The sequence below is a fragment of the Amycolatopsis sp. NPDC059027 genome (assembly GCF_042739735.1).
GTDB lineage: Bacteria > Actinomycetota > Actinomycetes > Mycobacteriales > Pseudonocardiaceae > Amycolatopsis.
Map to the genome: position 1 here is coordinate 33,722 of NZ_JBHYIK010000011.1, position 57,671 is coordinate 91,392.

The window sequence follows — 57,671 nt, forward strand, 5'->3', positions numbered from 1 at the left end:
CCGTTCGAGACGCTCAACGTCGCCAACGGAGCGTTCGCGACATCCGGCGATGTGGTCGGCTTGGGCGGGAGATCCGAGGGACGCCCTCGTCGCACCCCCAGGCCAGCACACCGGAGCCGTCCTCCAGCACAAACGCGCGGCACCCACGGTCCCACTCGACGCACTCCGCTCGCACGGGTCCGTGAAGGACTCCTTACCGGCGTTGAGCGCCGGTAAGGAGTCCTTCACGGCCTACCGGGCGGCGGTGTCGAGCTGGGCGTGCATGCACTCGCGGGCCAGCCGGTAGGCACCGGAGCCGCCGTGCAGCACGGCCTCGGCGTTCGCCGCGCGGCCCAGCGCGTGCAGGGTGAACGCGAGCTGCGCGACGTCGACACCAGGAGCCAGTTCGCCAAGCCGCGCCGCCTCCGCGACGATGTCGGCGATGAAGCCGGTGAACGCCTTGCCGGCCGCCGCGATCGCGTCGTGCACTCGGCCGGGGCGCGCGTCGAACTCCGCACCGACGTTGAAGAAGAAGCACCCACCGGGGAAGATCCGCCGCTCCGAATAGGCGAGCCAGTTGTCGCACAACGCCCGCAGCCGCGCCATCCCGGGCGCGGCCTCGGACGTCGGCCGCAGCACGTGCCCGGCGAAGATCTCGTCGGCGGCCTGGATCGTCGCCAGCTGAAGGTCCTCTTTGGACCCGAACAGCGCGAACACCCCGCTCTTGCTCAGCTCCAGTTCGGTGGCGAGCCTGCCGAGCGAAAGCCCGTCGAGACCGTCCACCGAGGCGACGTCGACCGCGTGCCGCAACACCGTCCGCCGGGTCGCGGCACCGCGGGCGAGGCGGCCGTCAACCGGCACGACGCGCCCGCCAACGTTCCACAGTGGACTGAACGCCGGCACGGAACTGAGGCGAGAGCGCGGGCGTGTTCACCACCCTGTCGGCCAGCGCGAAGAGCGCGTCGTGCCGCGACGGGTCCAGCTGCCCGATGTTGGCGTACGACACCAAGTAAACCTCGGTGATACTCGGCCCGTCGCTGCGTTCGACGAGCTTCATCGCGCCGCTCGTCGGCACTGTGCCGGGGCGCAGCACGCGGAAGTACCAACCGCTGCGCCCGGAGTCGATCATCGCGGGGATGATGTCCTTGCGGCGCGTCTTCATCGCCAGCTTGAAACACGGCGTCCGCGGCTGCGACACCTGGAGCAGCGCGTCACCCCACTCCCAGATGTCGCCGACGCGGACCTCCTCCTCGGCGGCGCCGGTCACCGACACGTTCTCCCCGAAGTCGCCAGGGGCGGCGGTGAAGGAATCCTCGGCCCAGGCGCGGTAGTGCTCGGCAGGGTAGATGTAAACCGCTTTGTCGACACCGCCGTGCACGGTGCGGTCGGCCTGGTCGTCCCCGTCGAGATTGATCTGGGTGAGCGCCAGTTCCGGCGCCTCGACCTTCGCCTTGGTGATCGCGCTCAGCACCGGCTGATCCCGCTGGTGCCCGAGCACGCTCGGCTTGCCCACGTATACCCCGGCCACTCCGAACTCGGTCATGCCGCCGAATATAGCACGACCGTTCGTATAGTTACCCCAGCGCCGCGACCTCCTCGCCGGTGAGCAGCCGGCGTCCGGCGACCCGCGCCGCGCGATCGCGCTGGCCCATCGAGTTCGGCTCGCTTGAACTCTACCTAGGGGGCTAGGTAGAGTTCTTGCATGGTTGGTTCCCGTGAGCCACGGATGACGCTGCCGACGCAGCTCGTCCTGCACGTCCTGATCGACGAACCGGATCGGGAGATGTACGGCCTCCAGCTGTGCGATGCGGCCGGGCTGCCCAGCGGCACGATCCACCCGATCCTGGCGCGGCTGGAGAAGGCCGGATGGCTGCTCAGCCGCTGGGAGAACATCGACGCGCGGGAGGAAGGGCGGCCGAAGCGGCGGTACTACCGGCTGAATCCGGACAGCCTGGCCACGGTGAAGGCGGCATTGCACCGTGCGGCGCCGAGAGCCAAGGGCCTGGACCGGTTGCGGCCGGGGACCGCGGGAGGCCTGCCGTGACCGCGGAATCCTCCCCATCGCGAGAATTCGATTACGGCTCACCTTCGTCGGTCTACGGCTACGAACGCGGTTACGGGGATCCGCCGCCCTACGACTATCCGCCTCACGACGACGCACCCTACGGCTACCCGCGTTACGGCTATCCGCCTTTCGAACCTCCGGACTACGGCGCCCCGCCTCCGGTCCCCTACTTCCCCCCGCCCACGGGACCGAGCGAAGACGAGGACAATCCGCGACGAAAGTTCCTGGACCACGTCGCACGGGTCACCACTCCGCCGGAGACGCCCGAACCGGAACCCGGACCGGAATCACCGGAAGCAACGCCATCGGGGAGGCATCGCCTGCGCGACCACCCGCCCAACCCGATGACCGAGGTGCCGGGCGATCTCTTCGAGGCAGAAGAACCCACGCGGCCGACGACGCAACCTCCCCCGCCGCCGACTCGGCGCCCCATCGCATCGGGTCCGCAACGCGCCATCAGCTGGGCGTCGCGTGTCCTGCCACCCGCCGACCGCGAACGCTACTTCGACGAGTATCTGAGCGAACTCGATGAACTGGCGCAATCGGCCCATCCACGCCGCGCGCAGTTGCTGTACGCCTTCCGGCTGCTCGTCCGGATTCCCGCGCTCCGCATCGCTCTGCGCGCGAAGGCTCCGGAGCGGACCCGATGAAAGCGGTCGAGGCGTTCACTCAGGTGGTGGAATCCGATCGACGCACCACGAACACCCTCCGCATCCTTCGGGAGTTCTTCTTCGGTGCGGCCGTCGTCCTCGGCGAGTTGTGCGCGATGGTCGCGTTCCTCAGCCACTCTCCCCTGGCAGGCACCGTGATCGGCCTGCTGACGGCCGCGCCCGGCGCCGGGGTCGCGGTGTATTCGTGGCGCAAACGACGTCGCGCCACCTAACCCGAGCGAGCGAGACCGCCACCCCGAAGTAGACAGCGTCTACAGACGTTTGATAGACAGTGTCTACAAGGTGAACCATGGGTTACGGAGACGTTGATGCATCACGACCGTTTCGTCGTTCTCGGCGACAGCTGCGCTGAAGGGCTCGACGACCCGTACCCCGGCAGCGACCAGTACCGCGGCTGGGCGGACTTCGTGGCCGCACGGCTCGCCCACGACGGCTTCCAGTACGCCAACCTGGCGGTGCGCGGCAGGCGGCTCGACCAGATCACCGCCGAGCAGATCCCGACAGCGCGGCGGCTCGCGCCCGACCTGATCGCGTTGTTCGGCGGTGGCAACGACGTCCTGCACCGCGACTGGGACGAGCGCACGGTGGCCCGCCGCGTCGACGCCGCCATCCGCGCCTGCGCCCGGCTCGCCCCGACCGTCGTCACCTTCACGCTCAGCGACATCTCCGACCGGGTGCCGTTCGTCCGCCGGATGCGCCCGCGGGTGACCGCGCTCAACGACGCGATCCGCGAGGCGTCGGTCAGCTACGGCACCCTGCTCGTCGACCTGTGGCCCGACCAGGCCGCCCACGACTCCCGCTACTTCGGCCCGGATCGGCTGCACCTCTCGGAGGCAGGACACCGGCGCGTCGCCGGGCACGTCTTGGACCGGCTCGGGCTCGAACACGACTGGCTGCGGCCGTTGCCGGGCACCGACGTCCGGCCCGGCCTGCGTGGCGACCTGCGCTGGTTCCGCGAGCACGTCGCTCCCGCGATGCTCACCCGCGTCCGCAATCGCCTGACCGGCCGTTCGTCGGGCGACGGCTTTCTCCCCAAGCGGCCGGAACTCCAGCCTGTCGCACTGTCCGAAGTGGACGCTTTGGGCGCATGGGCACCCGAAGCCATCTGATCAGCACCGCGAACGCCCTGCTCGCCGAGGAGGGTGTCGGCGCGGTGACCCTGCGCGGGATCGCGAAGGCCGCGGGTGTGTCCCACGGCGCCCCGCTGCGGCACTTCTCCGGCCGCGCCGAACTGCTCTCGGCCGTCGCCGTGCTCGGCTACCGGCAGCTGCTCGAACGCCGCGAGCAGCTGCCCGACGGTACCGCCAGGGAGCGGCTCACCGCCGCGTGCCACGGCTATCTCGACTTCGCGCTGGGGAACCCGGCGATGTTCGAGCTCATGTTCCGCCGGGACCTGATCGACCCCGACGACCCGGAACTCACCGCGGTGAGCAGCGCGGTGTTCGACTTCTTCGCCGAGCTCGTCGCCGCCGTCCAGGCCGGGAACTGGCACCAGGGAACGGATCCACGGCTGCTGGCGACGTCGTTGTGGGCCGCGCTGCACGGGCTCGCCCAGCTGTGGCTGTGGGGCGGCCTGGCCGGGGCGAGCTTCGCACCGTCGGCCGAAGTCGCCCTCGCCGTCACCCTCGACGCCTACCTCGGCTGAAGCGCCGTTAAGGCCACCTTACGGGCGTCGGACGCCCGTAAGGTGGCCTTAACGGCACGACCAGGGAACTCAGCCGACCACAGGAAGCCGGATCGAGCTTTCGCCCAGTGTCACGGAAACCTTCGTGCCCGCCGGGTAGTGCAGCGTGTAGTCCCGGTCGGTCACCAGGAGCACGACGCCGAGGCGGTGTCCGGCCTTCAGCTGGTACTGCCGCGGCTGCAGGTCCCAGTCGAAGGAGTACGTCCGCCCGGCCTGGATGGGCTCGGTCCGGCTGTCGGAATGCCGGTTCCGCACGTCCAGCCAGCCACGGCTGATCACGTCGTACGGCGTCTGCGCGGTGGTGTAGGCGTACTTCGGCCGGCATCCGGAGTCAGTGCCGAGCGTGTCCCCGAAGCACCAGGTGTCCTTCGTCGGGCCGAACCCGGTGATCCGCTGATCGGTGCCGTAGTCCACGAGCAGCGCGCTCAGGTACGGCGACTTCCCGTCCACCGACGCCCGCACGCTGACCTCGGGCGTCCCGGAGATGCGGACGTCCTTCGGCAGCGGCTCGGACACGTACAGCAGGCGGTTCGGATCGGCCTTGTCCTGCGCGGCGATCAGGCTGTCCGCCGTCCTCGCCGGGTCGTCCACGAACTGCTGCTTCCGCCCGTAACCGGGCACCCACGGGCCGAGCACGCCCGGCTGGTCCCCGTGCGACGCGCCGAGCCGCAGCGTGACGTCGTGCGCGCCGGGTTCCGGGTAGTCGCGGTAGTCGGTCCACTTCCCCGGCGACGTCTCGAAGTGCACCTTCGGCTGCCGCAGCACGTTGTTGCGGACGCCGTAGAGCTCATGGTCGAACCACTGGTGCACCGCGTCGAGCCAGGACTGCTGCGCGACATAGAGCGGGTCGTCGTGCGCGGCCTGGTGCAGCCACAGCTTGCGGGTGATGTCGTTGCGGCCCAAGGCTTCCCACAGATCGGTGAAGTTCTTGGGCTTGACGTTCCAGTCGTTGATCCCGGCCACCTGGAACACGCTGCCGTGGTAGTTGCCGAGATCCTTGGCGAAGTTCCGCTGGTCCCAGAAGGCGTTGTAGTCCCCGGAAACCCGGTCCATCGCCTTTTCCATCTCGTGGATCGGGCCCGCGCAGACCTCCGGATTCTTGCGGGTCAGCACCACTTTCGCGTGCAGGTCGGCGTCCTCGCCGACATACCCGCCGGGTGACACGACCCCGCCTTCCGCGCGGTAGTAGTCGTACCAGCTCGCGATGCCGGAGATCGAGACGATCGTCTTCAGCCCCTTGACGCCGGTGCTCGCGACCGCGACCGGCAGCGTGCCGTCGTAGCTCTTGCCTGCCATCGCGACGTTGCCGGTGGACCAGGAGGCCTTGACCTCCTTGCCGTCCTTGGTGAACGCCTTCGCCTTGCCGGTCAGCCACTCCACGACCGTCTTCATGCCGGTCTTCTCTTCGGGCCCGATCGCGCTCGGGCAGCCGTCGGAGTCGCCGGTGCCGAGCGTGTTCGCCGACAGCACGGCGTAGCCGCGCGAGACGAAGTAGTTGTCGTAGTAGACCCGGTTGTAGTTCACCGGGGGCTGTGGGCCGGTCGGCGGCGACCACGGCGAGATCCGCGGCACGTCGGTGACGTCGGCGGGGTGGTACGGCGCGTCGATCGTGCCGCCGAAGTACGGGCTCGGCTCGATGATGCTGGCGACCTTCAGCCCGCCGTCGGTTTCCTTCGGCCGGGTGACGTACACCGAAACCCGGTCCCGTTTGCCGTCGCGGTCGCTGTCGACCGGTGTTTCGACGTAGACCTGTTCCCGCACCGCCTTCGCGTAGTCGTAGACGGGTTTCGTCTCACCGTCACGGATCACCACCTGCCTCGCCGGATCGTCGGCTGCCGACGCCGGCACGGCGGTGGAGAGCAGGGAGACGCTCGCCAGCCCGATCGCGGCGAGCACACGCATGGTTCGCATTGCCCCTCCAGAGCCACCCAGTATTAGGTGTGACACTGGCCCTCGCGGTGCCCTGGCGCAACCCACTTAGCGCGGGTTTCACTCCGCCCGCGCGAGAAAGGGCAGAAGGAGTTCTGCGGTCCGAGGTGGATCCTCGAGCATGGGCGAATGCCCGACGCCGGACAGCAGCTCGACGCGCGCGCCCGCGACCACGCGATAGTCGGCGGCGGAGGAAGAACGCCATCTCCGGTCTTCTTCACCGAAGATCACCAGGAGCGGCTTACCGAGGGATTTCAGCCGATCAGGGAGTGGCCGCTGCGCCAGGTAGCCGCTGGACGCCTGGAATGTCGCGGTGAAGGCGTGGTAGGTCATCCCGCGCACGTCGTCCACGAGCTGCTGGGGAATCACGAAACCCGGGCGGCTGAAGGCGGGGCGCATGGCCTGGCGGATCTGCTCGTCGGTCAGCTCGGGCCACTGCGCGGGGCCGATGGCGAACTCCTGCGCGATGAACGCGTCCAAGCAGGGCCCGGTGTTGATGAGCGCCAGCGCGGTCACCAGGCCAGGCCGTTGCTCGGCGAGGGCGGTGGCGACCGAGCCGCCGGTGGAGTGGCCGACCACGACAGCGCTGCGCACGCCGAGCAGATCCAGCACCTCGCCCGCCCGGCGACCCTGGTCCGGGATCTCGTACCGCGCGTCGCCCGGTTTGGCGGATCGGCCGTGGCCGAGCAGGTCGAGCCGGATGACGCGATGCGTCTCGGCCAGCATCGGCACCAGCGGATCCCAGGAACGGGCCGACGACGCGGACCCGTGGACGAGCAGGACCGCGGGAGCGTCGCGGGGGCCGTCCTGGCGGATGTGGAGGGTGCCGTCGGCCAGGGACAGGGCCGATTCCTGGGTGGTTTCGTCAGTCATGGGCCCACTTTGCACACCGATGCGCCCCGGCGGCTTGGAAGAATGTTACGTCTCCCAGCCGGTGGGAAGACTCTGGATGCCGAACTCGCGGCGTAGCACCGCCTTCGCCGCGTGCATTCCGGCCATTCCGTGGACACCGGATCCGGGCGGTGTCGCGGCCGAGCAGAGGTACACGCCACTCAGCGGCGTGCGGTAGGGATTCCAGCGTGCTGCCGGGCGGGCGAGCAGCTGCCGCGGGCTCACCGCGCCCCCGGCGATGTCCCCGCCGACGTAGTTCGCGTTGTATGCCTCCAGTTCCGACGCCGGCCGGGCGGCCGACGCGAGGATCGTGTCCGAGAATCCGGGTGCGAACCGTTCGATCCGATGGCGGACGAGGTCGGTGGCGTCGAGCGGATCGCCGTGGGGGACGTGGGTGTATGTCCACACTGGACGCTTGCCGGAAAGCCCGCGTGACGGGTCGGTGGTCATCGGCTCGGAGAGAAGCACGAACGGCTCGTCCGCGTGTCTTCCCGCCGCGACGGCGTTCTCCGCCGTGCGCACCTCCGCCGCTGTCCCTCCGATGTGGACGGTTCCGGCCGCGCCGATCCGCTTGTCGCGCCACGGAATCGGTTCGGACACGAGGAAGTCCACCTTGGCCGCGCCGGGGCCGTACCGGTACCGCTCCAGTGCCCGGCGGTATCCGGCGGGCAGCAGTTCGCCCGCGATGTCGAGCACGCCGCGGGGCACGAGGTCGAGCAGGACGGCGCGGGCGTGCGCGAGCTGCCGCAGGTCGGTGACCCGGCTGTCGAGGCGGATCCGGCCGCCGTGGGCGAGCAGGTCCGCGGCGAGCGCGTCGACGATCGACTGACTGCCGCCGCGCGGGAGCGGCCAGCCGGTCGCGTGCGCGAGGTGGCCGAGGAGCAATGCCGCGCCCGCCGCGGCGAGCGCGGGCAGGCGGGACATCGTGTGCGCGGCGACGCCCGTCAGCAGCGCGGGTGCTTCCGGACCATGGAACCCGAGGCCCTGCGTGAGTATCCGGAACGGCAGCAGGGCGGCGGCGCGCGGGTCGCGCGGGAGGTGCCGGAGGTCGCCGAGCAACGCCTCGACCACGCCCGGGCTGCGGTCGACGAGCGGCGCCATGAGACGTCGCCAGCGATCGCCGTCGGCGCCGAGCCCGGCGCAGGTCCGGTCCAGACCGGGGTAGGCCAGGGCAGTGCGGTGCTCGTCGATCGGATGGGCGTAGGAGATCTCCGGGTGGAGCAGTTCGACGCCGTGTGCGGCGAGGTCGAAGCCGCGGAAGAACGGCGAGGCCGCGGCCATCGGATGCACCGCGGCGCAGACGTCGTGCCGGACGTCGGCGTCGAACAGCGGCACCGTGCGGGCGCCACCGCCGATCTCGGCGGCGGACTCGTACACTTCGACGCCGAGACCGGCTCTGGCCAGCAGCACAGCGGCGGCCAGGCCGTTGGGCCCGGAGCCGACGACGGCCACTTCGGCGGACACACCGACCACCTCCCCTGCCCGAACACCTGATCGAATATTGTCGTACCCGCGTCCTATCTTGTCCCCGTGCCCACCCAACCAGGCTGGGCCTCGCCCGAACAGGAAGGGGGACCATTGCCCGACCACGACATGCTGCTCGCGCGGGTCCGGAAGCTGCTCGCCAAGGCGGAGGACCCGGCGGTCACCGAGGCGGAAGCCGAGCTGTACAACACCAAGGCCGCCGAGCTGATAGCCCGGTACGGGATCGACCGCGCGATGGTCGCCGACGCGGGCACGGGGGCCGACGAGATCGGCATGCGCAAGATCCCGCTCGACAACCCGTACAGCAGGGACAAGGCCACGCTGCTGACCAACATCGCGTTCCCGCTGCGCTGCCGCACGCTGCTGCATCGCGCGGCCAAGGGCGTCGAGGCGGTGACCGTCTTCGGTTTCCGTTCCGACCTCGAACGCGTGGAGCTGCTGTTCACCAGCCTGCTGTTGCAGGCGACGACGCAGCTGACCAGGGTACGGCCGGAGAACCGCGTGTTCCGCGGTGAATCGCTGGCCGCGTACCGGCGGACGTGGCTGCACGGGTTCGCGCGGGCGGTGTACGAACGATTGCGCCAGGCCGAGGAGCACGCGGCGCGGAGTCACACCGCGATGTCGGCGAGCGGGCGGTCGGCCGAGCTGGTCGTCCGCGATCGCACGGCGATGGTGCAGCAGGCCTTCGACGAGCAGTTCAGCGATCTGCGCGCGGCCCCGCCCCGGCGGCTGTCGGGCACCGGCTATCTCGACGGCCACCACGCGGGCACCAACGCCAACCTGAGCCCGACGGCGCTGACCAAGCGGAGGAAGGTGCTGCCCATGCGCTGAGTTTCTCGCGGCACGGCCGCGATCCGCGCGCTTCGCCCGTAAGCAGGTATCCCGGCCATGATCATCTCGGTTTACTGTGCCGATGCGCGTTGTGGATCTCTCCGGCAGGCCGGATCTGGTCGATCCCGCACTGCGGCTCGGTGACGTCGGCGGCGAATTCCTCTATCGCGGCCCCGGCGGCAAGGTGATCGCACCCGAGCGATTGCTGAAGCATTGGGGCCAGTATTCCCTTGTTCTTCTCGATGACGACGACACGCTGATGGCGCGGGCGCTGTCCATCCCGGTCGCGTTCCCGACCGCGGACCGCCCCGAACTGCCCGACGACGGCTGGGACGCGGCACTGCGCTGGGCCCTCGAGGATCTTGTCGACGGTCGCGCGCCGACCACCCTGGTGGCACTCGAAATCGTGGTGGCGCGACACCTGCTGGGTACCGGTCTCTCGACGCACGCGTTGAAGGCGTTCAAGGCGCGAGCCGCCGAAACCGGACTGACCCGGCTGGTGGCGCCGGTGCGCCCGATCGGCAAGGAAGCCGAGCCGGACGTGCCGATGCCGGAGTACGCGTTTCGCCGCCGGGAGGACGGGCTGTTCGCCGACCGCTGGCTGCGGACCCACGAGCGGCTGGGCGCGCGGCTGGTGAAGATCGCGCCCTTCGCGCTGACGGTCACCGGCACGCTCGCCCAATGGCGGGAGTGGACCGGGGTCAAGCTCGCCGACGGTCCGAACCGGATCCCCGGCGGCATCGCCCCGGTCCACGCCTCGGTGTCGCACGACGTCGGTATCTACGTCGAGCCCAACGTCTGGATGGACCACCCGCTCTGACACACGAGTTCGCCGTCCAATCACGCGAGTGCCGTGTTCGATCACGCGAGATCGCCGTTCCCGCACGGAATTCTCGTCGCGTCGGCCGGGAAGATCGGCTCTACTGGGCCAATGCGCATGGAGGACCTGGCGACCCGGCCGGAGTTGCGGCGGGCCGCGCTCGACCTCGGCACCGTCGGCGGGGAGTTCCTGAGTCACGACGTGGTGGGCCTGCTGGCGAAGTCGAAGCGGCTGGCCACGCGGTGGCCCGAGTTCTTCCTGGTGCTGCCGGACGACGACGTCCCGGTGGCTCGCGCGGCCGCGATCCCGGTGGAGTTCCCGACCGGCGAACGACCGGAGCTGCCCGAACACGGCTGGGACGGCACGTTGCTGTGGGCGGCCGAGGACGTCATGGACGGGCGGGCCCCGACCAGCCTGGTCGCCATCGAGGTCACAGTGGCCGAACACGCGCGAGGCCGAGGACTCGCCGCGGTCATGCTCACGGAGCTGAGGGCGAAGGCACGCGCCGCCGGGCTGTCACGGCTCGTCGTCCCGGTGCGGCCGACCGGACTGGAGCAGCGACCGAATGAGTCCATTGTGGACTATGTGACGCGGAAGCGTCCGGACGGATTGTTCGCCGACCCGTGGTTGCGCACGCACGAACGGCTCGGCGCGCGGCTGATCGGCGTCGCGCCGTTCGCGATGACGGTCACCGGCACGCTCGCGCAGTGGCGGGAGTGGACCGGTGTCGTCGACGGGCTCAACACGGTGCCTGGCGGCATCGCGCCCGTACTGGCTTCGGTGAAGCGCGACCTCGGCGTCTACGTTGAGCCGAACGTGTGGCTGGACCACCCGCTGTGACACCACGGTTCACCACCGGACGGGCAACGCGTCGAGCTGCCAGGTGCCCGGATTCGGCCCGTGCCGCAACTCCTCCGGCTCGACCGCGAGCGCGAGTCCGGGACAGCGCCGGAACAACGCGCCGAAGGCGATCTCGGCCTCTTGCCGGGCCAGCGCGGCACCAAGGCAGTAGTGCGGTCCCGCACCGAATCCGACGTGGGTTTCCGCGCGCCCAGGATCGCGGGTGATGTCGAGCCGCTCGGGGGCGGTGAACTTACGCGGGTCGTAGTTCGCCCCGGCGAGCACCGGCATCACGGCTTCGCCGCGGCGGACCAGTTCGCCGCCGATCTCGACGTCTTCGGCGGCGTACCGCATCCGGGTGCCCAGCCCGGGCCCGCACCAGCGCATCAGCTCGTGCACGGCCTTCGGCAGCAGGGCGGGATCCGCGCGAAGCAGGGCGAGCTGATCGGGATGAGTGAGCAGCGCGGCGGTGCCGTTGGCCAGCAGGTGCGCGGTGGTCTCGTGCCCGGCGACCACGAGGTTCTGCACCAGCGCGATCATCTCGACGTCGCTGAGCCGATCGCCGTCCTCGGCCTGTGCGCGAACCAGTCCGGTGATCAGGTCGTCCGCGGGGTGGTGCCGCCGGAATTCGAGGAGCACCCGGACGTGATCCACCATTCCCGCCAGCGCCTCGGCCACTCCGGGGCCGAATCCCGCGGCCAGCGCGGCACTCCACTCCCGCCACTGTGGCCGATCCGCCTCGGGAATGCCGACCAGTTCGCAGATCACCGCGATCGGCAGCGGATACGCGAAGTGCCGCAACAGATCGACGACGCCGTCCTCGGCTTGGCCGGGTAGTTCGTCCAGAAGGCGCTCGGTGAGTTCAGCGATCCTCGGACGCAGCTCGGTGACCCGTCGCACGGTGAACGCCCTGGTGACCAGGCCGCGCAGCCGAGCGTGCTCGGCGCCGTCGACCTCGCTGATCCCCGACTTCAGGTAGACGAAGTGCTCTTCGGGGATCCCCGTGGCACGCCACAGCTGTTCCCGCAGGTCCACCGCGCCCGGCACGGCCGCGGCGGAGCTGACGAACCTCGGATCGCTCATGACGAGCTTGACGTCGTCGTACCGGGTGACCAGCCACATGGGCTCGATGCCGGGAACGACCGCCTTGGCCAGCGCCGCACGCTCCCGGATCCGCGAATACGCCGTGAACGGATCCCGCACGAGTTCGGCGTCGGTGAGGTCCACCATGCCTTCGGATGTCGTCATCACATGTTCCTATCATCTGAATGTGATCCCATCCTGGCGTGCTCATGAAAGGCCTGTCAACCGCCACGAATCCGAACCAGGTGACAACCCGAGTCGGCACCTGCTAACTTTTATTGGCATGTGGGGGACGTCGTGGTGAGTGGCTCTTCGCCGACCGGCGACGAGCTCGTCCGGCTGCTCGGGACGCTCGCGAATCCGCACCGGCTGCGCATCGTCGCCGCGCTGCTCGCCGAACGCGCCTACGTCAGCGAGCTGGCGCGCGAGCTGCGGATCAGCCGCGCACTCCTCCAGGTACACCTGCGCAAGCTGGAGGCGGCGGGGCTGGTGACGTCCAGTCTCGAGGTCTCGGCCGACGGCAAGGCCATGAAGTTCTACGAGGTCACGCCGTTTTCGGTCCAGCTCACCCCGCAGGCCGTCGCGGCGGCGGTACCGACGCTGAGCACACCGGATTCCGTCCAGGGGGACGGCTCGGACGAGGGAGCACGGTCATGAACTGGCACCAGTGGCAGGAAATCATCGGGGTGACCGGGGTTTTCGTGCTGATCACCGTCGTGCTCACCGTCGCCATCGTGCAGCTGGCCTCGACCTGGCGGGCCAAGGCGGCGCTGGCGCGCGAGCACGAGTACCGGGCGCTGGCCGACCGGGCGACGCGGTCGCAGGAGGAAACCGAACGGCGTCTCGCGGACGTCCAGGACCGGCTGCGCTCCATCGAACGCGTCCTCAAGGAGGTCGAATAAGACCGTCGAGTAAGAGCAAGGCCCTGGGCCGCCGAGCGGCAACTCGACGGCCCAGGTGGAAGAAGCACCTCGCCCAAGGGCGAGTCCTTACACAGATAGCTCCTTCACGGAAGGACTTTAGTTCATGCTGCCCACAGGCACCCCGGACCTGCGGGGGCCGGTGATCGAGCGGATCGCGGGCTGGTCGATCCGGCACCGCGCCGCGGTCCTCCTCGGCTGGCTCGCGCTCGTCGTGCTCGCACTGGCCGTCGGCTCGCTCGTCCCCGGTTCCAGCCTTCCCAGCTCCGACGCCGGCGAATCCGGTACAGCACAAGGGATTCTCCGCGCCCAGAACAGTTACGAACCACTTCTGGAAAACGTCCTCGTGCAACAACGTGAACCGCGCGACGACGCCGAACTCCGATCGGCGACCGACGATCTCGTGCGCACCCTCCAAGCGTCGGACGCGGTCACCGGCCTCCGCACGCCGGTCGACGCACCGGATGGCAGGTCGCGGCTGGTGACGTTCCAGATCACCGGCACCGACGCGGAAATCCGTCCGCATTTCACCGCCGCGAGCGCGGCCGTGGACGCCGTGGCCGCGCGGCATCCCGCAGTCCTGGTAGCGCAGGCCGGGGACATGAGCCTGAGCACCGTGGTGGACAAGAGCATCAAGCAGGACATCAAGCGGTCCGAACTGATCTCCCTCCCGCTCACCGTGGTGATCCTGCTGTTCGTCTTCGGGGCGCTGATCGCCGCGTCGATCCCGTTGCTGCTGACCGCGACCGCGGTGACCGCGACGTTCGGCTTTCTGTCCGCTGTGGACAAAGTGGTGCCGATCAACAGCGCCACCACAGTGATGACGTTGCTCATCGGGACCGCGGTCGGGGTCGACTACTCGTTGTTCTTCCTCCGCCGGGAACGCGAGGAACGCGCTGCCGGGCGTCCGGTCGACCAGGCGATCCGGACCGCCGCCGGCACCTCGGGCCGGGTCGTGGCCGTCTCCGGGCTCACCGTCGCGCTGTGTGTGACCGGGCTGGGTTTCACCGGACTCGACCAGCTCCGCGGGTTCGCGATCAGCTCGATCCTGGTTGTCGGGCTGACCGTCGCCGCGTCGGTGACCGCGCTGCCCGCGCTGCTTTCCCTGCTAGGCCACTGGGTCGACCGCGGCAGGCTGCCCTGGCTCGGCCGGCGCCGGACCACGGCCGACCATTCCCGGTTCTGGGCCAAGATCGCCGAGGTCGTCACGCGGCGTCCGACGCTGTGGGGTGGGCTCGCCGTCGTCCTCCTCGCCGTCCTGGCGTTGCCCGCGAGCAGGATCCAGCTCCAGGCGCCGCTGGCCACGGAAAGCCTGCCGCGCAGCGTCCCGGTGATCGACGCCGCGGTGCGCATGCAGGACGCGTTCCCCGGTGCGGCCATCCCGGCGCACATCGTCGTCTGGAACGGACGGGGCGGCCCGGTCGACACCCCTGCCGTGCGGAACGCCATCGCGGAACTCGGGGCGCGAACCGCGGGGCCGGTTGTCACGGTGTCCGTCGATCAGGCGCTCGTAGTCCGCATTCCCTTGGCGGGTAATGGTTCCCTGGCCTCGGATCAGGCACTGAAGACACTGCGTGAGGACGTTCTCCCGGCGACCCTGGGCAAGGTCGGCGGGATTGGGTTCGCCGTCGCGGGCAAGACCGCCATCGCGCACGACTTCGCGGCAAAGGTGGCCGACCGGACGCCGTACGTTTTCGGCTTCATCCTGCTGCTCGCGTTCGTCCTGCTGTGGGCGGCGTTCCGCTCGATCGGTGTCGCGATCATGTCGATCGCACTGAACCTGCTCTCGGTCGGCGCCGCGTACGGGGTGCTGACGTGGGTGTTCCAGGACGGGAATTTCGCGTCACTGCTGGGTTTCACCCCGTACGGCGGGGTGCTCGACTGGCTCCCGGTGTTCCTGTTCGTGCTGCTGTTCGGGCTCAGCATGGATTACCACATCTTCATTCTCAGCCGGATCCGCGAGCGATGGCTGTCCGGGATGAGCGCCCGCGAAGCGATCATCGACGGCACGGCCTCGGGAGCCGGCGTGGTGACCAGCGCGGCGGTGATCATGACCGGCGTCTTCAGCGTTTTCCTTACACTGAGCGCGATCGAGTACAAGATGATGGGCCTCGGGATGGCGTTCGCGATCCTGCTCGACGCGACGCTGATCCGCGGTGTCCTGCTGCCCGCCGCGCTCACCGTGCTCGGGCGGCGGCTGGGGAAACCGGTCAGTCCGGCAAGTCGGGACGCCGGTCCGCGAACCGCGTCGCCTGTTCGAAGGCGTGCCCGGCCCGCAGCACGCTGAGTTCCGCGCGGTGTGCTCCGACGAGCTGCACCCCCACGGGGAGCCCGTCCGGGGTGAACCCGGCAGGCACCGACAATGCCGGGCTTCCCGTGGCGCTCACGAAGAACGCCGAGCGCATCCAGCCCAGATAGTCCTCCATCGGCACGCCGTCGACCGACGCCGGGTACTCCAGTTCAGCGTCGAACGGCGGCACCTGGCTCACCGGCAGCAGCAGGATGTCGTAGCGCTCGAAGAACTCCCGGGTGCGGTGGAACAACGCGGTGTGCAGCACTTCGGCTCGCGCAATGTCCACACCGGACAGCCGGAGTCCTTCCTCGACGTTCTGCGCCAAGGTCGCCTTGAGCCGATCGCGGTGCTCCGCATGGGTTTGCGCGAAACTCCACGCGCGCAAGGTCCGGAACACCTCGTCGGCGCCGGTGAAGTCGACGCAGTCCCGTTCGACGTGGCAGCCGAGGTCCTCGAAGGTCCGCGCAGCCCGCTCGACGACCGCGGCCACCGCTGGGTCGACCGGGAGACTGCCGCCGAGATCGGGCGACCACGCCACGCGCAGACCGCGCGGATCGGCGTCGAGTGGTTGCGCGAACACGGATCCCGGCGTTTCCAGCGAGGTCGGGTCCCGCGGGTCGGGGCCGGCCATGACCGACAGCAGCAGCGCCGCGTCGGCGACCGTGCGGGCCATCGGGCCCTTAACCGCCATCGTCGTCCATCCCATCGCGCGCGGCCAGTCCGGCACGCGGCCGGGCGAAGGCCGGAAGCCGACGACGTTGCAGAACGACGCCGGGTTGCGCAGCGAACCGCCCATGTCACTGCCGTCGGCGAGCGGGTGCATCCCGCAGGCGAGCGCGGCCGCCGCGCCGCCGCTGCTGCCGCCCGCGGACCGCGTGCGGTCGTAGGGATTGCGCGTCAGGCCGAAAACCGGGTTGAACGTGTGCGAGCCCGCGGCGAACTCGGGCACGTTCGTCTTGCCGATCGTGATGACCCCGGCCGCGCGCAGCCGTTCGACGAGCAGCTCGTCGCGCTCGGGCACGTAGTCGGCGAGCAGCGGCGAACCGTAGGTCGTGCGGATGCCCGCGGTCTCGTGACTGTCCTTGTGCGCCATGGGAATCCCGTGCAGCGGCCCGACTTCCTCGCCTGCCGCGAGCCGCTCGTCGGCCGCCGCGGCCGCACTGAGAGCGCTTTCCACGGTGCGGGTGACGACAGCGTTGACCTGCGGGTTGACCTGCTCGACGCGGTCCAGGTGAGCCTGCGTGACTTCGCGCGCGGACACTTCCCGCGCCCGGAGCCGATCGGCGAGTTCACGAGCGGTCAGTGCGCAGATCTCGGATTCGGCCACCCGGCCATCTGATCACCAGGCCCCGGCTCACGGCAAGACCTCGGGGTCAGCAACCGCACGCGACGGCGGACACCGGCGCGGTCAGCGGGTCCGCGTCGGCCTCCCGCCGCCCGGCCGCGGAGTCGACCGGAAAGCCCTCCCGGACCCAGTACTCGTAACCGCCGATCATCTCCTTGACCCGGTAGCCGAGCCGGGCGAAGGCGAGCGCGGCGCGGGTTGCGCCGTTGCAGCCGGGGCCCCAGCAGTAGGTGACCACGACGGCGTCGTGCGGGACGAGGTCGCGGGCGCGTTCGGCGATCCGCGCGGTCGGCAGGTGAAGCGCGCCGGGAAGGTGCCCCTGGTCCCAGGATTCGACGCTGCGGGAATCGACGACGACCAAGCCGTCGACACGGGCTTCGAGGTCGGCGTGGACGTCGCTGACGTCGGCCTCGAACGCGAGACGTCCGGCGAAGTGGGCGACGGCGTCGATCGGAGTAGCCGGTGAGGTGGCGAGAACAGTGCTCATGGCGTTCATCGTGCTGGGCGTGGCTCCGAGCGAACAGTGGCGTGAACGCCGCTGTTCGCTAAGATCTCGCCATGTCGACAGTCTCGGTCCTGCTCTACGACGGCATGTCCGCGTTCGAACTGGGCATCGTCACCGAGGTCTTCGGCCTGCCCCGGCCGGAGTTCGACGTCGACTGGTACCGGCTGACGATCTGCTCCGCGCGTCCGGGCCCCGTGCGGATCATCGGCGGCGCCACGCTGCACGCCGACGGCGATCTCGACGCCTTCGCCGCGGCGAGCACGGTCATCGTGCCCGGCGTCGGCGATATCCACGGCGACTGCCCACCCGCGGTGATTTCCGCTCTACGCTTGGCTTTCCGGCGCGGAGCGCGGATCGTGTCGATCTGCTCGGGCGCCTTCGCGCTGGCCGCGGCGGGCCTGCTCGACGGCCGCCGCGCCGCGACGCACTGGCAATACGCCCCCGTCCTCGCACGGCGCTTCCCCCGCGTCGACGTCGACCCGGACGTCCTCTACCTCGACGACGACCCGATCCTGACGAGCGCGGGCAGCGCCGCCGGCCTGGACCTGTGCCTGCACGTGGTACGCAAGGACCACGGCCCCACGATCGCCAACGCCGTCGCGCGCCGGCTGGTCGTCCCCGCACACCGCGACGGTGGCCAGGCGCAGTTCATCGAATCGCCGGTGATCGCCGACGCGGACGACAGCCGCGTCACGGCCAGCATGTCCTGGGCGCTTTCGAACCTCACGGAACCCATCACCGTCGAGACGCTCGCGCGCACCGCGAACATGTCCCCGCGCAGCTACCTCCGGCATTTCGCGCGCAGCACCGGCACCAGCCCGATCCGCTGGCTCATCGCCCAGCGCGTGCACGCGAGCCTGCCGCTGCTGGAAAAGACCACGCTGCCGATCGACCACGTCGCCACGTCCGTCGGCTTCGACACGGCAGTGACCTACCGGCACCACTTCACCCGCACGATGCGCGTCACGCCGACGGCCTACCGACGGAGTTTCACCGCGTCAGGGGATGCCGGGCGACATCCCCTGACGTGACGTGATTCAGGGCGCGTCGACGAGTACGCGCCCCGCGTCGGCGTTCTGCGACACCAGGCTTCCGGCGTAGTTTCGTTGCACCTGCGCGGCTTCCGCGGCGTTGGGTTTCGTGTTGGCGCAACTGACCCCGCCGGTCGACCCGGACATCAACGACGAGCACGGACCGGGTTTCCGGTCGGGCAGCCCAAGGCTGTGGCCGAGTTCGTGGGAGGCGATCCGAACCTTGTTGTAGCCCTGCTGGACGGCTTCCCTGCCGTACCAGACCGTGACCTGACCACCGGGACGGACGGGCCCGAGCGTGGCCCGCGGCCAACCCGGATCCGCGACGACACGGATGTTCGCCCGCTGCCCAGGAGACGCTTTCACGATGCGTACGTTGGTCACGCTGGTGTTCCAGACGTTGACGCCCTGGGCGACGACGTCCTTGAACTCCGCGGCCTGGCTGTCGTCATAGGTGAGCGTTGTCGCGTTGATCTCGGCCGCGGCGGCGGTGGGCACCACGGTGACCGGCAGCAACAGAGCGGTACCGGCCACCACGCCGGCGAATGTACGTCGAAGCACGATTTACTCCTCGCGTCAGAGCGGAGCCTGTGTCGACCTCGGGGACTCGTGCGGCGGCGGGCAACGCACTGTACGTGCCCCGCCAACCTCACAGCGTGATGCTAGAACCGCCCACTCCCGACCAAAACCCGCCATAAGTCGCGAAGAACGGACAACCCCACGGCGCCACGCCGACGCCGCGGACTCGCATCCGTGTCGATCGTTGCGCCGCCTACCAACCATCAGGCGCCACGGCATAACCCCAGGTCAAGCTGTGTGATACCGCGCCGAACACAGAAGCCTCCCTGCCGATGGCGCCACATCCGGCGTACACCCATCTTGTAGTGGCGCCATCGATATGCCATCATGGCGCCATGGACCTAAGCGTGTACGTGGATCGCTTTGGTCGCGAGCTCGCTGCACTTATCGCGGCTGACGACGAGGACACTCTTGCGCTGCTTGAGCGCCGGAGAACGCCACTGGAATCACTGATCCGCCTCACGCTGCTGGACGTGCTCTCCACCGCTACGAGTGAGATCACCCGTGACCTGGCGCCAGGCTCGGTCGAACTGCGCCTGCGCGGAACCCGACCGGAATTCGCCGTCGCGCCGCCCGCACCGGAGCAAACACCGGAGAACGCGGCCGATGACAGCTTCGAGGCTGACGTCGAGGCGCAACTCAACGGCGTCCCCATGAGCACCGAGTACAGCGGGATGGCACGAATCAATTTCCGCCCCCCGGAACAACTCAAGGCCGCGATCGAGGAGGCGGCTGGAAAGGAGGGCAGTTCGGTCAACGCATGGTTGGTCCGCGTGGTATCGGCCGCGTTGCGGCAGCGCGACCGTGGTCAGCACACCGATCAGCGCGGCAAACGTGCTCCGCAGCGTCGGACCGGTTGGGTGCGCTAGCCCATTTCTTCCCACCCTCGAACGACACCCACAGAACACGAGGAAGGACAGCTGTGCCCACATTCGACACGCCCGAGCCGATCACAGTCATGATCGAACTGGGTGTCGGCTCCGTGCAGATCACCGCGAGCGATCGGACCGATACCGTCGTCGACCTGCAGCCAACGGACGACTCAGACAAATCTGACGTCAATGCCGCCAAGAAAACGCACGTCGATTACACGGATGGCTGTCTTGTGGTGAAGGTCCCGAAGCAGCACGTCCTCGATTTCTCAAGCAGGACCAAGTCGGTCGATGTGTCCATCGAACTACCGACCGGATCGCGGGTGTACGGCGACGCGGCGGTGGCGGACCTCTATTGCACGGGCCGGATCGGGGAATGCAGGTACAAGGCATCCAACGGGCATCTCCACCTCGAAAACACCGGCGTGCTGCACCTGGATACGACGGCTGGAAACGTCCGGGTGGACCATGTCGTGGGCAATGCCGAAATCACCGCGGGAACCGGATGGGTGCGCATCGGCAAAATAGACGGTACGGCCGTCATCAAAACCTCCAATGGCAACGCGGAGATCGGTACAGTAACCGATGAGGTGGTCGTGCGTGCCGCCAATGGCAGTATCTCCATCGATCGCGCCCTGGGGGCCCAGGTCGACGCCAGGACCGCCAACGGAAGCATTCGCGTTGGGGAAGTCGTTCGCGGTTCGGTCGTGATGCGGACCTCGGCGGGCGACCTCGATGTCGGGATCGCGGAAGGCACCGCCGCCCTGCTCGACGTGAACACCGGGTACGGGCGCATGAACACTTCACTGGACGGCACGGCTTCGGGTCCCGAGGACGCAGAAGAGACCGTCGAAGTGCGCGCGCAAACCCAGTTCGGCGATATCACGATCCACCGCTCCTGATCACATCTCTGGTTGACGTCTGAAAGGGAAGCTCCCATGACGACTACGCAGCTTCGATCTGCGATCACGACGACCGGCTTACGCAAGTCCTACGGCGATCACCTCGTGCTCGACGGTCTGGACCTCGACGTTCCGCAGGGAACCGTCTTTTCGCTGCTCGGCGCCAATGGCGCCGGCAAGACCACCATGATCAAGATTCTCTCCACCCTCATCAATGCCGACGGTGGCGAGGCATCGATCAACGGCCACAGCCTGTCCGACGAGCCCGAGGCGGTTCGCGCCGCGATCGGCGTCACCGGCCAGTTCTCGGCAGTGGACAACCTGCTCACCGGCGAGGAAAACCTGATCCTGATGGCGGATCTCCGCCACCTCGGCCGGGCGGAAAAGCGGCGGCGGGTCACCGAGCTGCTCGAACAGTTCGATCTGGTCGGGGCGAGCAAGAAGCCGGCCGCGACCTACTCGGGCGGTATGCGACGGCGGCTCGATCTCGCGATGACCCTGGTCGGCGACCCGCGGGTGATTTTCCTCGACGAACCGACCACAGGCCTGGACCCACGCAGCCGTCGCGCCATGTGGCAGATCGTCCGCGAACTCGTAGCCCGCCGCGTCACGATCTTCTTGACCACGCAATACCTGGAGGAAGCCGACGAGCTCGCCGACCAGATCGCGGTCCTGGACAAGGGGCGGCTGATCGCCCAGGGCACCTCGGAAGAGCTGAAACGCCGTATCCCCGGAGGCCATGTCCGCCTGCAGTTCGTCGACGCACAAGGACTCGACTTGGCCGCGAGTGTCCTGGGCCAGGTGCTCCGCCTGGACGATGCCCTCGCCTTGCAGGTACCGACCGACGGCAGCGTCAGGTCGCTGAAGAGCCTGCTCGATCGGCTTGGCGACCATTCGATCGAGGTCGACGGGCTGACGGTGCACACCCCGGACCTCGATGACGTCTTCCTTGCACTGACCGGTAAGTCAACGAACGAAGAAGAGGAGATGGCCTGATGGCGGCGCGGTCTTATGCCCTGACCGATTCGATGACGATGTTGCGCCGCAATCTCCGGCGCATGATCCGATACCCGACCATGATCGTGATGATCATCGGCATGCCGGTCATCTTCCTGCTGCTGTTCGTCTACGTTTTCGGCGGCACGCTGGGAGCAGGGCTCGGCACCAATTTGACCGCGCAGTCCGGCGGATCCAGTGGCCGCGCGGAATACGTCAACTACGTCTCACCCGCGATCATGTTGATGACCGTGACGGCCGTCGTGCAGGGGACGTCGGCCTCGGTCGCGACGGACATGACCGAAGGCATCATCGCCCGATTCCGCACCATGTCCATCGCCCGTGTCTCGGTACTGACCGGGCACGTCCTCGGCAGCATGATCCAGACCGTGGTCGGCGTGGCGGTGGTGACCGGTGTGGAGCTGCTGGTCGGCTTCCGGCCCGCAGCGGGGGTGGGTGGCTGGTTCGCCGCGTTCGGAATCCTGATGGCTGCGGCGTTCGCGCTCATCTGGCTTTCGGTCGCGCTCGGTCAGGCCAGCAACACCGTCGAAACTGCCAGTAACCTGCCCTTGCCGCTGATGCTCCTGATCTTCCTCGGCAGCGGGTTCGTTCCTCCCGAATCCATGCCGGCCGGGTTGCGCTGGTTTGCCGAGTACCAGCCCTTCACCTCGATCATCGAAACCCTGCGGAGCATTTTCGTCGGCACACCGGTCGGGAGTAACGCGATAATCGCGCTGAGCTGGTGTGTTGTCATCGCCCTTGGCGGATACCTCTGGTCGAGGAAGCTCTACAATCGCGAATACACGAGGTAACCGGAATCATCGAGTGATCGTGGGGTTCGCCTCATTCCGCGCCGGTAGCTCGTCCGGCCGTTGCTCCGGCAACGGCCGGTCTGCCGTCTCCAGACCCGTCACGAAGAGGACCGCCGTCGCCACGACCAGCGGTGCCGCAGCGATGAGCGCCACCGTGCCCAGCACAGGTGTCGCGCCGAGCAGTAGCGGACCGGCGAGACCGCCGACCTTGCTGGCGGCGGCGGCGAGTCCACTGCCCGTGGCACGCAATGCCGTCGGGTACAGCTCGGTCGAGTACGGGGACAGCATCGCGATCATGCCGGCCGTCGTGGACAGCAACAGCCCGACCAGGACGATCACCGGCCCATCTGCCCGAATATCCCACAGACCCAGCAGTGTGAAGCATCCCAGCGTCCCGGTGGTCAGCACCGAGTACAGAATCATCGAGCCGCGGCTGCTCCAGCGCCCGTACAGACAGGCAGCGACGAGCACACTCGGCACGGCCGCTAACGACGCGAGGAACAACAACCGTTCCGCCTCATCGCGGTGACCGAGGCGCTGCAGGAAGGTCGGCAGGAAGGTGATGAATCCCCAATTCACGACGCCCCAGCCCAGTCCGTAGAGCAGGACCGACATCGACCGTCTCAGGTAGGGACGCGCGAACAGGTCCACGAACGGTGACCGGACCCGAACCGACGCCGCGACCTGGCGGGCCGAGTCCACGACGGCGTCCGTCACGACGGTGATCCCGTACCTGCGCATGACCTCGGCCGCTGCCGCCTCCTGGCCGTTGCGGATCAGGAACCGCGGTGACTCGGGGATCCAGGCGCACAGGATGAGCAGCAACAGCCCGGACGGCAGGCCGAGTAACCACAGCACGCGCCAACCGAAAAGGGGGATGAACAGCGTCGCCGCGCCGCTGGCCACCAAATAGCCGAATGTGGCACCCAGCCCGCTCTGCAGGACGATCAGCGGGCCGCGGTGCTTGGCCGGGACCGACTCCGCGGTCAGCGAGTAGACGGTCGGCAGCATGCCACCGGCCGACGCGCCCATGAGGAAACACATCACCAGATTCCAGCCGAAGGATGGCATGAAACCGCAGATCGACGTCCCGATGTAGAGGACAGAGGAGAAAATCAGGGTTGCCCGCCTGCCGACGATGTCGGCCAGGTAGCCCCAGACGAGCGAGCCGACCACGGTGCCGGCGATCGCGGCGAACGGCAGCCAGGCCGCATCCCGGGTGGTGAGGCCGTATTCGGCCGCCATCCCGGGTACGACGAACCCCAGAGAGGCCGGTTTCATCGTATCGATCACCAGCCCGATAGTGAGCATCACAAGCAGCGACCAATGTCGCCGGGTGAGGCCGGCCTCGTCGATCGACCGGAACTGGAGGCGGGACTCGCTCCGGGCCGACGGGGCCGAATCACGTGTGCGGGTCGTGAGGGACCAGCCGACCAGGCCGACACCGACGGCGATCAGGACCATCCCGGCCGTCATCGCCGTGGACATGCCCATGTCGGCCATCATCACGGCGGCCGACCGCATCTGCATGCCGTCGGTATGCCGTGCGTGGTACGCGATCAGGAAATCGGGAAAATGCAGCAGGACGCCGGCCACGACCAGTGCGGCGCCGAGCACGAGGACGATCTTTTTTTCGGTTCGCACGGTTTCCCCAAGGAATCGAACACGATGATCGGATGCCGACAGCGGCTGCTCACGCGTGGCCGGTCGACCGCACTGTCCCGGAGCATCACAGGGCTGCGCGATCCTCGCTCCACTCGGGAGAGAGGTCCGCCACCCGCTGGATCATGGCGAAGCAGTACAGCGAGTTGTGATCAAAGCTCTGCGACGGCATGTGCGGATGCTGCGAACGCATGTGGTCCACCCGAATCCGACCGGGCGGTGGCTTCTGGTCCACGAGCAGCTCACGCAGCGCACCGGAGACCTCGATGGAGTATCCACGGCCCCCGACATCGTGGATCGTCAGCGCCTCGAACGGATAGTCGAACTTCTCCAGCGGTGTATTGCTGTACACGTAGGGCCGGTTGACGAGATCCACCTCGAACAGCGCGCGGGCCGCGTCGTCTTCCCACCAGGGCTGGGTGCGGACGAAGTCGGCGAGATCCCTCGTAAAGGTCACCCGATGCTGATGCAGGGCCGCGTGCACGAAACTTCCGTAGTTTCCCAGGTCGTAATAACGGGCCTCCCGGATGGAGTCCTCGACCAGCCGCGAGATGGGCGAGTCCGGACGCTGCTCCTTCCAGAACTTCGCCAGCGCGGAATAGAGATCATGGTAGGTCGTCGTATTCGTCTGCTCGACCAGGTATTGGCTGAGGTAGTAAAGGCAACGGGCGTTCTGGGTCGAGTGGACGGCGTAGTAGAAGCGCATCCCGTCCGCGAACTCCTCCCGGGACACCTCCCGCGTGGCGACCACGACACGCGCCTCGGCAACGTCGCCGCCCACCTCCCTGGTCTCCAGCCCGAGTTCCTTCTGGTTGTGGTAGATGGGCGTGTTGTTGAGGACGAGGTGCGGATAGGTGACGATAGTCGAGTGCGCACGCTGCTCCAGCAGATAACCGATGCCTTCCTTGAAGGAGGTCAAGGTCTCACCGGGAAGGGGCCAGATCAGCTCGATATAGGAACTGAGCCCACGCTCGTGAATGTCCCGCTGAATCGCCTGGTATGCCTCGAGTTTGATGTTCTTTCTCGACACCACCTTCAGGGTTTCGGGCGACAGGGTCTGCAGTGAAATGGGCTGCGTCGTCACCAGATCCGCGTCCTGGAGAATTCCGGTGATCTCGGTGACCGCATGCGGTTTGTTCTTCGCTGCGGAAAAGGTCACCACGTTGGGCAACCCGTACTTCCGGGCGCAGTCGGCGATGTGCCGGGAAAGGTCGATGTCCCGGCTCAACATGCCCCAGTTGGCGTCGGCGATGTAGAGGTTGATGACGCCGTTGCGGGCCATCCAGGTCAGCTCGTCACGGAGTCGGTCCTCGTCGAAGCGGTAGACCCGGTCATTGGTGGCCGCGCCCCAGTAGCAGAATCCGCAGTGGTAAGGGCAGCCCCGGTTGGTCTCGATGATCGCCATGCTGTACTCGGGACTGATGGTGCCCGTCAGGAAGGGGGAGGGAATGGAATCCAGATCACTGATCCTGGACCGCTTCTCCGTGGTCACCAACGTTGAATCCCGGTAGAAGCTCAGTCCGTCGACCTTCGACAGATCGGGAACGGGCTCTGTCAGCTCCCGCAAGTATTCGGTAAACGTGATCTCGCCTTCGCCGTTGCACACCGTCACGTTCTCGTCGTGGGGATCGATGTATTTCTCGGCATGGTTCATCACCTGCGGACCACCCAGGATCACCTTGGCCCGCGGTACGTGGTGTCGCAGAGTTCGCAACACCGACCGGACCAGGCCCGAGTTCCAGATGTAGGCGGACAGGGCGTAGACGTCGGCGTCGGCTTTGACCAGGTCACCGAGGATGCTCTCCTGGGATGCCCGGATGGTCGTGGAGTAGGTATCGAACTCGTACTCGTTCCGGACGACAGGGTCGGTGGCGGCGTAGGCACGCAGATAACCGGAGACGAGCGGGGTAATACGCTCCACCGACGAGAACTCCACAGTCATTACCGACTTCATGACTTCCCCCAAAATTGTCGAGCTTCGGGAAACAGTCCCGGATACCAAAGCCAACGCCGCGATGTCCTGCCGACAGGACACCGAGGCGATCCTGCTGCCCACCCGCCTACCATGTGTAAGCCTCGGGAGCGGGGCCGCCAGGACCGGGGAAGATCTGGTCCAGCCGCTGCAGCGTCTTCTCCTCCAGCTCGATCTCCAGCGCGCGCAGGCTCGCATCCATGTGCGCAACGGTCCTGGGGCCGATGATGGGGCCGGTCACACCGGGCTGGGCGAGCAACCAGGCCAGCGCGACAGTGGCCGGGGCGTCACCGAGTTCATCGCAGAGCGACTCGTACTCCGCGATCGCCGACCGGTGCTTGTCCAGTTCCGGGGCGATGATCGGTGCACGAAGCGATTCCCGGCGCAGGATTCCGCCGAGCAACCCACCGCCCAGCGGGCTCCAGGGGATCATCCCGACGCCGTAATCCTGACACGCCGGCAAAACCTCGAGCTCCACCGTCCGGTTGAGCAGGTTGTAGCACGACTGCTCCGAGACGAGACCGTAGCAGTTGCGGCGCTTGGCGGTCTCCTGTCCCTTGACGATGTGCCACGCGGCGAAATTCGACGAACCGGTATAGACAATCTTGCCCTGCAGGCGGAGGACGTCCATCGCCTCCCATATTTCCTCGAACGGAGTGGCGCGGTCCACGTGGTGCATCTGGTAGATATCGATGTAGTCCGTTCGCAACCGCTTGAGGGATGCTTCACAGGCTCGTCGGATATTCAAGGCGGACAAGCGTCCTTGGTTCGGCCACTCACCCATGTTTCCGTAGAACTTGGTGGCGAGGACGGTCTTCGTCCTGCGTTCTCCGCCCGCGGCGAACCAGTTCCCGATGATCGTTTCGGTTCCGCCGTTGCCACCGTAGACATTGGCGGTGTCGAAGAAGTTGATCCCGTGCTCGTGGGCTCGGTCCATGAGGGCGTGGGCGTCGCCCTCCTGGGTGTTCCAGCCGAAGTTCAGCGTGCCGAGCACGAGCCGGCTCACCGAAAGTCCGCTTCGGCCGAGATCCGTGTACTCCATAGGTACTCCTTTATCCGATCTCCGCGAGGAGATCGATCAGTTCGGGAGTGACGAACTCGTCGATCGGGCAGGCGCCCGACAGTGTGGAGAAATATCGATTGGTCAGCCCGTCGCTGCTCGCGATCACCCGGAGCAGTGCCAGCTGGTCCTCGGAAATCGCGAGGTTGGCGGTCTTGAGAGTTGTTCTGTAGTCGGGCATCAACATCTCGGTCCGCTCCCGGGCGAACCGATCGAGTGCCGTCCGCAGCGCCGCCGGATCATGGAGTGCGTCGCCGATACGGTCAGCGAGCAGCTGCGCCTGCAGGAAGGCGTCGGTTATGCCACGAGCGGTGATCGAATCCTTGTGGTGCCCGGAGTCTCCCACCAGGGCCCAACCGGGGCCGGCCGCCCGGCGGAAGAAGTTGCGCTGGTCTCCGGTGCCGTGCAGGGGTTCGAGGCGACCGCCGGCCGCCATCTGCTCGCGCACCTCCGGCGCGGTCTCCTCGACGGCCTTCAACAGCGCGTCGAGACCGTCGTGGCGCACCCGCGAAAAGCTGCTCTGCGGAAAGTACGCACCTACCAGTGTCGCGCAGTCGTTGGTCGGAATGGTGCCCACCCAGCTTCCGCGCGCCTCGTAGAGCCGGAACCGCGGAGGCAGCGATGACCAGTAGGTGTAGTACGCGCACGACAGTTTCGGATCTTCGATCTCGATCGGCGCGCCGACCTTCGCCGCCACCGTGGAACGCATGCCGTCCGCGCCGACCACCAGGACACCGTGCTCGGTGTACTCGACTCCCCCCGAGCGGACTCGTACCCCCGTCACGTGATCGTCGTCGAACACCAGATCACACACCCGGGAACGCTCGCGGAACTCGGCTCCCGCCCCGACCGCGGCCCGTACCAAGATCGCGTCCAGCAGGTGGCGGCGCGGCGCATAGGCGGCCGCCATCCCTCCCACGGGCCAGGAGCACCCCTCCAGCCGGACGTCCGCCACGGTGTAGCTGACCTTCTCGATCGGCGGACAGCCGGTCGCGATGATCTCGGGCAGCACTCCCCAGCGGTCGAGCAGTGCCACCCCCGGCTGGTGAACGTACAATGTGGACAGTGTGTCCCCGGGAAACCGCCCACGGTCGAGCAGCAGGACCCGGTACCCGGCGCGAGCGAGGAGCATCGCGACCGGGGAGCCACCGCAACGAGCGCCCACGACTATGACGTCGTACACGCCGCACACCTACCGGCGCACACGCAGCGGCAGCTTCCAGACGCCGGTGAAGTCGGGCGAGGGGATGATGGTGGGCTCCGCATCGGGGTCGGTATGCAACTCGGGGAAGCGGTCGAGCAGGATGTTCATGGCGATGCGCCCCTCCAGCCGCGCCAGCGATCCGCCGAGACAGACGTGAATGCCGCGCCCGAAACCGAGATGCGGGTTGGGATTACGGCCCGCGTCATAGGTGTCGGGGTTGGCGAACTGGCGCGGATCGCGGTTCGCGGCGGCGAGCCACACCTCCATCATTTGATCCTGGGGAATCCGCGTGCCACCCAGTTCGACCTCGACATTGGTGCCCCGGTACGCGGAAGCGAGCGGTGTCAGGCAGCGCAACGATTCCTCGAGGGCGGACGGGATCAGGGAGCGGTCAGCCCGGACCCGTGCGTACTCCTTGGGGTTGGCCTCCAGACACAGGATGGTGTTGCCCAGCAACATGGTCGTGGTGACGTGGCCGGCGAAGGTCAGCAGGCCGGCGAAGTTGACTATCTGGTTGTCCCGCAGCCGCTCGCCGTCGACCTCCGCCTCGACGAGCTGCGTCAGCAGGTCCTCCTGCGGCTTCTTCCTGCGGTCGGCGATGTGCTCCAGCAGGTAGTCGTGCATCTGCCGTTGGCTCTCGCGTTGCGCGGCGATCGAGCGCGTCTGCTCGCCATCGTCGTCGGTCGTCTTCACCTGTGCACGCGCGGCCATGCCTTCGTCGGCCCACTTCTTGAACAGGACGCGGTCTTCGCGTGGCGTGCCGAGCAGGTCGCCGATGACGATCATCGGCAACGGATAGGCGAAAGCCTCGTTGAGCTCGAACGTGTCGGACTCGACCTCGTCGAGCAACTCGCCGGCCACGTCGGCGATGACGGGTTCGAGGTTGTTGACGACTCTCGGCGTGAACGCCCGGCTGACCAGCGTGCGCAGCTTGTGGTGCTCGGGCGGGTCGGCCTGGGTCAGGTTGCCGTCGAAGTCCCACTGGTCGGCCCCGGGTACGAAACGCCGGGCCACATCGGAGGTGTAGGTGGCCGGATCGTTCAGGATCGCGAGCGTCTCGGGATATCCGTAGACGTGCCACATACCGGTCTCTTCGTCGAACTCTACCGGCTTTTCCGGGTGTTCGCCCCGCATCCAGGTGTGGCGGGGATTGAAGCTCCACTTGCCGACAGTGCTGGTCATCCGATTCTCCTTGAATTCGAGTGGTCGATCACCGGGTGCTCAGCGTCAGCTTCGTGACCCCGATCACGAACGGCAGCGGGAGGAATGTGGGCGGTTCCGACGGGTCGACCCGCAGTTGCTTGTACCGGTCGAGCAGCTCGTTCAACACGATCCGGCCCTCGATCCTGGCCAGCGGCGCACCGAGGCAGAAGTGAATGCCGCGGCTGAAGGCGAGGTGCGGGTTCGGATCGCGGGCCGGGTTGAAGGTGTGGGGATCGTCGAACTGCCTCGGGTCCCGGTTGCACGCGCCGATCCAGTTCATCACCAGCCTGTTGGGTCCTAACTGGAGTTCGCCGATCTCGACGTCCCTGGTGGTCACCCGCGCCGCCATCGCCCCCGGCGCCAGATAGCGCAGTGTCTCCTCGAACACGCCCGGCACCAGTGACCTGTCCTCGCGTACCCGGGCGTCGATCTCGGGATGCCCGTCGAGGCACAGGACCACGTTGCCGAGCACCGCACTGGTCGTCGCGTGCCCGACCACCACCAGGTCCTTGAGGAAGTTGACGATCTGTTTGTCGGTCACCCGGTCACCGTCGACGTCGGCCCGGATCAGGTCGCCGATGATGTCGTCTCGCGGGTTCTTGCGCCGATCGGCCACCAGCTCGGACAGATAGTCGAGCATCTCGGGGACGCGCCGCTGGGCGGCCGCGATGTCGACGTCGTCCTCTCCGTCGAACAGACCGCTCGCGCCCTTGACCATCTGCTCGACCCATTGCTTGAAGATCTCGAGATCGCTGGTCGGGACGCCGAGAATCTCGCAGATCACGATCACCGGCAGCGGATAGGTCAGCGCCTCGACGAGATCGAGCCGATCACCGTCCCCCGCCTCGTCGAGCAGCTCCCGGGTCAGCTCCACGATGCGGGGTTCCAGCCGAGCCATCATCGAGGAGGTGAAGGCGTGCCCGACGAGCTTGCGCATCCTGGTGTGTTCGGGTGGGTCCACCCCGAGCAGGCTGCCGTCACGGTCCTCCTTCTCCGTCAGCGCCTGGTCCCCCTCCATCAGGCGGTCGACGTCATTGGAGAAGGCTTCCGAGTTGGTCAGCACCTCCCACGCTTCCGGGTAGCCGTAGACGTTCACGATCCCGTCCTCGCCCACCTGGACGATCTTTTCCGGTTGCCGTCCGCGCAGCCAGACGTGATCCGGCTGGATATTCCACCGGTCTGCCACAGTTGTCGTCATCGTGGTAATTCCGTTTCTGTTCGGTCCGGACTGGTGCCGCGAGCGGATCATCCGGTGTGGACCTGGAGGTTCCAGAAGCTGATCAGGTCCTGGGCCGGCAGGAACGTCGGCTGTGCGGCCGGGTCGACCCCGAGGACCGGGTAGGTGTCGAAGAGAATGTTGAGCGCGATTCGTCCCTCGAGCCGGGCCAGTGCGGCACCGAGGCAGAAGTGGATACCGCGGCCGAAGCCGATGTGCGGGTTGGGGTCGCGCCCGGCGTCGAAGGTGTTGGGTTCGGCGAACTGGCGCGCGTCCCGGTTGGCCGCGGCGGACCAGACGATGACCATGTGTTCGGCGGGGATGTGGCAGCCGGCGAGGTCGAAATCGACGTTGGTGGCACGGTAGGTCGCGGCGACGGGGGTCATGAAACGATGGATCTCTTCGAACGCGGCCGGCACGAGCGATCGGTCGGCTCGGACCCTGGCCTGTTGCTCGGGGAAGCTGTCCAGGCAGAGCATCGAGTTGGCCAGCAGCATCGCGGTCGTGGTGTGGCCCGCGATCAGCAACACATGGGCCACCTTCGCGATCTGGTGGTCGGTGAGCCGTTCCCCGTCGACTTCGGCCTGCACGAACCTGGTGAGCAGGTCCTGTCTGGGGTGTGCCCGGCGCTCGGCGGCATGTTCGCGCAGATACTCGGTGAGCTGCGCGGCCGGTTCGAGCTGAGCTTTGGCGTCCCGCGCCTGTTTCTCCGGGTCGTCGGACAGGTCGAACGAGCCGTTGGCCTCCATCATGGCGTCGACCCACTGCTTGAACAGGCGACGGTCGCTGGCGGGCACGCCGAGCAGTTCGGAGATCACGGTGATCGGCAGCGGGTACGCCAGCTCGGTCACGAAGTCGAACTGGTCCCTGCCGTCGAGCTTGGCGAGCAGGTCCCGGAATATCTGCTCGATCCGGGGCTCCAGGTCCGCGACCACCCTCGGTGTGAACGCGCGCGAGGCCAGGTTGCGCAGTTCACGATGTTCCGGCGGATCGAGCTGGAGGAGGTTGTTCTCCGCGAAGTCGGCGCCGCCTTCCGGCGCGAAACGGCGAGCCGTCGCGGAGGAGAAAACCTCCGGGTTTCCGAGAACCTCGACCGCCTCCGGATACCCATAGATGTGCCAGATATTCGTTTCCTCGTCCAGCCACACGGGTTGTTCCGCCGGCTGCCCACGCATCCAGAAGTGTTTCGGGTTGCTTTTCAGTTCGTCGACTTGCAGAGGCATTTGTCTCCCTCGATCAGAGCTGTACAGGTTGCCGACCGCCCTCGATGCCTCACTTCCCTTCGAGCTCGCCGGCGATGACCCGGCATATCTCGGAGGCCGGCCCAGGCAGGTGCATCTCCACGTGCCGACATCGGACCTCGTGCCGCCGCAGCGCACCGGTGATATGCGCGTCCCACATGTCCACATAGGACTCAGCCACCTCCTCGGTGGCACTGAAGAACAGTGCGTCGCCGTGGAATGTCGGCGATTCGAAGGTCTTCATCATCCGCATGTGCTCGAGCATCACCGCGGACGCCTTGTCCGCGAGTGACGTCCGGTCGTCGCGCGGAAGATTCGTCAGGGCGGGGATGTGGCTGTCGAAGAAGGCACGCGCCTCGACATGATCGAGAGTCTCGTTCTGGCTGAACCATTCGGCGGGAACACAGTCGAGCAGGGCGAGCGTCGCCACCCGATGGCCCCGACGGTGAAGTTCCGCCGCCATGGCATGCGCCAACGTCCCACCGAGAGAGAGTCCTATCAGATGATATGGACCCTGCGGTTGCACCTGGAGAACATGATCCAGGTAATCGTCGATCATCTCTTCGATCGACGCCGGGATCGGCGTTTCGCCGAACCCCCTCGCCTGGATGCCGTAGATCGGTCGGTCTTCTTTCAGGTAGTCGACGAAGCCGAGGTAAGCCCACGACAGGCCGATGCCGGGGTGGACGAACCACAGTGGATCCCGCTCGCCACCGGGACGCATCGGCAGTACCACGCCGAAGGGATCGGTGTACCCGTCCGTCCCCCCGCCATGGACCAGATACTCGCTCAGCCCGGCGACGGTCGGCGACTGGAAAACCGTGCGCATCGGCAGATCGACACCGAGTGCCGCGCGGACCCGGCTGATCAGATGGGTGGCCAGCAACGAATGACCACCCAGCTCGAAGAAGTCGGCGTCGATGTCCACGCTGGGGAGACCGAGCACTTCGGAGAACAACCCGGCAAGCACCTCCTGCTGCGGGGTGGTCGGTGGGCGTCCGGTGACGTTCGCGGCGTACACGGGTGCCGGAAGCGCCTGACGATCGATCTTGCCGTTGGGCGTCAAGGGCAGTTCGGCAAGTGCCACCACCGCGGAAGGAACCATGTGTTCGGGCAGCCGCTCCCGCACGTAGCCGCGCAGCGTGGCGGTGAGTGTGGTGATGCGGCGCGCCCGCGCCGGATCGTTGCTCAGCGGACGGCCGATGTCGCCGGACGCGACGAAAGTGCCGGACACCGCTCCACCGGGTACCGGACCATCGGGAAAGACGACGAGGTCGAACAGGCCCGGTCCAGTACTCGACGGACTGGCCAGCGCGTCCCAGCCCCGTTCGGCCGCCCACGCACCCACGTCCTCGGGATCGACGTCGCCGCCGAACCGGGCGTTGGGCAGGCCGGAGATCCGCACCGGACCGTTGTCCCGGTGCTCCCGGCACCACCGCTCGGCTTGTTCCCATCCGCTCCATGGCATGGCGGGAATGCCCGTCAAGGGCAGAGCCGGGGTTCCGCCGGCGTGCAACACCACTTCGTAGCGGTGCCGGGTCAACTCGTTGTGCGCACGGCCGGGCTTGAGCCGGATATCGGCGCCCATGGCGTGCTCGTGTGCCCAACGGTCGAACCATTCCGGCGCGATGACGAGTTCCCGTTCGGTCGACACCGACTGGTCCACCGCGGCACGCACGGCCTTTTCCGAGGCGCCGGGGTAATCGGCACGGTAGCTCTCGGCGTGCAACATCCGCAGTGAGTCCGCATTACGCACATCGCCGATCACGAGTCGTCCCGTCGGGCTCAGCAATGTGGTGAGCCTGCCGAGGACATCCCGCAGGTATTCGATGTCAGGGAAGTACTGCACCACCGAGTTGAGCACCACCACGTCGAAATGGCCGGCGGGAAGGCCATCGGTCTCGTGGGCGGCTCCGGCGAACAGCCGGACACGATCGGCGAGCACCCCGCTCGCGCATCGGCCACGCAGCCGTTCGATCACCTCGCCGGAAAGATCGGTGCCCCAGAACTCGTCGACGTGCTGGGCGATACGGGAAAGCAACAGCCCCGAACCGACACCGATCTCCAGCACCCGCCGTGGCGACCACCGCAACACCTGCTCGACTGCCACGTCCCGCCAGGCGGACATCTCCGCGAGCGGGATCGGTTCGCCCGTGACGACCGATTTCCAGAGAGCGAAATCCTCGCCCCATTCGGCCCGCACGGACTCGGGGGCCAGGTACGCCTGGTCGTAGACCTCCCGCCATTCCTCGATCTGCCCCGCCACCTCAGCCCGCGCCGGGGCAGCACCGGCCGCCGGAACCACATAGGCGATCAGGCGGTGATCCCCCGGCCGGTCCTCCCGGGCCGTGACGACGGCCTGGGACACGCCGTCGTGGGTGGTGAGCACGGATTCGAGCTCACCCGGCTCGATCCGGAAGCCACGCACTTTCAGCTGGAAGTCGACCCTGCCGACGTAGTCCAGCCTGCCGGACTCACGCCAGCGGACCAGGTCACCGGTGCGGTACATGCGTTCGCCCTCGGTGAAGGGATCGGCGACGAACCGCCCGGCGGACAGCCCGGGCTCCCCGAAGTACCCGCGGGCCAGGCCGGCGCCCGCGATGTACAGCTCGCCTGCCACGTCCGGCGGCACGGGTCGCAGGTAGTGGTCCAACACGTACACCCGCGTGTTGGCGATGGGGCCGCCGATCGACGGCGGCGCTCCGGTGATCGGCGGCGGCGCTCCGGTGATCGGCGCGTGGGTCGACCAGATCGTGGTCTCGGTCGGACCGTACATGTTGGTGACGTCCGCCGTGGCGGTCCGCAGATCTTCGGCGAGCGAGGGCGGGAGCGCCTCACCGCCCACGAGACATCGCATTCCGCTCAGCACGGTCCTGTCATGCGCGACGAGCGTCTGCCACAGCGACGGTGTCGCCTGCATGATCGTCACCTCGTGCCGTCTGACCAGACCCGCGAGTGTCGCGGGCTCGGTCACGGACTCGGCCGGGGCGATGACCACCGCCGCCCCCGCCAGCAACGGCAGGTAGATCTCGAGCGCGGCGATGTCGAAGGCGATCGTGGTGACCGCCAGCAGCCGGTCCCGCGGTCGCAGCCCGAACTCACGTCCCATGGCGCCCAGGAAATTCACCACCGCGCGGTGCGAAACGACCACACCTTTCGGTGTGCCGGTGGAGCCGGAGGTGTAGATGACGTACGCGGCGTTGTCCGGCGCCGTGGCGACCGCCGGGGCGGTGGTGGGGTAGCCGGTGAGATCGGCCCGCAGCTCGTCGGCGTCCAGCACGAGCGCCGGGTCGCAGTGCCGCGTGATCGACGCCGTTCGTGCCGGCGGGTACCGGGGATCGACCGGGACATAGCTCGCACCCGCCTTCAGGACGGCAAGCAATGCCACCGGCAGGTCGAGCGAGCGCGGCAGGCACACCAGGACGCGGTTTTCGGGGCCCGCGCCGCGCCGGATCAGGTGGTGGGCCAGCTGATTCGCCCGGATGTCGAGTTCGCGATAGGTCAGGGCGGAATCGCCGGAGATGATCGCGACGGCATCCGGGGTGGCCTCGGCCTGGCGGGCGAACAGGCGGGGCAGCGGGGCTTCCGGTATCGGCCTTGCCGTGGCGTTGACCTCACGCAGCAGCAGCTCGCGCTCCTCCCGGTCCACCAGCCGCACCGACGGCATCGGCCGATCCGGCGTTTCGGCCAGTTGGGTCAGGATCAGATGAAGCCTGGACGCGATTCCGGCCACCGTGTCGCCGCTGAACGCGGTCTCCTGATACTGAAGGCCGACACGCAGCGTGGGGTCCGCGGCGGCCACCACGATCAAGGGGTAATGAGTACCGCTAAGGGGACGGATGCCGGAAACCGCGATGTCCCCCGCGCTGTTCGCGTCGCTGAGGCCGACCCGGTCGATCGGATAGGACTCGAACAGCACGATCGTGTCGAACAGCGCGCCCAGCCCGGCGGCACGCTGAATATCGGCCAGTCCGTAGTGGTGATACTCCAGCAGACCCGCCTGGCGCTGTTGCAGTCCGGTGAGGACGGTCGCGAACGTGTCCGTGGCGGTGAAGCGCACGCGCACCGGAATGGTGTTGACGAACAGGCCCACCATCGACTCCACGCCGTCGATGACGGGGGGACGGCCGGAGACCGTCGCGCCGAAGAGCACGTCTTCGCGACCGGTGAGCGAGGACAGCAGCAGTGCCCAGGCACCCTGGATCAGCGTGTTCGTCGTGATGGCGAGTTCGGCCGCGCGCCGGGACAGGTTCCGCGTCTCGTCCGGGGTCAGCGGGATCTCGATCTGGCCGAGGCCACCCTGCTCGACGTCCTTGGCCAGCATGGTGGGCTCGGTGACACCTTCGAGTTCCTCGGCCCACCGGCCGGCGGCCTCCGCGTCGCTCTGGGCGGAGAGCCAGACGAGAAAATCGCGGTAGGAGCGCGCCGGCGGCAGGGCCGCGGGGGCGCCGCCGGCTTCGTAGAGGCGCAGCAGATCACGCATGAGCAGAGGCAACGACCAGCCGTCGTAGAGAACATGGTTCGCCGTGAACACCAACTCGGAGCGCTCGGCTTCCATCCGCAGCAGGGACATGCGCAGCAGCGGTGGCTGTGCCGGGTCGAAGTGCCGGGCATGGTCCCGCGCCAGGAACCGTTCGAGACTGTCCTGTCGCTCGGCCTCGGTGAGCGAGCGCAGGTCGACCTCGGTCCAAGGCAGGGTGACATTGTCGAGCACCAGCTGTAGCCAACCGGTGCCAGAGCTGTCGACGAACGCGGTGCGCAGGTTCGGATAGCGGTCGAGCAGCGCCTGTCCGGCCGCGCGCAGCCGGGCCGGGTCGACGGGTCCGTCGAGGTGGAACACCAACTGCATGTGGTACGCGTCGAAGGACGACCGGGCGAGCATGCTGTGGAACAGGAGCCCGGACTGCATCGAAGTCAACGGCCACACATCGATCAGGCTCGGGTATCGCCGGGACAAGGCGTCGATGTGGTCTTGCCGGACCGACACCAGTGGCAGGTCCGAAGGGGTGAGTCCGCCCGCTTCGGGGTCCGCCACATGGCGCGCGAGGCCTTCGAGGGCGTCGGCCCACAGCCTGGCCAGCACGCTCACCTCGGACCGGTCCATGAGTCCACATGGGAACGCGAAGCGGGCGCTGAGCCGGGGTCCGTCCGCGGTTTCGGTCACGTACGAGCTGATATCCACTGTGGACAGAGCAGGCATGTCCTCGTCGAAATCGGCGAGCAGGCCGAGCGAGTCGGCCGCCACCACCCAGCCGTCCCCCGGTGTTTCCTCGCCTGCCGCCATGCGGCCGAGGTAGTTGAAACCGATCTGCCCGACCGGCAGGTGGCGCAGTTCCGCCGCGGTCCCCGGATTCAGATAGCGCAGCATGCCGTAGCCGATGCCTTTGTCCGGCACGGAAAGCAACTGTTCCTTGACCGCCTTGACCGCGGCACCCGCGGCAGGCCCGCCCGCGAAGGCATCGGCGATGTCGATGCCTTCGACATCGAGGCGCACCGGGAACATGCTGGTGAACCAGCCGACGGTGCGGGACAGGTCGGCGCCGGGCACGACCTGCTCCTCGCGCCCGTGACCTTCGAGCCGGAGAAGCACGGACGACTCGGAGACGCCCCGCTCGGCGCGCCATCTGACGATCGCGAGTGCCAATGTCGTGAGCAGCCCGTCGTTGACCCCTGCGCGAAACAGTGCCGGCACCCGGGTGAGCACGGCCTGGGTCACCGACTCCGGAACATCGATGTGCACACTATCCACAGTGGACATCGTGTCCACCGAGCCGTCCAGTGCTCGGGCGCCGAGCAGCGGATCGGGGCCATCGACGATCCGGCGCCACAACGGCAACTCCGCCATCCGTCCGGCGCTGGTCGCTTCCTCGGCCAGCGCGTGGGCCCAGCGACGCGCCGAGGTCCCCACCCTGGCGAGTACTGGCGTCCGGCCGGTGTGGACGGCCTGCCACGCGGCGGCGAGATCCGGGACGAGAACGCGCCAGGAAACGCCGTCCACCACGAGGTGGTGCAGGACGATCAGCAGCCTGCCCTGTCCATCCGCCCGGTCGAACCACACGAACCGCGCCATCGCCCCGGCGGCCGGATCGAGTTCCCCGGTCGCGGTGTCGAGTTCGGCCGAAACGAGGTCATGCCAGGCGGGCGATCCCCAGCCGGCCTCGCACCGGACGCGGCGCACCAACGCGGCCGGGTCGACCGAGCCCGGTTCCGCGATCACCATCTCGTCGCCGTCCAGCCGGGACCGCAGCACGTCGTGCCGGTCCAGCACGACACCGAGCGTGGCGACCAACTCGACATCCGAGACATCGTCCGGCAGGCCGAGGACGATCGACATGGAGAACCGGTCGATACCGCCGCCCAGTTCGGTCAGATACCTGGCAGCGGGGAGCAGCGGAAGCCTGCCCACCGGCCCGCCCGCCAACTCGGCGAGCACGGGTTCTCGCGCCGATCCGCGACGAGCCGCCGCGGCCAGTGCGAGCTGCGCCACGGAGCGATGCTCGAAGATATCCCGTGGGTTGATCTCCACTCCGAACGCGGCGGCCTTGGCCACCACCTGGATCGAACGGATGCTGTCCCCGCCGATGGCGAAGAAGTCGTCACTGGTGCCGACTCGGTCCAGACCGAGGACCTCCGCGTACACCGCGGCGAGGATCTCCTCGTCGAGTGACCGCGGGACGGAGTACTCGCCGACCGTGAACGCCGGCCTCGGCAGCGCGGCGCGGTCGAGCTTCCCGTTGGGGCCCAACGGAAGGTGGTCAAGGATTTCGATCACCGATGGGACCATGAACTCCGGCAGCCGCGCGGAGACGAACCTGCGCAGCTCGTCGCGTGTGACACCCGCGATCAGGTCGACATCGGCGTGGGGATCGGAGTGCAGACCTTCCGGTACGACGTAGCCGACCAGCCGGGCGCCCGCTGTCCCGGCGTCGTGCACGGCGACCGCGGACCGGGCGACGCCAGGATGGGCGGCCAGCACCGCCTCCACCTCGCCGGGCTCGATGCGGATGCCGCGGATCTTCAGTTGCGCGTCACCGCGTCCGGCATAGGCCAGTACTCCGTTTTCGTCCCAGCGCGCGAGATCACCGGTGCGATACATGCGGGTTCCCGGCGGCCCGAAGGGGTCGGCCACGAACCGGCTCGCGGTCAACCGGGGCTCGTCGTGGTAGCCACGCGCGATCTCCCCGGCGACGTACAGCTCACCGATCACGCCGATCGGCACCGGACGAAGGCCGGACCCCAGGACGTAGACACGCATGTTGCCGAGCGGGCGGCCGAGGTGCACCGTACCCAGCGGTGGCTCCTCCTCCGCCGGAAAAGCCGTCGCATAGAAGCTCTCGGTCTGTCCGTAGGTATTGACCACGCGGACACCGGGGACGGCCTGCGCGACCCTGCGCGCCAACGCGCCAGGCAGTGCCTCACCGGCGAAGACGACGGTGTCCACGTCGATCTTCTCCGGTATCTGTTCGATCAGTTCGGCGAAGACGGAGGGAACGGAACTGAGCACACCACCCGTCCAGCCGCCACGCTCCACCACGGCGAGCACGTCGCGTACCACTTCCACGGTGCCACCGGACACCAACGTCGCGAAGATCTCGAACACTGACACGTCGAAGCCGACCGATGTGCTCGCGAGCACCCGCCGTCTTCCGGTGCCGACGCCGATGGCCTCGATCAACTGGGTCAGCCCGTTGACCACGCCGCGATGCGTGACGGCGACGCCTTTGGGAGTTCCCGTGGACCCGGAGGTGTACATGACATAGGCGGTGTTGCCGGGCCGGAGGTTCACGAGTGGCGTAGCGACCACACCATCGCGGCCGGTGGTCGGACGGTCGACGTAGTGGTGGGGACAGTCGCTTCCGGCCAGGACGCCCGCGGTTTCGGTGTCGGTGAGAATCAGCGCCGGACGGGCCGACTCGATGACCAGTCCCAGGCGTGCGCTCGGATACCGCGGATCGATCGGCAGATAGGCTCCGCCTGCTTTCCACACTGCCAGCAAGGCGATCACGAGGTCGATCGAGCGAGGGAGTGCCACCCCCACGACGCTCTCGGGGCGGACGCCGCGCCCGGCCAGTTCACTCGCCAGGCCGCCGGCCCGCTCGTTCAGCTCGCGGTAAGTCAGTTCGGCGCCCTCGCACTGTATGGCAGTTGCGTCGGGCGATAACGCGACCGCCCTGTCGATCAGCTCCGCGACCGTGGCCTCCGCGACCGGCGTCGCGGTGCCGTTGAACTCCGCCACTATCCGATGCCATTCGGCCTTGGCCAGCAGCTCGACGTCGTCCAGTCGATCTTCCGGGCTGGCGACGAGGCCGGCCAGCAATCGCACGAAGCAATCCGCGATGCTCCGCGCGGTCGATTCATCGAACAGATCAGTGGCGTACTCGAGAACCCCCAGCACACCCCGGCCGGGCAGATCGGCCAGGTTGAAATACAGGTCGAACTTCGCCGTACCGGTCCGCGCGGGTTCGAAACGCGCGGTGAGCCCTGGCAGCGCGAAATCCTCGCGCGTGTAGTTCTGCCAGGCGAACATCACCTGGAAAAGGGGGTGATACGCGGTCGACCGTTCCGGATTGAGGAGTTCCACCAATCGTTCGAAGGGAACATCCTGGTTCTCGTAGGCCGCCAGCGAACGGTCCCGCACCTTGTGCAGAAGGCCGGTGAAGCTTTCGGTACCGGAAACGCCGATACGCAGGACCCAGGTGTTGACGAAGAACCCCACCAGGTCGGTCAGCTGCTCGTCGGTCCGGTTGGCGATCGGCGAGCCGATCGTCAGGTCCTCTCCACCGCCGAGGCGCAGCAGCAGCGCCGCCACGGCCGCCTGCAACACCATCGCGACCGTGGCGTCATGGTCGCGGGCCAGCTTTTCGACCACTCGCATCGTGCCCGCGTCCACAGTGAACTCGACGATGTCGCCACGGTGACTCGCGACCGGCGGGCGCGGGCGATCGGTCGGCAGCGTCAGGGGTAACGGGACGTCCGCCAACTCGGCACGCCAGTACGCGGACTGCCTCGTCATCAAGCTGTCCGGGTCGGACTCGTCTCCCAGCAGTTCCCGCTGCCACAGCGTGTAGTCGGTGTACTGGACAGGCAGGTCGGCCCAGGCCGGCGCGCTCCCACCGCGGCGAGCGGCGTAGGCCGAAGCCAGGTCACGGGCGAACGGGGCCATCGACGAACCGTCCATCGCGATGTGATGGAACACCAGCACGAGCACGTGTTCGCCGGGACCGCATCGCAGCACGGAGGCCCGGATCGGAATCTCGGTAGTGAGGTCGAACGCGTGGGCGGCGGCCGCCACGACGGCGTCCTCGACCTGCTCCGGCAGAACGTCGGTGACCGGCAGGTCGACGCCGACCTCGAACGCCGGCAGCACACGCTGGTAGGGGATACCCTCGGCGTCCTCGGCGAAGATCGTACGAAGGCTCTCGTGGCGGACGACCACATCACGCATCGCCTGTCGAAGCGCCGGGACGTCGAGCTCGCCGATCAGACGCAGCGGGACCGGCGCGTTGTATGTGGCCGAAGGACCTTCGAACCTGTCGATGAACCACAGCCGCCGCTGGGCGTAGGACATCGGTGACCGTTCCGGCCGCTGTGCCATGGGGCGCAAGCTGGGCCGAACTCGCGTTCCTGGCGAGAGCCGCTCGGCCAGCTCTGCGACGGTCGGGGCCTGAAAGATCGTGGAAATGGGGATTTCCACGCCGAAGGTCGTCCGGATCCGACTGATCAGCCTGGTGGCCAGCAACGAATGTCCGCCGAGTGCGAAGAAGTCGTCATCGATACCGACCCGGTCGAGACCGAGTACCTCGGCACACAAGCCGCAGAGGATCTGCTCACGCGGATCGCGCGGGCCGCGGCCCGAGACCTGGCCGGCATAGTCCGGTGCGGGGAGCGCGCGGCGGTCGACCTTTCCGTTGGCGGTCAGGGGAATCCTGGCGATCGCGATGATGGCCGCCGGCACCATGTAGCCGGGCAACCGATCGCGAAGGAGGTCATGCACCTCACCGATGAGCGCGCCGATCCGCCGGGCTTTCCTCGGACTGTTGGCCAGCGTCCGGCTCGACCGACCGACCGGGACGAACGTGCCGGCAAGCACCCGCCCGCGCGCCATCCGCTCGGGCATCACGACCGCGTCGAAGCAATCCGCGTCCGCGGACGGGGTCAGCACCACTCCCAGGTGGTGTTCCGCGGCCCAGTCGGCCACGTCCTCCGGATCGAGTTCCGGTCCGTGCGTGGAACGCGCGGTCAGCGAGAGCGCGGCGGCGGCTGCCGCTTCGCCGGTCAACCGAGCGTTCGGGATACCGCTGAGTCGGACCGGCCCGGCGTCGCAGTGCCGGCGCGATTCGGCGAGCCGGTCAAGATGATGCCCCCACCGCAGCACCGGCGCCGCCCCGAGATCGATTGCCGTGTGCGGTGTTTTGTGCAGGGTGACCTCGTAGCGATGACGCGTCAGCTCGTTGTGCGCCCTGCCCCTCTTGAGCCGGACGTCCGCGACTGCCAGATGCTCACCTGCCCAGACATGGAACCACTCCGGGTCGAGCACGAGTTCCTCTTCCATGAGCACAGCCCGCGCGACTGACGCACGGGCGGCCGAAGCGGGCTCGTCCGGACAGTGGGCACGCCGCACCGCTGTGTGGAACAACTGGAGGGAGGTCGCCGAACGGATATCGCCCACGATGATCCGGCCGCCGGGCGCCAGCAGGTTCATCGCGCTTGTCAGTACACGGTCGAGGTAATCGGCGTCGGGAAAATACTGGACCACCGAGTTCAGCACGATCGTGTCGAAGTGGTGCTCCGGGAGATCGTCGATCTCGTCGGCGGCCGCGGTACGCAGCCAGACCCGATCGTCGTACCCCGCCTGTGCCACCTGTTGGTTCAGCCGCTCCACCACCGGGGCCGAGATGTCGGTACCCCAGAACTCCTCGACCTCGCGCATCAGCCGCGACAACAACAAACCAGTGCCGACACCGATTTCCAGTAACCGCCGCGGCGACCAGGCGAGAATCCGATCGACCACCGCGTCCCGCCATTCCGTCATTTCGGGCAGAGCGATCGGCGCGCCGTCATAACTGGAGTTCCAGCCCTTGAAATCCTCCCCCAGCTCCGTGTCCGATCCGGCGTACAGGTCGTCGTACAGCCGCCGCCACTCGTCGACCTGGTCGGCGACGTCCATCTCGCCGGCATCGTCCACGCCCGGTACCACGTAACCGACAAGCCGCCGTTCACCACTGCCGTCGTCGTTCCATGCCACCACGGCCTCACCGACCCCGCGGTGGGTCAGGATCGTCGCCTCGACCTCACCCGGCTCGATCCGGAAACCCCGGACCTTGACCTGCTCGTCCGCGCGACCGCGATAATCCAGTTCACCTTCTTCGCTCCAGACCACACGGTCACCGGTCCGGTACATCCGGTCGCCGGGCGCACCGAACGGGCAGGCCACGAATCGCTCGGCGGTCATCCCTGGCCGCTGCGCGTAACCCCGGGCCAACCCGTTTCCGGCGATGTACAGTTCGCCCGCCACACCCGGCAACACCGGGCGCAGCGCCGAATCGAGAACATAGACGCGCATCCCGTCCATCGGGCTCCCGATGGGCACCGGATCGCGGATGTCGTCCGGCGAACGCATCGGGTAGCACGTGGCGAAGGTGGTCGTCTCCGTCGGGCCGTAACCGTTGACGACGGACAGTCCGGGGCAGCACCGCAGAACGCGTGCGACCGCCGCGGGAGGCGCTACATCGCCCCCGGTCCAGACCTCGCGGATCCCGGCGAGACAGTCCGGATGCTCCTCGGCGACGACCCGGAACAACCCGGTGGGCAGGCAAAATCCTGTGATGCCGCCCTCGGCCAGCAACGCGGCCAGCGCGCCGGTGTCCAGCCTTCCCGGGGGCGCCACCACGACCCGACCGCCCCCGAGCAGGGGAACCCACAGATCGTAGGTGGAGGCATCGAACGCCTGCGGTGAATGCACCAGCACCCGTTGGTGGTCGCCGTTGCGGTAGCGATGGTCGTCGGCCAGGCCGAGGACCGCGCGGTGCGGGATGGCGATGCCCTTCGGGACGCCGCTCGAACCAGAGGTGTACATGACGTATGCCAGCTGATCGGCATGCCCCGGACGCGGGATCGACGGGCCTGCCTGGTCGATCGCCTCCACCGTGGCGGGATCGTCGAGGACCAGCAGCGGGCAGTCGTCCTCGGCGAACCGTTCGGCGAACTCGGCCGTAGTGACCACAAGCGCGGGCTGGGTGTCGCGCAGCATGAAAGCCACGCGCTCCGGAGGGTATTCCGGATCGATCGGCAGGTACGCGCCACCGGCACCGAGCAGAGCCACCAGAGTGACGATGAGACCCGCCGAACGCGGCAGCGCCACACCGACGACGGTCTCCCGGTCCACGCCATGCCGGGCGAGCACCGTAGCGAGCCGGCTCGCCCGGCTGTCCAGGTCGCGGTAGCTCAATACGGTCTCGCCGCAGACCACGGCGACCGCATCGGGCTGCGCCCGCACGTGACAGGCGATCCGGTCCGGGATCGTCTGTGCCACCGGGGGAACATCGGTGCGGTTGAAACCACTGATCAGCTGGGCACGTTCCGCGGGCTCGATCAGGTCCACCGCACCGACCGGAACGTCGAGATCGGCGATGAACTGCCGGAGCGCGCGCGCGAACCGGGCCGCCGTCGCCTCGACGGTGCCGCGATCGACCAGGTGGTGCTGGTACTGCAGGGCAATGCGCAACTGGGGCTCCGCGAACGCCATGACCACCAGCGGGTAGTGCGCGCCGCTGAACGGGCTGGCTCCGGTGATCTCGATGCCCGCCGCGTCGTTGGCCTCGGCAAGGGCGACCGTGTCGATCGGATACGACTCGAACCCGACCAGGGTGTCGAACAACGCGGTCAGTCCGGTCGCCTGCTGGATGTCCAGCAGCCCGTAGTGGTGGTGGGCGAGCAGGGCGCCCTGCCTACTCTGCAACGAGATCAGCATCCGCCGCAGCGTGTCCGCCGGATCGCAGTCGACCCTGATCGGCAGCGTATTGATGAACAAGCCGACCATGGAGTCGATCTCGGGCACGTCCGGGGGACGGCCGGACGTCGCGGCGCCGAAGACCACGTCCCGGCGTCCGGTCAGATAAGCCAGCACGAGAGCCCAGGCACCTTGCACCAGGGTGTTCATCGTCAGGCCCAGCTCGCCGCCGAGTCGTGCGAGCGCCTGGACCTCGGCTCCGCTCAACGGGACGTCGACCTGGCCGATACCCGCCGGCGTGCGCTGTCCGGCCGGCTCGGGAAGCAGCAGTGTGGGCTGGTCGATACCACTCAATTCCTCGGACCAGGCGGCTCTCGCCGACGCGTGGTCCTGGACGGCCAGCCATTCGAGGAAGTCACGGTAGCTCCGTGCTCTTGGCAGTCCCGATCGGTCGCCGTCGGACGCGTAAAGGCGCAGCAGATCCTGCATGAGCAGCGGAATAGACCAGCCGTCGAGAAGCACGTGATGCGCCGTGAGAACCAAGTCGGACCGGCCGTCGCCGAGCGTCACGAGGGAAAGGCGTAACAGCGGCGCCTCGGCGAGGTCGAAGTGGCGCTCGTGATCCTCCTCGAGCAGCCGGTCGAGCCGTGCCTGACGCTCCTGCGCGGAAACGGTACCGAGATCGATGTGGCGCCAGGGCAGCTCGACCCGGTCCTGGACGACCTGCACCCGATCTCCGCCGGCGTCGAGGGCGAACGCCACGCGCAGGTTGGGATAGCGATCGAGCAGAGCCTGGCCGGCGCGCCGCATTCGCCCCGGCTGGACAGGGCCGGCGAGGTGCAGCACGAGCTGCATCTGATACGCGTCGAAGCCCGGTCCCGCGAGCTGCGCGTGGAACAGCAGCCCTTCCTGCATCGGTGTCAACGGCCACACGTCACGCAAACCCGGGTACGTGCGTTCCCAGGCGACGATCTCGTCCTGGCTCGCCGAAATCAGCGGCAGATCCGACGGGGTCATGCCACCGGCACCGGAAACGCCCGCGTGCCGGGCCAGCCCTTCCAGCGCCGATTCGAACAGGCGCACCAGCTCGCGCGCCTCGTCGCGGGTGAGGATGTTCGTCGCGTAGCCGACGCGGGCGGTCAACGCCGGGCCCTCCTCGGTGTCCACTACCAGTGCGTGGATGTCGAGGACCGCCAGAGCGGACATGTCCGGGTCCGGCCCGGGGACCAGGCCCGCTGTCCCCTCTGCTTGGCACCAACCCAGATCCCGCAGGGATTCCGGCATGTCCGAGGAGGAGTACCGGCCAAGATAGTTGAACCCGATCTGCGGCATCGGATAGTGCCGCAGGATCTCCGTGGTCTCCGGGTTCAGATAGCGCAGCAGCCCGAAGCCGATTCCCCGGTCCGGCACGGCGAGAAGCTGCTCCTTGACGGCCTTGACCGCGTCACCCGCGGGTCCGGATCCGGCGAACGCTTCGCGGAGATCGATTCCGGACAGATCGAACTTGACCGGATACATCGTGGTGAACCAGCCGACGGTCCGGGACAGGTCGGCACCGGGGATCGCCTCCTCCTCCCGGCCGTGCCCCTCCAGGCGGACCAGCACAGAGGAACCCTTGGCACCGCGCCTGCGCTGCCATTGGGTCACGGCCATCGCCAAGGCGGCGAGCAGACCATCGTGGACGCCGCTGCGGTACAAGGCAGGCAGCGTGGTCAACACCGACTCGGTCGCTTTCGCGGGCACCCGCAGCCACAGATATTCCATGGTCGACATGACATCCACGGTGGGATCCAGCGGTCGTGCCCCGAGGACCGGATCTTCGGTACCCAGGATTTCGCGCCAGGCCGGCAACTCCGCGATGCGCCGCGCGGACGTTGCCTCGTCGGCCAGAGCATGCGCCCATCGGCGCATCGAGGTGGTGGCGGGCAACAGGGCGACAGCTGTTCCGTCTCGTACCTGTTTCCACGCCGCGGCGAGGTCGGGAAGCAGAACACGCCACGACACCCCGTCGACGACGAGGTGGTGCAACACGATCAGCAGCCGGCCCGCGCCATGGGCAGGCGCGAACCACACAAACTGCGCCATGATCCCGTCGGCCGGGTCGAGCCGGCCGCCGGCGGCGTCCAGCTCGGCCGCGGCTCGCTCGTGCCAGTCCTGGTCCCACGGCGCGTCCCAGCCGACCTTACGGACGAGGGAAGCGACCTCCACCGACCCCGGTGCGGAAACCAGCAGGCCGTCCGGCAGGAGCCTCGACCGTAGCGCGTCGTGACACTCGACGACCGCCGTCAGTGTTGCCACCAGCCGCGCTTCGTCGATCTCCGCCGGCAGATCGACGGTCATCGCCATGGCGAACCGGTCCGGATCGCCGCCCAGCTCCATGATGTAGCGGGCCACCGGCGGCAGCGGCATCCAGCCGACCGCGCCATCGTCGAACTCGGCCAGGATCGGTCCATCCTCGGCAAGGGGACTCTCCGCCGACCGCCTCGCGAGCTCCGCGGCGGTCCGGCAGTCGAAAACGTCTCGCGGCGTGATCGTCACTCCGAGACGTTTGGCACGGGACACGATCTGGATGGAGCGGATGCTGTCGCCACCGAGAGAAAAGAAGTCGTCGTCGACGCCGACTCGCTCCAGTCCGAGTACGTCGGCGTAGAGGCCGGTGAGGACCTCCTCCACGCGGGTGCTCGGAGCTCGGTACCGCTCGCCTGTGAACTCCGGCTCGGGCAGGGAATCCCGATCCAGTTTTCCGTTGGACATCAGGGGCAGGCGGTCGAGCACGACGAACACCGACGGGACCATGAACTCGGGCAGCCGCTCGGCGACGAACCTGCGCAGGTCCCGCACCGACAATGTGGCCGTTAGATCGACCGTGAGGTCGCCGAGGCTCGCCACGTTCCCGAAACCCTGTTCCGCGCCGTTCGGAACGACATAGCCGACGAACTGCTTGCTCGCTCCACCCCCCTCGTACGCGACAACGACCGCTTGTCGCACACCGGGATGCGCAGTGAGCGTTGCCTCCACTTCGCCGGTCTCGATGCGGACACCTCGGACCTTGACCTGCGCGTCGTTGCGGCCGACATACTCGTGAACGCCATTGTGGTCGACCCGGACGAGATCGCCGGTGCGATACATCCGCGCGCCGGGAGGGCCGAAGGGGTCGGCGACGAATCGGCTGGCGGTCAGCTCACCACGGCCGTGATAACCACGTCCGATGGCGCCCGCGACGTACAGTTCCCCGACAACGCCGGCGGGGACCGGCCGCAGGCCGGTGCCCAGGACGTAGCACCGCATGTTGGCCAGCGGCGAACCTATCGGCGCCGTGGGCCGGTCACCGGATTCGTCGGCCAGGGTGCAGGTCGTGGCGTAGAAGCTTTCTGTCTGTCCATAAGCGTTGATCACCCGCACGCCTGGCAGGGCCGCGCGTACCCGGCGCACGAGAGACGTGGGAAGCGCCTCACCGGCGAACACCAGCGCGTCCACCGTCAGTTTGTCGGCGATCTCGTCCAGAACACCGGCGAACACCGACGGAACCGCGCTGATGACGCCACCCGACCAGCCGCCTCGCTCCCCGATGACGAGACCGTCGCGCACGATTTCGACGCACCCGCCCACGGAGAGCGGGGTGACGATCTCGAACACGGACACGTCGAAACTGATCGAGGTCCCCGAGAGCATGCGGGACAGCGGACCGATGCCCACCGTATCCGCGAGGTCACGAACGCCGTTGATCACTCCGGCGTGGGTGATCGCCACCCCCTTGGGTTTTCCTGTCGACCCGGAGGTGTACATGACGTACGCCGTGTTGTCCGGCCGGGCGGCGCGGACCACAGTGCCGTCCACGGTGTCGCCCTCGCCGTCGACGTCTCGGTCGATGAGGAGAAACGGCGATTCCGTCGCGGGCAACGTCGGCGCGGTCGCGCTGTCGGTGAGGATCGCCAGTGGCTGGGCCTCGGCGAGCACGGTGACCAGCCTGGCGCTCGGATACCGGGGATCGATGGGCAGATAGGCGGCACCGCACTTGAGGATGCCGAGCATTCCGGCCACCAGGTCGACGGTGCGTGGCAGTGCCAGGCCGACAAGGGTTTCCGGCACGGCGCCAAGCCTGGCCAGAGCGTTCGCCACCTGGTCGGCACGCCTGCGCAGCTCGCCGTAGGTGACCGCGTCGTCGTCGCACACCACGGCGACCCGATCCGGATGAGCCTCGGCCCGTTCGTCGACGATGTCAGGAACAGTCAGCGGCGGCACCTCGGACACGGTGCCTCGTGACGTCGCGAGCAATCGGCTCCGCTCGGCCTCGGTCATCGTGTCCACGAGTGCCACCGGCCGTTCCGGCGCACCGGCGAGTTGCCGTACTACGCGGAGGTACCGCTCGGCGATCTCGGCCGCGGTCTCGCGGTCGAAGAGATCGGTGGCGTACTGGAGGTAGCAGAGCAAGCCCGGCCCGTCGGGGTCCGAGAAGAAGTTGAACTCGAGGTCGAACTTGGCCGTCCGGGTCGCCAGCGCGTCGAGCCGCGCTGTCAGGCCCGCGAACTCCAGATCGAGCTGGATATCGTCCCCCCAGGTGAACATCACCTGGAACAGCGGATGGTAGGCCGTCGAGCGAGCCGGGTTGATCAGCTCCACCAGGCGCTCGAACGGGACTTCCTGATTATCGTATGCGTTGAGCGCCTTCTCCTTGACCTGGGCGAGCACCTGGCCGAACGAAGGGCTGCCGGAGAGGTCGGTGCGCAGGATCCAGGTGTTGACGAAGAAGCCGATCAGGTCGTTGAGCTGCTCATCGGTGCGTCCGGCGATCGTCGACCCGATGGCCACGTCGGTGCCCGCCCCGAGATGCTGCAGCAGGACGGCCAGCGCCGCCTGCAGGACCATCGGGGAGGTGACGCCCTGCTCGCGGGTGAGCGTGTCGATCGCCGCGATCAGCTCGGGTCCTATTCGGACACCGACCACGTCGCCACGGTGGCTGGCCACCGTGGGCCGCCGCCGGTCCAGCGGGAGGCTGATCGGCTGGGGCACACCTTCCAGTTCCGCGCGCCAGTACTCCGACTGTGTCGAAAACAAGCTGTCCGGATCCGATTCGTCGCCCAGCAGTTCCCGCTGCCAGAGGGTGTAGTCGACGTACTGGATCGGTAGCTCCGGCCAGTCGGGTGCGGTACCGCCGGCTCTCGCGGTATAGGCGGCGGTCAGGTCACGAGCCAGTGGCGCCAGCGACTCTCCATCGCTGGCGATGTGATGGATCAACAGGATGAGGACGTGCCGCTCCGGACCGCACCGGAACAACGAGGCCCGGACGGGAATCTCGACCTCGATGTCGAGGACCTGTTCGGCCGCCGCCGATACCACGGCGTCCAGTCCGCCTGCCGTCACCTCGGCCACCGGCAGGTCCAGTACGACCTCGTCCATTGGCAGTACCCGCTGCGCCGGCAAGCCGTTGTCGTCCGTCACGATCAGAGTGCGCAAACTCTCGTGCCGTGCGACAAGGTCGCGCAGCGCGGCACGCAACGCCGCGACGTCAAGCCGTCCGTCGATGCGGGCCCGGAACGGCACGTTGTAGGTGGCGGACGGGCCTTCGAGCTTGCCGATGAACCACAACCGGCGCTGGGCGAACGACAGCGGGATCACGACTGTTCGCTCCGATTCATCTTGCGCAGGCTGGGCATGCTGGAGTCGTCCGCATCCTCGAGCGCGCGTGCCAGTTCGACAATTCTGGAATGCTGGAAAATGGTCCGAATCGATGAGTCCACGCCGATCTCCCTGCGGATGCGGCTGTTCATACGGGTCGCCAGCAACGAGGTCCCGCCGTGCTCGAAGAAATCGTCGTCGATTCCTATTTCTTCGACCTCGAGGATCTCGGCGAAAAGCCTGCAGAGAGCCTTCTCCATGTCGGTGCGCGGCGAACGGGAGCTGTTGTCGGTCGTTTCCACTGAGGCGAACATCGAGACGTCGGCCTTGCCACCGGGCAGCCTCGGGATGCGGTCCGAACGGACGAAAGCGTCGGGAAACATGGGTTTCGGCAGCCGCCGGGCGACGAAGTCGGCCAGATCCTCGGTATCCAGTCCGGCGCCCACCACATAGCCGATCAGGCACGTGTCGTCGTCCCGTGCCTTGGCGACCACCGCGGCATCGTCCACATTGGAGTGTTCCAGCACCACGGCCTCGATGGCGGGGAGACTGACCCGGACGCCATGGATCGTCGCCTGGCCGTCCGTGCGGCCCACGTACGTCACCCGGCCGCCCCGGTCGCGCCGCACCCGGTCTCCGGTACGGAACATGCGCGAACCGGCCGTCCCGAAAGGATCCGGGACAAACCATGCCGCCGTCGCCGCCGCCTGCCCTTGGTAACCGCGACCGAGCCCTGGGCCCGTGACGTACAGCTCGCCCTCGGCGCCCGGAGGCGACGTCCGGAGGCAGGCATCGAGAACGCGTACCGCCACACTCGCGGACGCGTAACCTGTTTCGCCGTGAAAAAGCTCTAGCGGCGCCGCCGTGCTCAGCCCGTCCTTGTCCCGGACGATCTCGGCACCGGCGCCCAGGCACACGGCGGCGAGCACGTCGACCAGCCATAGGCCGAAGTCACCGGCGAGACGGGTGGTCAAGCACGTGTCCGATGCCGCGTCCTTCAGGCGAGCCGCGAGGCTCGCGTGACTGACCATGACGGTCCTGCGACCTTCCGGATAGCCCAGCACGTCGAGCAGCGCGGCGAGCCGGGCCGGGTCCGGCGGCGGCACGTCATCACCACCGATACCGACCGGCAGCGCGGTCAGCACCGACTCCGCCGCCCTGTCCGTGGAGACCAGGCAGCCGCCCGACCGGAGAACCGCAACCAGAGCTACCACGAGATCCAGCGACGGCGACAACCGTACCGAAACCGGTGTCTCCGGGCCGACACCGCGACGAATCAACTCTCGCGCCACCTCGCCCGACCGGGCATCGAGTTCCCGGTAGGTCAGCGAGGCGCCGGCGCAGCGCAGCGCGACCGAGTCCGGCGTTCGCATCGCCCGTGACGCGAGAAGGTCGGGGACGGTCGTCGCGGGGGTCGGGCGCCCCGCGCGGGCCCGGTCACCGGAGCCCGCGGGTCGTGCGAGGTCGAGTGCGCCGACCAGCACCGTCGGATCGGCCGCGATCTGCCGCAGGATCCGGGCGAGCATGGTCGCCACGTCATCGGCGTCGGCGCGGTCGAACGCGTTTCGGTGGTATTGCACGGAAGCGCGGAGAAAACTGTCCGAGTCGACGAAGACCATGAGCCCCAGCGGATAGTGGCTGGTGATGAAGGAGCGGATACCGGTCACCGCCAGTCCGGCGGCTTCACCGGCCGCCGTGATACCTGTCCGGTCAAGAGGAAACGACTCGAATCCGACGATCGTGTCGAACAGCGCCGACGTGCCGGTCGCCTGGTGGATTTCGCTGAGACCGTGGTGATGATGATCCAGTAGCGCCGCCTGCCGTTCGTGCATTTCGCCCAGCAGGCCGGCGAGGCTCTTCGCCGGAGCGCAGTCCACTCGGACCGGTACCGTGTTGAGCAACATGCCGACGATTTCGTCCACCCCCGGCACCGCGGGCGGGCGACCGGAGACCACCGCTCCGAACACCGCGTCCCGGCGGCCCGTCAGTTTGGTCAGCACCAGGCCCCAGGCCACCTGAACCGCGATGTTCACCGTGACCCCAAGCTCGGCGGCGCCCGCGATGAGCGACGCGGACTCGGCTGCGCTGAGCGGCACGTCCACGTGCTCGATACCTTCGCCGTCCTCAGAGCGACGCGTGTTCTCCCCGACGATCGTCGGCTCACCCACGCCATCAAGCTCACGTTTCCAGGCGGCAGCCGATTCATGCTTGTCGCGCTGGGCCCACCAAGCGAGGAAATCCCGCTGATCTCGGGCCCGGGGCAACTCGGTGGTGCCTGGACTGTAGAGCGACAACAGATCCCGCAGCATCAGCGGCACCGACCAGCCGTCGAAGAGTGCGTGGTGCGCGGTCAGCACGAGTTCGGCGGCGTTGGGCTCCATCCGGACCAACGTCATCCGCAGCAGCGGCGGCACCGAGGGATCGAAGTGCGTGCGCAGGTCTTCGGCGAGTAGCCGCTCGAACGATTCGCTCCGGTCGGTCTCGCCGAGATCTTCGAGATCGACCACGCACCATGGCAGCTCGGCACGGGCGACAATGAGCTGTACGAGATCTCCGCTGCGCCCGGAGACGAACGCCGACCTCAGGCCCGCGTGTCGATCCAGCAGTTTCTGCCCGGCCGTCCGCATCCGCTCCGCGTCGACGTCACCCGATATGTGCAACACGTACTGCACCTGATAGGCGTCGACGCTCGAGTCGTTCGACATGCTGTGGAAAAGAAACCCGGACTGCAACGGCGTCAACGGCCACACGTCCACCAGGTTCGTCAGGTGTTGCGCCCACCCGTCCAGCTCCGCCTGGGTAGCCGACACCAACGGGACGTCCGACGGAGTCAGCCCACCCGCATCAGGACTGGCCGCATGCCGGGTCAGGGCTGTCAGCGCGAGACGCCACAGGCCTGCCAGCTCGTCGACCTCACGCGGGGCCAGGACACCGGCCGGCGCCGCGAACACGGCGCGCAGTTGTGCCCCTTCGGGCCCCTCGGTGAGAACCGCGTCGATGTCCAGTTCCGAGCGCACGGGCGCCTGTGCGTCCTTGGCCACGCGAGGCCGGGCGAGTTCGGGTACGTCGACCCGGCTCCACTCCGCGGTATCCGTCGAGTCGAAACGCTCCAGGTAACCGAAGCTCACCTGGCCCGTCGAGTACTGGCTCAGCGCGTCGGCGGTGTCCTGGTTGAGATGCCGCAAGAGGCCGTAGCCGATTCCCTTGTCAGGGATCGACCGCAGGCGCTGCTTCACCAGTCTGATGACCGCGCCCGCCGCCGGACCGCCGTCCATCGCGTCGTCGAGGTCGACGTCGGAGAGATCGAGCCGGATGGGGAACACTGTGGTGAAGCGCCCCACCGTCCGGGTCAGGTCGGCACCCGGGACCGCGTCCGATTCCCGGCCGTGGCCCTCGAGCTGGATCAGCAAGGACGCGTCGCCGATCCCCCTGCAGCGCCGCCATTGCGCCAGTCCCAGCGCCAGGCCCGCCAGCAGCCCGTCCGTCACCTCGCCGTGGTACACCGCGGGAACCTTCGTCAGCAGCGCATCCGTTACCGCTGCCGGAAGTGTCACGGTGCTTTCGTGGACGGTGCCCAGCACATCGACCTCGGGATCCAGACGCCGCGCTCCGAGCACCGGGTCCGAGCCCGTCAGGATCGACCGCCACAGGGGCAGCTCGACCAGCCGCTTCGGGCTGTGCGCCTCATCGGCCAGCACCTGCGCCCACCGGCGCATGGACGTCCCGGCTTCGGGCAGCCGGGGCGATGTTCCGTCACGCACAGCCGCCCACGCGGTGGCGAGGTCGGAGGACAGGATGCGCCACGACACACCGTCGACGACCAGGGGATGCAGGACCATCATCAATCGGCCCGGGTTCCCGTCGAACCAGACGAACCGAGCGACCGCTCCCGCGGCGGGGTCCATGGCCGCGGCCGCCTTGTCCAGTTCCAGCACCGCCCGCCGGCGCCACGCCTCATCCCACGGGCCGTCCCAACGAACACGCTCCAGCGCGACCTCCGCGCTTCCCGGCGGCCTCACCACGACCTCGTCCGGGGTCAGGCTCATCCGCATCATGTCGTGGTGCTCGACCACCATCCGCAACGCCGCGGTCAGATCGGCCTGGCCGATGCCTTCGGGCAGCCGGAGCACCATGGCCTGCGGGAAGCGGTCGAACCCGGGCCCACCACCGCGGAGCCACCGCGCGACCGGCAACAGGGGGCATGCGCCGACACCGCCTCCTTCGCGCTCGACAAGGCGAGGGACCGGCTCGATCGTCGACCGCGCACCGACCTCGCCGGCGAGTGCCGCCACCGTCCGCTGCTCGAAAATCGCGCGAGCGCTGATCTCCACCCCCTCCGTTCGCGATCGCGACACCACCTGGATCGCCTGGATACTGTCGACGCCAATCGCGAAGAAGTCATCATCGATCCCGATCCGGTCGAGCCCGAGCACGTCGGCGAAGTGCCGCGCGAGTGTCTCCTCGATCCGGTTACGCGGTGCTCGATACTCCGCGCGCCACATCCGCGGTTGCGGGAGCGCGGCCCTGTCGCGCTTGCCGTTCGGTGTCAACGGGATCCGGTCCAGCACGACGAAGGCGGCGGGAACCATCGGGGAAGGCAACCGTCGCACAACGAACTTACGCAGATCGCTCATGGAGAACGCGGAACCCAGTGCGATGTCGCCGGGCGAGCGTTCCGCACCCGCCACCGGCACCACGTAGCCAACGAGATGTTTGCTCCCGCCCAGCTCACGAGCGATGACCACGGCGTCCGCGACACCGGGGTGCGCGGTAAGTGCCGCTTCCACCTCAAGGGGTTCGATCCGCACGCCGCGGACCTTGATCTGCGTATCGGCCCGGCCATGGAGCATCAGCTCGCCGCTGACGGTCCACGAAACCAAGTCTCCCGTCCGGTACATCCGGGCGCCGGGCGGGCCGAACGGGTCGGCGACGAAACGCTCCGCGGTCTGCCCTGGGCGTCGTTGGTAGCCGCGGGCGAGCAACGGGCCGGAGACGTACAGCTCGCCGATCGTGTCCGGCGGCACCTCGCGCAGACACGGGTCGAGAACGTGGACGGCGGCGTTGACTATCGCGTGCCCGATGGGCGGCATCCGTCCGTCCGCGGCCAACGGGTCGCTCATGGTGCTGCAGATGGTGGTCTCGGACGATCCGTATCCGTTGATCACCGTGCGTCCGGTCGCCCAGGCCGACACCAGTTCCGGGGGCGTGGTGTCACCGGCGAATATCAGACATTCCACAGTCGGCGCCGAACTCGGTTCCAGCGCGGCTACCACAGCGGGTGTCAGTGTCGCGTGGGAGATCGCCTTCGCTGTCATGGTGTCCGTCAACCGACGGCCGGGCTCGAGGTCGTCCTCGGCCGCCAGCACCAGCGTCGCGCCCGACAACAACGACGAACACAGCTCCCACACGGAGGCGCCGAAGCCCGGCGAGGCCGCCTGAAGGATCCGGCTCCGTGGCCCGATTCCGATGCTTCCGGCCTGTTCGATCAGCGAGGCGAACCCACCGTGGGAGACCGACACGCCCTTCGGCCTGCCGGTCGACCCCGACGTGTAGATGATGCAGGCGCTCTGAGCCGATCTTGGCGGGCTCGGTCGGACGTCACCGTCGTCGAGCAGGTCCGACTCCGCTATCGGTACGTGCAACGCCGGAAGCGTACGCCGGGTCGCCGCGTCCGTCAGGACCAGCTCGCACCCCGAATCCTCGATCATGTAAGCGATGCGCTCGGCCGGGTACTGGGGATCCACCGGAAGGTAGGCCGCCCCCGCCTTGAGCACCCCCAGGAACGCGATCACCCACTCCGGCGTCCGACGGAAGCACACCGCTACCACCGACTCGGGCGCGATCCCGGCCCCGGCGAGCGCGCGACCCACTCGATCGGATCGTTCATTCAATTCCCGATACGTCAGGGAATAGTCGCCGAATTCAATCGCAATCATATCGGGTGCCGTCCGGACGCGATGCTCGAACAACACGGGAATGGACGGGCCTACAGCGCCAACAGCACCATCCAGGGATTTCACGGCACCCCTCTCCACGCTTCTATCCGGACCAGCACGAGTGCAGCCGAAAATAAAATTCCACCCCCAGCGTAAGCCGGACTTTTCGCTCGCGGCACGGCGAAGACGAAAAGAATGACGGTCGACAGTTGCCGAGCAGTCCGATCTGACGTTAAGGACGAGGTCCAGCCGCGTCAAGCTTGGCCCACACCGAGGTGAGCCAACGACGCCAGACACCTATCACTGTCCTGTCGGCAGGACAGCAAGCGCACTCCGAGACATTGTTTAACCGGGAATTATGAGATGGTGCCGTAGTGCCGCGAGCGGTTTACTCATCGCCTTTACGAAACACCCGAGAAGGGGCGAAGGTTATCGGAATGCAGCAGTATGAGAGCCTCGCTAGGACAACACCGGAAATACTTGATCCCCCCAGCGCGCCGATCCCTTCGAAAGCCGAGCCCGTCACCGCGCGGATCGCCCGCCGTGCCAGAGCGGAACCTGACCGCGCAGCGGTGGTGCACGGCGAACGGAGCCTGAGCTACGCCGAACTGTTCGCCCGCGCAGGCGCGCTCGCCGCCATTCTCCGGTCCCACTCGGTGGGGCGCGATGTACTTGTACCGCTGTGGCTCGATCGCTCACCCGAGCTCGTCATCGGCGCGCTGGCGACCTGGCTGGCCGGCGGCGCGTACGTCGGCATGGATACCAAAGAGCCGCCTGCCCGCGCCGAAAGTATTCTTGCCGACTGTGCCAGCCCGGTGGTGCTCACCACCCGCTCGCTGGCCGGCAGCCTCCCACCCGGTGCCCCGCCCGCGATCGTGGTCGACGAGCCCGTCGGACCCACCGGCGGCGGTGTCCTTCCCCGGTCCACACCGACCGGCGGTGACCTGAGCTATGTGACGTTCACATCCGGTTCGACTGGGCGGCCCAAGGGCGTCCTGGTGGAGCAGCAGGGTGTCGCCGATCTCGTGGACTGGTACGTGGACACCTTCCGGATCATGCCTGGTGACCGGATGCCGCAA

At 67.8% G+C, this 57,671-nt stretch carries 35 protein-coding genes (1 of these 35 cut by a window edge); 17 read left to right on the plus strand and 18 right to left on the minus strand.

Annotation, left to right across the window (positions count from 1 at the left end; genetic code table 11):
• Nucleotides 1-231 precede the first annotated feature (231 nt).
• A complete protein-coding gene (locus ACFWY9_RS09970; protein ID WP_378338641.1) occupies nt 232-840 on the minus strand; it encodes a TetR/AcrR family transcriptional regulator in 609 nt (202 codons plus the stop codon).
• Nucleotides 830-1,522 (minus strand): MOSC domain-containing protein, encoded by a 693-nt coding sequence (locus tag ACFWY9_RS09975; protein WP_378338642.1) that lies wholly within the window; start codon nt 1,520-1,522, stop codon nt 830-832. Before ACFWY9_RS09975 ends, ACFWY9_RS09970 begins: the two co-directional genes overlap by 11 nt.
• A gap of 159 nt (nt 1,523-1,681) precedes the next feature.
• On the opposite strand from ACFWY9_RS09975, the gene ACFWY9_RS09980 reads away from it, so the two are divergent.
• The 5 genes from ACFWY9_RS09980 to ACFWY9_RS10000 all read left to right on the plus strand — a co-directional run bounded on the left by ACFWY9_RS09980 (nt 1,682) and on the right by ACFWY9_RS10000 (nt 4,360).
• Nucleotides 1,682-2,023 (plus strand): PadR family transcriptional regulator, encoded by a 342-nt coding sequence (locus ACFWY9_RS09980; protein ID WP_378324409.1) that lies wholly within the window; start codon nt 1,682-1,684, stop codon nt 2,021-2,023.
• Complete coding sequence (locus ACFWY9_RS09985) at nt 2,020-2,694, plus strand: hypothetical protein (RefSeq protein WP_378324407.1); 675 nt, start codon at nt 2,020-2,022, stop codon at nt 2,692-2,694. The genes ACFWY9_RS09980 and ACFWY9_RS09985 overlap by 4 nt, the downstream gene beginning before the upstream one ends.
• Nucleotides 2,691-2,927, plus strand: coding sequence for a hypothetical protein (locus tag ACFWY9_RS09990; protein ID WP_378338643.1), 237 nt, complete (start codon nt 2,691-2,693; stop codon nt 2,925-2,927). Before ACFWY9_RS09985 ends, ACFWY9_RS09990 begins: the two co-directional genes overlap by 4 nt.
• 96 nt (nt 2,928-3,023) lie before the next feature.
• Nucleotides 3,024-3,824 carry an SGNH/GDSL hydrolase family protein gene (locus ACFWY9_RS09995; RefSeq protein WP_378338644.1) on the plus strand — a complete coding sequence of 267 codons (801 nt, stop codon included), beginning with the start codon at nt 3,024-3,026 and terminating at the stop codon, nt 3,822-3,824.
• Nucleotides 3,803-4,360, plus strand: coding sequence for a TetR/AcrR family transcriptional regulator (locus ACFWY9_RS10000; protein ID WP_378338645.1), 558 nt, complete (start codon nt 3,803-3,805; stop codon nt 4,358-4,360). The genes ACFWY9_RS09995 and ACFWY9_RS10000 overlap by 22 nt, the downstream gene beginning before the upstream one ends.
• A gap of 69 nt (nt 4,361-4,429) precedes the next feature.
• Here the strand turns inward: ACFWY9_RS10000 and ACFWY9_RS10005 are convergent, their stop codons facing one another.
• The 3 genes from ACFWY9_RS10005 to ACFWY9_RS10015 form a co-directional block, all read right to left on the minus strand.
• Complete coding sequence (locus ACFWY9_RS10005; protein WP_378338646.1) at nt 4,430-6,310, minus strand: Xaa-Pro dipeptidyl-peptidase; 1,881 nt, start codon at nt 6,308-6,310, stop codon at nt 4,430-4,432.
• A gap of 78 nt (nt 6,311-6,388) precedes the next feature.
• Nucleotides 6,389-7,201, minus strand: a complete 813-nt coding sequence (locus tag ACFWY9_RS10010; protein ID WP_378338647.1) for an alpha/beta fold hydrolase — start codon at nt 7,199-7,201, stop codon at nt 6,389-6,391.
• A gap of 45 nt (nt 7,202-7,246) precedes the next feature.
• The gene (locus tag ACFWY9_RS10015; RefSeq protein ID WP_378338648.1) at nt 7,247-8,683 is read right to left on the minus strand and encodes a phytoene desaturase family protein; all 1,437 of its coding nucleotides are present in this window, start codon (nt 8,681-8,683) and stop codon (nt 7,247-7,249) included.
• A 114-nt stretch (nt 8,684-8,797) separates the two neighbouring features.
• On the opposite strand from ACFWY9_RS10015, the gene ACFWY9_RS10020 reads away from it, so the two are divergent.
• From ACFWY9_RS10020 to ACFWY9_RS10030, 3 genes are all read left to right on the plus strand, one after another.
• Nucleotides 8,798-9,535, plus strand: coding sequence for a DUF2786 domain-containing protein (locus ACFWY9_RS10020; protein WP_378324516.1), 738 nt, complete (start codon nt 8,798-8,800; stop codon nt 9,533-9,535).
• 82 nt (nt 9,536-9,617) lie between these two features.
• On the plus strand, nt 9,618-10,355 hold the full coding sequence (locus tag ACFWY9_RS10025; RefSeq protein WP_378338649.1) for a Long-chain-fatty-acid--CoA ligase: 738 nt from the start codon (nt 9,618-9,620) through the stop codon (nt 10,353-10,355).
• Between the two features lie 111 nt (nt 10,356-10,466).
• Nucleotides 10,467-11,195 (plus strand): GNAT family N-acetyltransferase, encoded by a 729-nt coding sequence (locus ACFWY9_RS10030; RefSeq protein WP_378338650.1) that lies wholly within the window; start codon nt 10,467-10,469, stop codon nt 11,193-11,195.
• Between the two features lie 9 nt (nt 11,196-11,204).
• Here ACFWY9_RS10030 and ACFWY9_RS10035 read toward each other — a convergent pair whose 3' ends face one another.
• Nucleotides 11,205-12,443: a cytochrome P450 gene (locus tag ACFWY9_RS10035; protein WP_378324396.1), complete on the minus strand. Its 1,239-nt coding sequence runs from the start codon at nt 12,441-12,443 to the stop codon at nt 11,205-11,207.
• Between the two features lie 135 nt (nt 12,444-12,578).
• Here ACFWY9_RS10035 and ACFWY9_RS10040 point away from each other — a divergent pair, with 135 nt between their 5' ends.
• From ACFWY9_RS10040 to ACFWY9_RS10050, 3 genes are all read left to right on the plus strand, one after another.
• Nucleotides 12,579-12,935: an ArsR/SmtB family transcription factor gene (locus tag ACFWY9_RS10040; protein ID WP_378324395.1), complete on the plus strand. Its 357-nt coding sequence runs from the start codon at nt 12,579-12,581 to the stop codon at nt 12,933-12,935.
• Nucleotides 12,932-13,180 (plus strand): hypothetical protein, encoded by a 249-nt coding sequence (locus ACFWY9_RS10045; RefSeq protein WP_378324394.1) that lies wholly within the window; start codon nt 12,932-12,934, stop codon nt 13,178-13,180. Before ACFWY9_RS10040 ends, ACFWY9_RS10045 begins: the two co-directional genes overlap by 4 nt.
• Nucleotides 13,181-13,304: 124 nt before the next feature.
• On the plus strand, nt 13,305-15,485 hold the full coding sequence (locus ACFWY9_RS10050; protein WP_378338651.1) for an MMPL family transporter: 2,181 nt from the start codon (nt 13,305-13,307) through the stop codon (nt 15,483-15,485).
• On the opposite strand, the gene ACFWY9_RS10055 is transcribed toward ACFWY9_RS10050, so the two are convergent.
• Nucleotides 15,409-16,818, minus strand: coding sequence for an amidase (locus tag ACFWY9_RS10055; protein WP_378338652.1), 1,410 nt, complete (start codon nt 16,816-16,818; stop codon nt 15,409-15,411). The two genes, ACFWY9_RS10050 and ACFWY9_RS10055, sit on opposite strands and share 77 nt — an antisense overlap.
• A 46-nt stretch (nt 16,819-16,864) precedes the next feature.
• Entirely contained in the window at nt 16,865-17,323 is a 459-nt protein-coding gene (locus tag ACFWY9_RS10060) for a rhodanese-like domain-containing protein (protein WP_378324390.1), read from the minus strand.
• A 71-nt stretch (nt 17,324-17,394) separates the two neighbouring features.
• On the opposite strand from ACFWY9_RS10060, the gene ACFWY9_RS10065 reads away from it, so the two are divergent.
• Nucleotides 17,395-18,372, plus strand: a complete 978-nt coding sequence (locus ACFWY9_RS10065; RefSeq protein WP_378324389.1) for a helix-turn-helix domain-containing protein — start codon at nt 17,395-17,397, stop codon at nt 18,370-18,372.
• 6 nt (nt 18,373-18,378) lie between these two features.
• On the opposite strand, the gene ACFWY9_RS10070 is transcribed toward ACFWY9_RS10065, so the two are convergent.
• Nucleotides 18,379-18,933, minus strand: coding sequence for a snapalysin family zinc-dependent metalloprotease (locus ACFWY9_RS10070; protein WP_378324388.1), 555 nt, complete (start codon nt 18,931-18,933; stop codon nt 18,379-18,381).
• A 353-nt stretch (nt 18,934-19,286) separates the two neighbouring features.
• Here ACFWY9_RS10070 and ACFWY9_RS10075 point away from each other — a divergent pair, with 353 nt between their 5' ends.
• Genes ACFWY9_RS10075 through ACFWY9_RS10090 form a run of 4 tightly spaced genes read left to right on the plus strand, consistent with a single transcriptional unit; the run spans nt 19,287 to nt 22,533 of the window.
• Nucleotides 19,287-19,820 (plus strand): hypothetical protein, encoded by a 534-nt coding sequence (locus ACFWY9_RS10075; protein ID WP_378324386.1) that lies wholly within the window; start codon nt 19,287-19,289, stop codon nt 19,818-19,820.
• A gap of 53 nt (nt 19,821-19,873) precedes the next feature.
• Nucleotides 19,874-20,725, plus strand: coding sequence for a DUF4097 domain-containing protein (locus ACFWY9_RS10080; RefSeq protein WP_378324385.1), 852 nt, complete (start codon nt 19,874-19,876; stop codon nt 20,723-20,725).
• Nucleotides 20,726-20,761: 36 nt separating this feature from the next.
• Nucleotides 20,762-21,721 carry an ATP-binding cassette domain-containing protein gene (locus ACFWY9_RS10085; protein ID WP_378324515.1) on the plus strand — a complete coding sequence of 320 codons (960 nt, stop codon included), beginning with the start codon at nt 20,762-20,764 and terminating at the stop codon, nt 21,719-21,721.
• Nucleotides 21,721-22,533 (plus strand): ABC transporter permease, encoded by an 813-nt coding sequence (locus ACFWY9_RS10090; protein ID WP_378324384.1) that lies wholly within the window; start codon nt 21,721-21,723, stop codon nt 22,531-22,533. Before ACFWY9_RS10085 ends, ACFWY9_RS10090 begins: the two co-directional genes overlap by 1 nt.
• Nucleotides 22,534-22,539: 6 nt before the next feature.
• On the opposite strand, the gene ACFWY9_RS10095 is transcribed toward ACFWY9_RS10090, so the two are convergent.
• The 9 genes from ACFWY9_RS10095 to ACFWY9_RS10135 form a co-directional block, all read right to left on the minus strand.
• Nucleotides 22,540-24,177, minus strand: a complete 1,638-nt coding sequence (locus tag ACFWY9_RS10095; protein ID WP_378324383.1) for an MFS transporter — start codon at nt 24,175-24,177, stop codon at nt 22,540-22,542.
• An 85-nt stretch (nt 24,178-24,262) separates the two neighbouring features.
• The gene (locus ACFWY9_RS10100) at nt 24,263-26,251 is read right to left on the minus strand and encodes a cobalamin-dependent protein (protein WP_378324382.1); all 1,989 of its coding nucleotides are present in this window, start codon (nt 26,249-26,251) and stop codon (nt 24,263-24,265) included.
• A 4-nt stretch (nt 26,252-26,255) separates the two neighbouring features.
• Complete coding sequence (locus tag ACFWY9_RS10105; RefSeq protein ID WP_378338653.1) at nt 26,256-27,209, minus strand: aldo/keto reductase; 954 nt, start codon at nt 27,207-27,209, stop codon at nt 26,256-26,258.
• 10 nt (nt 27,210-27,219) lie between these two features.
• Nucleotides 27,220-28,410 carry an NAD(P)/FAD-dependent oxidoreductase gene (locus ACFWY9_RS10110; protein ID WP_378324379.1) on the minus strand — a complete coding sequence of 397 codons (1,191 nt, stop codon included), beginning with the start codon at nt 28,408-28,410 and terminating at the stop codon, nt 27,220-27,222.
• 9 nt (nt 28,411-28,419) lie between these two features.
• Nucleotides 28,420-29,613 carry a cytochrome P450 gene (locus ACFWY9_RS10115; RefSeq protein ID WP_378324378.1) on the minus strand — a complete coding sequence of 398 codons (1,194 nt, stop codon included), beginning with the start codon at nt 29,611-29,613 and terminating at the stop codon, nt 28,420-28,422.
• A 28-nt stretch (nt 29,614-29,641) separates the two neighbouring features.
• The gene (locus ACFWY9_RS10120) at nt 29,642-30,832 is read right to left on the minus strand and encodes a cytochrome P450 (protein WP_378324377.1); all 1,191 of its coding nucleotides are present in this window, start codon (nt 30,830-30,832) and stop codon (nt 29,642-29,644) included.
• A 47-nt stretch (nt 30,833-30,879) separates the two neighbouring features.
• On the minus strand, nt 30,880-32,073 hold the full coding sequence (locus ACFWY9_RS10125; RefSeq protein ID WP_378324376.1) for a cytochrome P450: 1,194 nt from the start codon (nt 32,071-32,073) through the stop codon (nt 30,880-30,882).
• A gap of 49 nt (nt 32,074-32,122) precedes the next feature.
• Nucleotides 32,123-50,656: an amino acid adenylation domain-containing protein gene (locus tag ACFWY9_RS10130; RefSeq protein ID WP_378338654.1), complete on the minus strand. Its 18,534-nt coding sequence runs from the start codon at nt 50,654-50,656 to the stop codon at nt 32,123-32,125.
• Nucleotides 50,653-56,889, minus strand: a complete 6,237-nt coding sequence (locus tag ACFWY9_RS10135; RefSeq protein ID WP_378338655.1) for an amino acid adenylation domain-containing protein — start codon at nt 56,887-56,889, stop codon at nt 50,653-50,655. The genes ACFWY9_RS10130 and ACFWY9_RS10135 overlap by 4 nt, the downstream gene beginning before the upstream one ends.
• 77 nt (nt 56,890-56,966) lie before the next feature.
• Between ACFWY9_RS10135 and ACFWY9_RS10140 the strand changes: the two genes are divergently transcribed.
• Nucleotides 56,967-57,671 carry the 5' portion of an amino acid adenylation domain-containing protein gene (locus ACFWY9_RS10140; protein WP_378324374.1) on the plus strand. Its footprint extends 1,221 nt past the window's final position, so 705 of the gene's 1,926 nt are visible here — the first part of the coding sequence; the start codon lies at nt 56,967-56,969; its stop codon lies off the right edge, out of view.

Excerpts from the sequence above, each read along its gene's own strand:
- ACFWY9_RS09975 (WP_378338642.1), bottom strand. The coding sequence starts at position 1,522 with ATGACCGAGTTCGGAGTGGCCGGGGTATACGTGGGCAAGCCGAGCGTG.
- ACFWY9_RS09980 (WP_378324409.1), top strand. The coding sequence starts at position 1,682 with ATGGTTGGTTCCCGTGAGCCACGGATGACGCTGCCGACGCAGCTCGTC.
- ACFWY9_RS09990 (WP_378338643.1), top strand. The coding sequence starts at position 2,691 with ATGAAAGCGGTCGAGGCGTTCACTCAGGTGGTGGAATCCGATCGACGC.
- ACFWY9_RS09995 (WP_378338644.1), top strand. The coding sequence starts at position 3,024 with ATGCATCACGACCGTTTCGTCGTTCTCGGCGACAGCTGCGCTGAAGGG.
- ACFWY9_RS10000 (WP_378338645.1), top strand. The coding sequence starts at position 3,803 with ATGGGCACCCGAAGCCATCTGATCAGCACCGCGAACGCCCTGCTCGCC.
- ACFWY9_RS10005 (WP_378338646.1), bottom strand. The coding sequence starts at position 6,310 with ATGCGAACCATGCGTGTGCTCGCCGCGATCGGGCTGGCGAGCGTCTCC.
- ACFWY9_RS10010 (WP_378338647.1), bottom strand. The coding sequence starts at position 7,201 with ATGACTGACGAAACCACCCAGGAATCGGCCCTGTCCCTGGCCGACGGC.
- ACFWY9_RS10025 (WP_378338649.1), top strand. The coding sequence starts at position 9,618 with ATGCGCGTTGTGGATCTCTCCGGCAGGCCGGATCTGGTCGATCCCGCA.
- ACFWY9_RS10030 (WP_378338650.1), top strand. The coding sequence starts at position 10,467 with ATGCGCATGGAGGACCTGGCGACCCGGCCGGAGTTGCGGCGGGCCGCG.
- ACFWY9_RS10035 (WP_378324396.1), bottom strand. The coding sequence starts at position 12,443 with ATGACGACATCCGAAGGCATGGTGGACCTCACCGACGCCGAACTCGTG.
- ACFWY9_RS10045 (WP_378324394.1), top strand. The coding sequence starts at position 12,932 with ATGAACTGGCACCAGTGGCAGGAAATCATCGGGGTGACCGGGGTTTTC.
- ACFWY9_RS10050 (WP_378338651.1), top strand. The coding sequence starts at position 13,305 with ATGCTGCCCACAGGCACCCCGGACCTGCGGGGGCCGGTGATCGAGCGG.
- ACFWY9_RS10060 (WP_378324390.1), bottom strand. The coding sequence starts at position 17,323 with ATGAGCACTGTTCTCGCCACCTCACCGGCTACTCCGATCGACGCCGTC.
- ACFWY9_RS10065 (WP_378324389.1), top strand. The coding sequence starts at position 17,395 with ATGTCGACAGTCTCGGTCCTGCTCTACGACGGCATGTCCGCGTTCGAA.
- ACFWY9_RS10075 (WP_378324386.1), top strand. The coding sequence starts at position 19,287 with ATGGACCTAAGCGTGTACGTGGATCGCTTTGGTCGCGAGCTCGCTGCA.
- ACFWY9_RS10085 (WP_378324515.1), top strand. The coding sequence starts at position 20,762 with ATGACGACTACGCAGCTTCGATCTGCGATCACGACGACCGGCTTACGC.
- ACFWY9_RS10090 (WP_378324384.1), top strand. The coding sequence starts at position 21,721 with ATGGCGGCGCGGTCTTATGCCCTGACCGATTCGATGACGATGTTGCGC.
- ACFWY9_RS10105 (WP_378338653.1), bottom strand. The coding sequence starts at position 27,209 with ATGGAGTACACGGATCTCGGCCGAAGCGGACTTTCGGTGAGCCGGCTC.
- ACFWY9_RS10115 (WP_378324378.1), bottom strand. The coding sequence starts at position 29,613 with ATGACCAGCACTGTCGGCAAGTGGAGCTTCAATCCCCGCCACACCTGG.
- ACFWY9_RS10120 (WP_378324377.1), bottom strand. The coding sequence starts at position 30,832 with ATGACGACAACTGTGGCAGACCGGTGGAATATCCAGCCGGATCACGTC.
- ACFWY9_RS10125 (WP_378324376.1), bottom strand. The coding sequence starts at position 32,073 with ATGCCTCTGCAAGTCGACGAACTGAAAAGCAACCCGAAACACTTCTGG.